Annotated in this window: 63 protein-coding genes (1 of these 63 cut by a window edge); 52 read left to right on the forward strand and 11 right to left on the reverse strand. The window is 60.8% G+C overall.

The annotated features are described in order from the left end of the window. Positions 1-281 precede the first annotated feature (281 nt). From A11A3_RS08270 to A11A3_RS08315, 10 genes are read left to right on the forward strand one after another with little or no spacing between them, the layout of a single operon-like run. Complete coding sequence (locus A11A3_RS08270) at positions 282-1,595, forward strand: nucleotide sugar dehydrogenase (RefSeq protein WP_008928831.1); 1,314 nt, start codon at positions 282-284, stop codon at positions 1,593-1,595. A 6-nt stretch (positions 1,596-1,601) separates the two neighbouring features. Beyond that, complete coding sequence (locus A11A3_RS08275) at positions 1,602-3,068, forward strand: glycosyltransferase family 2 protein (protein ID WP_008928832.1); 1,467 nt, start codon at positions 1,602-1,604, stop codon at positions 3,066-3,068. Positions 3,069-3,100: 32 nt separating this feature from the next. Beyond that, entirely contained in the window at positions 3,101-4,234 is a 1,134-nt protein-coding gene (locus tag A11A3_RS08280) for a PilZ domain-containing protein (protein WP_008928833.1), read from the forward strand. Continuing rightward, on the forward strand, positions 4,216-5,562 hold the full coding sequence (locus A11A3_RS08285; RefSeq protein ID WP_008928834.1) for an SEL1-like repeat protein: 1,347 nt from the start codon (positions 4,216-4,218) through the stop codon (positions 5,560-5,562). Before A11A3_RS08280 ends, A11A3_RS08285 begins: the two co-directional genes overlap by 19 nt. Beyond that, positions 5,543-6,910 (forward strand): alginate export family protein, encoded by a 1,368-nt coding sequence (locus tag A11A3_RS08290; RefSeq protein WP_008928835.1) that lies wholly within the window; start codon positions 5,543-5,545, stop codon positions 6,908-6,910. The genes A11A3_RS08285 and A11A3_RS08290 overlap by 20 nt, the downstream gene beginning before the upstream one ends. 2 nt (positions 6,911-6,912) lie before the next feature. Then, on the forward strand, positions 6,913-8,331 hold the full coding sequence (locus A11A3_RS08295) for an MBOAT family O-acyltransferase (RefSeq protein ID WP_008928836.1): 1,419 nt from the start codon (positions 6,913-6,915) through the stop codon (positions 8,329-8,331). A 2-nt stretch (positions 8,332-8,333) separates the two neighbouring features. Next, positions 8,334-9,473, forward strand: coding sequence for an alginate O-acetyltransferase (locus A11A3_RS08300; RefSeq protein WP_040296934.1), 1,140 nt, complete (start codon positions 8,334-8,336; stop codon positions 9,471-9,473). Then, complete coding sequence (locus A11A3_RS08305; RefSeq protein ID WP_008928838.1) at positions 9,406-10,032, forward strand: alginate O-acetyltransferase AlgF; 627 nt, start codon at positions 9,406-9,408, stop codon at positions 10,030-10,032. Before A11A3_RS08300 ends, A11A3_RS08305 begins: the two co-directional genes overlap by 68 nt. Continuing rightward, positions 10,013-11,488 carry an alginate O-acetyltransferase AlgX-related protein gene (locus A11A3_RS08310; protein ID WP_157375513.1) on the forward strand — a complete coding sequence of 492 codons (1,476 nt, stop codon included), beginning with the start codon at positions 10,013-10,015 and terminating at the stop codon, positions 11,486-11,488. The genes A11A3_RS08305 and A11A3_RS08310 overlap by 20 nt, the downstream gene beginning before the upstream one ends. Further along, positions 11,476-12,546, forward strand: coding sequence for an alginate lyase family protein (locus A11A3_RS08315; protein ID WP_008928840.1), 1,071 nt, complete (start codon positions 11,476-11,478; stop codon positions 12,544-12,546). Before A11A3_RS08310 ends, A11A3_RS08315 begins: the two co-directional genes overlap by 13 nt. On the opposite strand, the gene A11A3_RS08320 is transcribed toward A11A3_RS08315, so the two are convergent. Together A11A3_RS08320 and A11A3_RS08325 are read right to left on the reverse strand one after the other, a co-directional pair. Beyond that, positions 12,503-13,768, reverse strand: coding sequence for a right-handed parallel beta-helix repeat-containing protein (locus tag A11A3_RS08320; protein WP_008928841.1), 1,266 nt, complete (start codon positions 13,766-13,768; stop codon positions 12,503-12,505). The genes A11A3_RS08315 and A11A3_RS08320 overlap by 44 nt on opposite strands. A gap of 50 nt (positions 13,769-13,818) precedes the next feature. Next, the gene (locus tag A11A3_RS08325; RefSeq protein WP_008928842.1) at positions 13,819-15,252 is read right to left on the reverse strand and encodes a mannose-1-phosphate guanylyltransferase/mannose-6-phosphate isomerase; all 1,434 of its coding nucleotides are present in this window, start codon (positions 15,250-15,252) and stop codon (positions 13,819-13,821) included. Positions 15,253-15,655: 403 nt separating this feature from the next. Between A11A3_RS08325 and rpsJ the strand changes: the two genes are divergently transcribed. From rpsJ to A11A3_RS08475, 30 genes are all read left to right on the forward strand, one after another. Beyond that, the gene (rpsJ, locus tag A11A3_RS08330) at positions 15,656-15,967 is read left to right on the forward strand and encodes a 30S ribosomal protein S10 (protein ID WP_008928843.1); all 312 of its coding nucleotides are present in this window, start codon (positions 15,656-15,658) and stop codon (positions 15,965-15,967) included. A gap of 43 nt (positions 15,968-16,010) precedes the next feature. Then, complete coding sequence (gene rplC, locus A11A3_RS08335; RefSeq protein ID WP_008928844.1) at positions 16,011-16,646, forward strand: 50S ribosomal protein L3; 636 nt, start codon at positions 16,011-16,013, stop codon at positions 16,644-16,646. 15 nt (positions 16,647-16,661) lie between these two features. Beyond that, positions 16,662-17,264 (forward strand): 50S ribosomal protein L4, encoded by a 603-nt coding sequence (gene rplD, locus A11A3_RS08340; protein ID WP_008928845.1) that lies wholly within the window; start codon positions 16,662-16,664, stop codon positions 17,262-17,264. After that, positions 17,261-17,563: a 50S ribosomal protein L23 gene (gene rplW / locus A11A3_RS08345; protein WP_008928846.1), complete on the forward strand. Its 303-nt coding sequence runs from the start codon at positions 17,261-17,263 to the stop codon at positions 17,561-17,563. Before rplD ends, rplW begins: the two co-directional genes overlap by 4 nt. Before the next feature lie 18 nt (positions 17,564-17,581). After that, positions 17,582-18,406: a 50S ribosomal protein L2 gene (gene rplB / locus A11A3_RS08350; RefSeq protein ID WP_008928847.1), complete on the forward strand. Its 825-nt coding sequence runs from the start codon at positions 17,582-17,584 to the stop codon at positions 18,404-18,406. A gap of 22 nt (positions 18,407-18,428) precedes the next feature. Next, complete coding sequence (gene rpsS, locus A11A3_RS08355; RefSeq protein WP_008928848.1) at positions 18,429-18,704, forward strand: 30S ribosomal protein S19; 276 nt, start codon at positions 18,429-18,431, stop codon at positions 18,702-18,704. A 10-nt stretch (positions 18,705-18,714) separates the two neighbouring features. After that, a complete protein-coding gene (gene rplV / locus A11A3_RS08360; protein WP_008928849.1) occupies positions 18,715-19,059 on the forward strand; it encodes a 50S ribosomal protein L22 in 345 nt (114 codons plus the stop codon). Positions 19,060-19,063: 4 nt separating this feature from the next. Then, a complete protein-coding gene (gene rpsC / locus A11A3_RS08365) occupies positions 19,064-19,762 on the forward strand; it encodes a 30S ribosomal protein S3 (RefSeq protein ID WP_008928850.1) in 699 nt (232 codons plus the stop codon). 13 nt (positions 19,763-19,775) lie between these two features. After that, positions 19,776-20,189, forward strand: a complete 414-nt coding sequence (gene rplP, locus A11A3_RS08370; protein WP_008928851.1) for a 50S ribosomal protein L16 — start codon at positions 19,776-19,778, stop codon at positions 20,187-20,189. 3 nt (positions 20,190-20,192) lie between these two features. Next, positions 20,193-20,384, forward strand: coding sequence for a 50S ribosomal protein L29 (gene rpmC, locus A11A3_RS08375; RefSeq protein WP_008928852.1), 192 nt, complete (start codon positions 20,193-20,195; stop codon positions 20,382-20,384). A 2-nt stretch (positions 20,385-20,386) separates the two neighbouring features. After that, on the forward strand, positions 20,387-20,653 hold the full coding sequence (rpsQ, locus tag A11A3_RS08380; RefSeq protein WP_008928853.1) for a 30S ribosomal protein S17: 267 nt from the start codon (positions 20,387-20,389) through the stop codon (positions 20,651-20,653). A gap of 51 nt (positions 20,654-20,704) precedes the next feature. Next, on the forward strand, positions 20,705-21,073 hold the full coding sequence (gene rplN, locus A11A3_RS08385; protein WP_008928854.1) for a 50S ribosomal protein L14: 369 nt from the start codon (positions 20,705-20,707) through the stop codon (positions 21,071-21,073). Between the two features lie 15 nt (positions 21,074-21,088). Further along, positions 21,089-21,397 carry a 50S ribosomal protein L24 gene (gene rplX, locus A11A3_RS08390; RefSeq protein ID WP_008928855.1) on the forward strand — a complete coding sequence of 103 codons (309 nt, stop codon included), beginning with the start codon at positions 21,089-21,091 and terminating at the stop codon, positions 21,395-21,397. A 12-nt stretch (positions 21,398-21,409) separates the two neighbouring features. Next, a complete protein-coding gene (gene rplE / locus A11A3_RS08395; protein WP_008928856.1) occupies positions 21,410-21,949 on the forward strand; it encodes a 50S ribosomal protein L5 in 540 nt (179 codons plus the stop codon). Positions 21,950-21,960: 11 nt separating this feature from the next. Continuing rightward, a complete protein-coding gene (rpsN, locus tag A11A3_RS08400; protein ID WP_008928857.1) occupies positions 21,961-22,266 on the forward strand; it encodes a 30S ribosomal protein S14 in 306 nt (101 codons plus the stop codon). 27 nt (positions 22,267-22,293) lie between these two features. Next, positions 22,294-22,686 carry a 30S ribosomal protein S8 gene (gene rpsH / locus A11A3_RS08405; protein ID WP_008928858.1) on the forward strand — a complete coding sequence of 131 codons (393 nt, stop codon included), beginning with the start codon at positions 22,294-22,296 and terminating at the stop codon, positions 22,684-22,686. Positions 22,687-22,717: 31 nt separating this feature from the next. Further along, positions 22,718-23,251, forward strand: a complete 534-nt coding sequence (rplF, locus tag A11A3_RS08410; RefSeq protein WP_008928859.1) for a 50S ribosomal protein L6 — start codon at positions 22,718-22,720, stop codon at positions 23,249-23,251. A 17-nt stretch (positions 23,252-23,268) separates the two neighbouring features. After that, positions 23,269-23,619: a 50S ribosomal protein L18 gene (rplR, locus tag A11A3_RS08415; RefSeq protein WP_008928860.1), complete on the forward strand. Its 351-nt coding sequence runs from the start codon at positions 23,269-23,271 to the stop codon at positions 23,617-23,619. 12 nt (positions 23,620-23,631) lie between these two features. Further along, on the forward strand, positions 23,632-24,129 hold the full coding sequence (gene rpsE, locus A11A3_RS08420) for a 30S ribosomal protein S5 (RefSeq protein ID WP_008928861.1): 498 nt from the start codon (positions 23,632-23,634) through the stop codon (positions 24,127-24,129). Between the two features lie 23 nt (positions 24,130-24,152). Continuing rightward, entirely contained in the window at positions 24,153-24,335 is a 183-nt protein-coding gene (rpmD, locus tag A11A3_RS08425) for a 50S ribosomal protein L30 (RefSeq protein WP_008928862.1), read from the forward strand. A gap of 1 nt (position 24,336) precedes the next feature. After that, entirely contained in the window at positions 24,337-24,771 is a 435-nt protein-coding gene (rplO, locus tag A11A3_RS08430; RefSeq protein ID WP_008928863.1) for a 50S ribosomal protein L15, read from the forward strand. Between the two features lie 11 nt (positions 24,772-24,782). After that, positions 24,783-26,165 (forward strand): preprotein translocase subunit SecY, encoded by a 1,383-nt coding sequence (gene secY / locus A11A3_RS08435; RefSeq protein WP_008928864.1) that lies wholly within the window; start codon positions 24,783-24,785, stop codon positions 26,163-26,165. Positions 26,166-26,182: 17 nt separating this feature from the next. Beyond that, positions 26,183-26,299: a 50S ribosomal protein L36 gene (rpmJ, locus tag A11A3_RS08440; protein WP_008928865.1), complete on the forward strand. Its 117-nt coding sequence runs from the start codon at positions 26,183-26,185 to the stop codon at positions 26,297-26,299. Positions 26,300-26,415: 116 nt separating this feature from the next. Further along, positions 26,416-26,772, forward strand: coding sequence for a 30S ribosomal protein S13 (rpsM, locus tag A11A3_RS08445; RefSeq protein ID WP_008928866.1), 357 nt, complete (start codon positions 26,416-26,418; stop codon positions 26,770-26,772). Positions 26,773-26,807: 35 nt separating this feature from the next. Beyond that, positions 26,808-27,206 (forward strand): 30S ribosomal protein S11, encoded by a 399-nt coding sequence (rpsK, locus tag A11A3_RS08450; RefSeq protein ID WP_008928867.1) that lies wholly within the window; start codon positions 26,808-26,810, stop codon positions 27,204-27,206. Between the two features lie 16 nt (positions 27,207-27,222). Further along, a complete protein-coding gene (gene rpsD / locus A11A3_RS08455) occupies positions 27,223-27,849 on the forward strand; it encodes a 30S ribosomal protein S4 (protein WP_008928868.1) in 627 nt (208 codons plus the stop codon). Between the two features lie 20 nt (positions 27,850-27,869). Then, on the forward strand, positions 27,870-28,877 hold the full coding sequence (locus A11A3_RS08460; RefSeq protein WP_008928869.1) for a DNA-directed RNA polymerase subunit alpha: 1,008 nt from the start codon (positions 27,870-27,872) through the stop codon (positions 28,875-28,877). Between the two features lie 50 nt (positions 28,878-28,927). Further along, complete coding sequence (rplQ, locus tag A11A3_RS08465; RefSeq protein WP_008928870.1) at positions 28,928-29,305, forward strand: 50S ribosomal protein L17; 378 nt, start codon at positions 28,928-28,930, stop codon at positions 29,303-29,305. Positions 29,306-29,404: 99 nt separating this feature from the next. After that, the gene (locus A11A3_RS08470; protein WP_008928871.1) at positions 29,405-29,740 is read left to right on the forward strand and encodes a DOPA 4,5-dioxygenase family protein; all 336 of its coding nucleotides are present in this window, start codon (positions 29,405-29,407) and stop codon (positions 29,738-29,740) included. Positions 29,741-29,862: 122 nt separating this feature from the next. Further along, positions 29,863-30,396, forward strand: coding sequence for a ferritin-like domain-containing protein (locus A11A3_RS08475; RefSeq protein WP_008928872.1), 534 nt, complete (start codon positions 29,863-29,865; stop codon positions 30,394-30,396). Here A11A3_RS08475 and A11A3_RS08480 read toward each other — a convergent pair. The 3 genes from A11A3_RS08480 to A11A3_RS08490 all read right to left on the reverse strand — a co-directional run bounded on the left by A11A3_RS08480 (position 30,393) and on the right by A11A3_RS08490 (position 34,527). Then, positions 30,393-30,758, reverse strand: a complete 366-nt coding sequence (locus A11A3_RS08480; protein WP_008928873.1) for a hypothetical protein — start codon at positions 30,756-30,758, stop codon at positions 30,393-30,395. The two genes, A11A3_RS08475 and A11A3_RS08480, sit on opposite strands and share 4 nt — an antisense overlap. A 153-nt stretch (positions 30,759-30,911) precedes the next feature. Further along, positions 30,912-33,746, reverse strand: a complete 2,835-nt coding sequence (gene uvrA, locus A11A3_RS08485; protein ID WP_008928874.1) for an excinuclease ABC subunit UvrA — start codon at positions 33,744-33,746, stop codon at positions 30,912-30,914. A gap of 130 nt (positions 33,747-33,876) precedes the next feature. Continuing rightward, positions 33,877-34,527: a response regulator transcription factor gene (locus A11A3_RS08490; RefSeq protein WP_008928875.1), complete on the reverse strand. Its 651-nt coding sequence runs from the start codon at positions 34,525-34,527 to the stop codon at positions 33,877-33,879. A 294-nt stretch (positions 34,528-34,821) separates the two neighbouring features. Between A11A3_RS08490 and A11A3_RS08495 the strand changes: the two genes are divergently transcribed. The 5 genes from A11A3_RS08495 to gspD all read left to right on the forward strand — a co-directional run bounded on the left by A11A3_RS08495 (position 34,822) and on the right by gspD (position 40,715). Then, entirely contained in the window at positions 34,822-36,225 is a 1,404-nt protein-coding gene (locus tag A11A3_RS08495; RefSeq protein WP_008928876.1) for an MFS transporter, read from the forward strand. A gap of 165 nt (positions 36,226-36,390) precedes the next feature. Continuing rightward, positions 36,391-36,912 (forward strand): single-stranded DNA-binding protein, encoded by a 522-nt coding sequence (ssb, locus tag A11A3_RS08500; RefSeq protein WP_008928877.1) that lies wholly within the window; start codon positions 36,391-36,393, stop codon positions 36,910-36,912. Positions 36,913-36,922: 10 nt separating this feature from the next. Then, entirely contained in the window at positions 36,923-37,642 is a 720-nt protein-coding gene (gspN, locus tag A11A3_RS08505) for a type II secretion system protein N (protein WP_008928878.1), read from the forward strand. Between the two features lie 93 nt (positions 37,643-37,735). Beyond that, positions 37,736-38,608 (forward strand): type II secretion system protein N, encoded by an 873-nt coding sequence (locus tag A11A3_RS08510; RefSeq protein WP_008928879.1) that lies wholly within the window; start codon positions 37,736-37,738, stop codon positions 38,606-38,608. Between the two features lie 13 nt (positions 38,609-38,621). Then, positions 38,622-40,715 (forward strand): type II secretion system secretin GspD, encoded by a 2,094-nt coding sequence (gene gspD, locus A11A3_RS08515; RefSeq protein WP_237738843.1) that lies wholly within the window; start codon positions 38,622-38,624, stop codon positions 40,713-40,715. An 83-nt stretch (positions 40,716-40,798) separates the two neighbouring features. Here gspD and A11A3_RS08520 read toward each other — a convergent pair whose 3' ends face one another. Both A11A3_RS08520 and A11A3_RS08525 read right to left on the reverse strand, forming a co-directional pair. Next, entirely contained in the window at positions 40,799-41,821 is a 1,023-nt protein-coding gene (locus A11A3_RS08520; protein ID WP_008928881.1) for a hypothetical protein, read from the reverse strand. After that, the gene (locus tag A11A3_RS08525; protein ID WP_237738844.1) at positions 41,814-43,301 is read right to left on the reverse strand and encodes an adenylate/guanylate cyclase domain-containing protein; all 1,488 of its coding nucleotides are present in this window, start codon (positions 43,299-43,301) and stop codon (positions 41,814-41,816) included. The genes A11A3_RS08520 and A11A3_RS08525 overlap by 8 nt, the downstream gene beginning before the upstream one ends. Before the next feature lie 175 nt (positions 43,302-43,476). On the opposite strand from A11A3_RS08525, the gene A11A3_RS08530 reads away from it, so the two are divergent. Both A11A3_RS08530 and A11A3_RS08535 read left to right on the forward strand, forming a co-directional pair. Continuing rightward, the gene (locus A11A3_RS08530; protein WP_008928883.1) at positions 43,477-44,436 is read left to right on the forward strand and encodes an alpha/beta fold hydrolase; all 960 of its coding nucleotides are present in this window, start codon (positions 43,477-43,479) and stop codon (positions 44,434-44,436) included. Next, on the forward strand, positions 44,429-44,899 hold the full coding sequence (locus A11A3_RS08535; RefSeq protein WP_008928884.1) for a pyrophosphohydrolase domain-containing protein: 471 nt from the start codon (positions 44,429-44,431) through the stop codon (positions 44,897-44,899). Before A11A3_RS08530 ends, A11A3_RS08535 begins: the two co-directional genes overlap by 8 nt. Before the next feature lie 7 nt (positions 44,900-44,906). On the opposite strand, the gene A11A3_RS08540 is transcribed toward A11A3_RS08535, so the two are convergent. The 4 genes from A11A3_RS08540 to A11A3_RS08555 form a co-directional block, all read right to left on the reverse strand. Further along, a complete protein-coding gene (locus A11A3_RS08540) occupies positions 44,907-45,887 on the reverse strand; it encodes a hypothetical protein (RefSeq protein ID WP_008928885.1) in 981 nt (326 codons plus the stop codon). After that, the gene (locus A11A3_RS08545) at positions 45,884-46,327 is read right to left on the reverse strand and encodes a hypothetical protein (protein WP_008928886.1); all 444 of its coding nucleotides are present in this window, start codon (positions 46,325-46,327) and stop codon (positions 45,884-45,886) included. Before A11A3_RS08545 ends, A11A3_RS08540 begins: the two co-directional genes overlap by 4 nt. Further along, positions 46,324-48,252 (reverse strand): FAD-dependent oxidoreductase, encoded by a 1,929-nt coding sequence (locus tag A11A3_RS08550; RefSeq protein WP_008928887.1) that lies wholly within the window; start codon positions 48,250-48,252, stop codon positions 46,324-46,326. The genes A11A3_RS08545 and A11A3_RS08550 overlap by 4 nt, the downstream gene beginning before the upstream one ends. Before the next feature lie 203 nt (positions 48,253-48,455). Next, entirely contained in the window at positions 48,456-50,462 is a 2,007-nt protein-coding gene (locus A11A3_RS08555; RefSeq protein WP_008928888.1) for an SDR family oxidoreductase, read from the reverse strand. Between the two features lie 246 nt (positions 50,463-50,708). Here A11A3_RS08555 and fabR point away from each other — a divergent pair, with 246 nt between their 5' ends. From fabR to A11A3_RS08580, 5 genes are all read left to right on the forward strand, one after another. Continuing rightward, on the forward strand, positions 50,709-51,341 hold the full coding sequence (gene fabR / locus A11A3_RS08560; RefSeq protein WP_008928889.1) for an HTH-type transcriptional repressor FabR: 633 nt from the start codon (positions 50,709-50,711) through the stop codon (positions 51,339-51,341). Between the two features lie 93 nt (positions 51,342-51,434). Then, positions 51,435-51,764, forward strand: a complete 330-nt coding sequence (locus A11A3_RS08565; protein WP_008928890.1) for a hypothetical protein — start codon at positions 51,435-51,437, stop codon at positions 51,762-51,764. A 72-nt stretch (positions 51,765-51,836) separates the two neighbouring features. Beyond that, positions 51,837-52,514, forward strand: coding sequence for a nitroreductase (locus A11A3_RS08570; protein WP_008928891.1), 678 nt, complete (start codon positions 51,837-51,839; stop codon positions 52,512-52,514). Positions 52,515-52,573: 59 nt separating this feature from the next. Continuing rightward, positions 52,574-52,942: a putative quinol monooxygenase gene (locus tag A11A3_RS08575; protein WP_040296940.1), complete on the forward strand. Its 369-nt coding sequence runs from the start codon at positions 52,574-52,576 to the stop codon at positions 52,940-52,942. Between the two features lie 285 nt (positions 52,943-53,227). After that, positions 53,228-54,103, forward strand: partial view of an AAA family ATPase gene (locus tag A11A3_RS08580; protein ID WP_008928893.1) — the 5' portion only. 54 nt of this gene lie beyond the right edge of the window; the window shows 876 of its 930 coding nt (coding positions 1-876); the start codon lies at positions 53,228-53,230; its stop codon lies beyond the right edge, outside the window.

Below are 54,103 nucleotides of genomic sequence, written 5' to 3' on the forward strand. Positions count from 1 at the left end.
GCCGGTGTGGTTGCCAAGATCACCGAGTAATTCGTTACCCGGTATCAGAAAAAGGGTCGCTTCGGCGGCCCTTTTTTTATGCCCGTTGCACCAAAGTATAGGGTGGGTGGTTGGCCAGCTTCGCCGACAGACTATCCCGCGATTTTTTCCTCTAGTAAGCCTTTCTCCTTTTGCTTTCGCGCTATACACATCCTGCCTTTTTCGGCGTTAGATAGGGCTGCGCACCACCGGGATGGTCGGTGCGGGTTTGGGGATTGTGTTGTAGTTACGGGGGAAAGGATATGTCCACCATCGCTATCCTGGGACTGGGATACGTAGGCGCCGTCTGTGCGGCCTGTTTCAGCAAGCGCGGCCACCATGTGATCGGCGTTGATGTCGATGCCGCCAAGGTTGCCAAGCTAGGGCGCGGTGAAGCGCCCATCGTCGAGCACAAACTTTCCGATTATTTGCAGCAGGCGGTGGCCAACGGGCTGCTGACGGCCACCACGGACGCCGAAGCGGCGGTCCGTGATGCCGATATGACGTTTATCTGCGTGGGGACGCCCAGCAACAGCGCCGGTGAACTGGAAACCGGTTACCTGCAGGCAGCCTGCCAGTCGGTCGGGCAGGCACTGCGTGACAAGCCGGCCGGGCACTTGGTCGTGGTGCGCAGCACGGTGCTGCCGGGCACGGTGCGTCAATTGCTGCTGCCAATCATTGAAGCGTGCTCTGGCAAGCGGGCGGGACGGGACTTTCTGCTCACCATGAACCCGGAGTTTCTGCGTGAATCCACCGCCATCAACGATTTCTTTCAGCCGCCGATGACAGTAATCGGTGCTCACAGTGAGGCCGCCGCCGAGGAGTTGGCCAAGCTCTATGCCGGCCTGGATGCCCCCATCATTCCCATGCAGCTGGAAGAAGCGGAACTGGTCAAATATGCCTGTAATGCCTGGCATGCCACCAAGATTTCCTTCGCTAATGAAATCGGCAATATCGCCAAGCAGGCGGGCGTCGATGGCCGGCGGGTGATGGATGTCATCTGCCAGGACAACAAGCTCAATTTGTCCAACTACTACATGAAGCCGGGGTTTGCCTACGGTGGTTCCTGCCTGCCCAAGGATGTGCGAGCGCTTAATGCCTGGTGTCAGGGGGCGGCGCTGCCTGCGCCGCTGCTGGCGTCCCTGTCCGGCAGCAACGCCAACCAGGTGCAGCGTGCCCTGGCCATGGTGCGCCAGGCCGGTGTGCGTAAGATCGGAATGCTGGGGTTGAGCTTCAAACCGGGTACCGATGACCTGCGAGAGAGCCCGCTGGTGGAGCTGGCCAGCCGACTACTGGCTGACGGATTCGAGCTGACCATCTATGACAGCAATGTGGCCTATGCCGCCGAGCACAGCCCGGTGGCCGACCAGTTGTGGGCGACTTACCAGCCGTTGTTGCAGCGGCTGGTGGCATCCGTAGAGCAGCTGGTAGATGCCAGTGAAGCGGTGATCATGGGGCACGCCATTCCGGAATTCAGGGTGGTGGCCGACACGCTCAACAGCGGTCGGCTTTTGATTGATCTGTGTGGCTATCTGCCGGGCATTTCACAGGGTGACCGGCAGGGAATCTGCTGGTAAGCCGCCATGAAACAGCTCGGTGAATGGATGCTGTGGCTTGCCGTGGTGGCGGGGCTGGCGTTGCTGATTGAGCCAGCCTATCTGGACAGCAATGACAAGCGCTTCATCCTGCTGATCGGTGCCATTGGCCTGTGGCGTTACGGCAACGGTGCCATACACCTGCTGCGGGCCTGCTATTTCATGCAGGTGGCGTTTCCGCGATGGCGTCGTACCCTGTCTCGAAATCCCGAGGCCTACCTGCCGGGCCATGTCTATCTGGTGGTAACCAGCTTTCGGATTCCCGCAGCGACCACCTGGACGGTTTATGCCAGCGTTTTCCGGGAGGCGATTCAGTGCGGCGTGCCCGCCACCGTGGTGGTGTCGATTGTGGAGCGCGGTGATGAGCGGCTGATTCGCCAGTGCTGGCAGACCTTCGATCCGCAGCAACGCCTGCGCCTGATTATTTGCCGGGCCCGCGGTACTGGCAAGCGTGATGGCCTGGCCATGGCATTTCGGGCGGTCAGTCGCACCATGCCGGACCGAAACGCGGTGGTGGGTGTGATTGATGGGGATACCATGCTGGCACCGAACTGCGTGCGTGATTCGGTGGGTTTTTTTGCCCTGATGCCACGACTGGGTGGCCTGACCACCAATGAGCAGTGTGTGGTGCATGGCAGCCGGGCCATGCGTGACTGGCATACCATGCGTTTTGCCCAGCGCCACCTGAACATGTGTTCCATGGCGCTGTCGCGGCGTGTGCTGACAATGACCGGGCGTATGTCCTTTTTCCGGGCCGCAGTACTGACCTCGCCGGCCTTTATCGCCGATGTGGAATCGGATTATCTGCAACACTGGCGACTGGGGCGCTTTCGTTTTCTCACCGGCGATGACAAGTCCAGCTGGAACTCCCTGATGAGTATGGGCTGGGATACTTTCTATGTACCGGATGCCCATACCCTGACCGTGGAGCATCCACCTCATCCCCGTTTTGTGCCGGCCACCCTGCAGCTGATGTTTCGCTGGTACGGCAATTCGCTGCGTCAGAATCTGCGCGCCACTCGCCTGGGCTGGCGGCGTCTGGGACTGTTCGCCAGCTATGTGCTCTACGACCAGCGCATCAGTATGTGGACCTGTCTGATCGGTTTGGGCGCGGCGCTGGGGCTGGGGCTGCTACAGAACATTCAGCTGCTGCTGGTCTATCTGTTCTGGATTGCACTGTCGCGCACGCTGGTAACGATCCTGCTGACGCTGACCTACCACCCGGTGGGGCCGCTGTATCCGGTATTGCTCTATTACAACCAGATCGTCGGTTCTCTGGTGAAGATCTATGCCCTGTTTCACCTCGACCGGCAAAGCTGGACACGGCAGAAGACACGCCTGGCGGCACGTTCTGGCGGGTTTGATGTGGCGCTGGCGCGCGTGAGCTCAAAAACCATGCTGGTGTCGGCATTGGCGCTCTTCACCGGCGGGATCTATTTGTTGACGACGGCTTGAACCGTTTTCGGGTCGTCAGGAGGGAAGCCACCATGGAAGAAAAGCAGTTTCGGCCAGTGCATGAATCGCAGGAAGAGCGTCAGTACGTACGCGTACAGCTCAAGGGTAGCCTGCGCCTGCGCATGCAGAGCCCGGTCAAGGGCATTTTTGCGCTGGAGGATGTGTCGCTGGGCGGGCTGGCGTTCAACGCGGGCAAGGTGTCCTTGCCGGAGGGCACGCTGTGCCACGCTGAAGTGGTCTTTCGGCTGGGCCGAGCCAATCTGGCCATGCCGATCAGCTTCAAGGTGATTTACCAGGATCCGGATAGTGAGCGAGTGGGGGGGCAGTTTACCGTCATTGACCAGAAAAACAGCGACCTGCTGCGCCTGCTGATTGGTAATTATCTGGCCGGTGAGCTGACTGCCCTGGATGACGTCATCGACAACATGACCCGGGACAATTATGTCAGCGGTCGCAAGAAAAGTGATGATGCCCAGCGCCGCTGGCCCGACCGGCTGCGGGCATTGTTCGGTAGTCTGGTGTTTTTTGCGCTCGGTCTGGCGGCGCTGACTTTCATGGGCACCAAGCTTTACCAGCATCTCTTTGAGGTCAAGGCCACCCAAGCCTGGGTAGCGCTGGAGGGTCACACCCTGATGATGCCGCAGAACGGTTATGTGCAAATGCTGATAGAGCCACAGACAACCACGGTGGCAAAAGGGCAGCCCCTGCTGACCGTGTCATCGCAACTGGTGGCCCGGCTCAACAAGGGCGTGTTGCTCAATGATCTGTCAGAGAAAAAGATGCGCGCTCTGGTGGATGCGGCCATCTTCGAGGTGACCCTCAACAGCCCCTGCGACTGTGAGATTACCCGGCGTGAGGTTAGCGACGGGGAGTACGTCTACGAACGAAGTCCACTGCTCACCCTGGTGGACAGCAAAAAACCGCCCCGCATTGAGGCGCTGTTTGACGTGCCACTACAGTCCCTGCCGGCACGGGTGGGGGAGGCGGTGACGGTGCGTTATGTGGATGGCGCCCGTGACCCGGGGGCCCGCATCAGTGCGCTTGCCCTGGATCAGGATAGCGGCATGATTCGCATGACCATCACCCCGCAACGTCCGCTGGCTAGCCACGACCAGCATCAACCCGTTGCCGTTACGGTGCAGCCCACATGGCTATCAGAGTTCTGATCATGATGCTGCCGCTATGGCTGATGGCCTGCCAGATGCCGGCGGATACGCGGCTGGCCCGATATCAGTTGGCCCAGGGAGAGGCGGAGCCAGCGCGCCAGCAGCTGCGGGTGCTGGCCGAGGCTGGCGATGCCTCGGCTCAGGTGGAGTACGGCAAGTTGGTGGCCGCCGACGAGGGCGCCAGCCCCGCCGAGGCCATGATGTGGTACCAGCGGGCCTGGGCCCAGCAGGATTACAGCGCCGGCCCCGCCAGCCTGCGCCTGTTCAAGCGTTACCAGGGCAGCATGGCCATTGGCGAGCAGCGCGCCCGGGCCATGCTGGTACCGTTGCGCCCGCGCGAAAGTGAACAGGATCTGCGCCTGGCTCTGGATGTGGCGGTGTTGTATCCCGGCGCGGCCAGCGAAGCACAGTGGCTGCAGTGGTTGTCGCTTTATCGGCGCAGTTGCATCCAGGACTGTTTCCTGGGCACCTACAGTGGCCGTTATCACCAGCAGCTGGGCCAGTTCGAGCAAGCGGAAAAAGCCTATCTGTCGGTATTGCACCGTGATCCCAGAGCCGTGGAGTTTCTCCAGGAAATGGATGAGGCGCTGGGCCAGGTGTCCCGTTTCGTGGAACAGGTGCGTGGCATCAGGGATGTGGCGTCGCTGGACGGGGACTATTGTCTGAGAGTGGCCACCCTGGTGAAGGCAAGTCTGGCCCCGGGCCAGCATGACAGCCTGGTCATGGACTGGCTGCAACGGGCCCGCGAGAAGGGCAGCACGGCGGCGATTCAGGAACAGCTCAGCTACATGCTGATGTGGCCGGATTTCTATGACTACTCGCGCTTTACCGATACGGTCACCGCGCTGATGCCGTATCAGCCCCGGATTGCCACCTTTTACCGGGCGCAGGGGGATTTGCAGGAGCAATGGTTTCATCTGAGGCCGGAGCGGGCCGAGGCCGATTTACTGGCCCTGTTGGATCAGGGGTTTGTGCAGGCGTCCCTGCCTTTGGCCTCCCTCTATGAAAAGGGATTCCTCGGTGAGTCGGACATGGCACAGGCGGTGCACTATTACAGCCTGGCGGCGGAGGCCGGCCTGTCCAATGGCGATGAGGCCCTGGCATCGATCTACGCCAGCGGGCGCGGCATTGCCAAGGACCCGATCCGCGCCTATGCCCACAGCCAGGCAGCCCAGGTACTGTTGCCGCGCACCGCCAGCCCGGCACCGGTGGAGGACGTGCCGCTGCCGGACAGCCTGCTACCCGCTGCCCGGCAGGCTGCCCAGGCATTGATCGCCAAACGCAGAAGCTGGCTGGAGGAGCAATTCCATGTTGCTGTCGCGCCTTAGTCTGCTGCTGGCCTGTTGGCCTCTTTGCCTGCAGGCAGCGCCTCTGCCGCGTCACGAGTTTGACCAGCGGCTGTATCTGAGCGCCGGTGAATCACCGGATTATCAATCCCGTTTCATGGACGCAGATACCGAGCCCAACGGTGTGCTGCGTTATGAGCCCCGTTATCAGTGGCGCTCGGATACCAGCGAGTGGCACCGCTGGGATGCCCAGCTGCGTGCCAAGTTTCTGGTTTCCGCAGGGCAGGCCAGTAGCCTGCAGGTGGATGACACCGGTCAGGTGGAGGAAGACGAACAATACGCGGAACTGCGGGATGCCTGGGTCCGGCGGCGCATGCTGGTGGGGCAGCCGGCCCTGTCGCTGGTGCTGGGGCGGCAAAGTTTCAAGGATGACGAAGGCTTGTACTGGGACTTTCCGCTGGAAAGCCTGTCGCTGCAATACCAGGCCAGCCGCTGGCGTGGCCAGCTGACCCTCGGCCAGCAACTGGCCAGCTGGCGCAGTGATGGCTCGCAACTGGACCCGCGCGCCGAGGACATCCGGCGAGTGCTTTTCTCCCTGGGCCATCAATGGCGACCCGGACACTGGTGGGATTGGCGAATCCATGGCCAGCAGGATGCGTCCGGTCGACAGACCGAGCGGTTGAGTGAGCAGCTGGATGGGCAGGACTTTGATGGTGTCTGGGCCGGCCTGCGGTTGGCCGGGGAGAGCGGTAGCGATAACCATGCCGGCTATATCGTCAATGCCATCTACCAGTATGGCGAACTTCGCCGTTACGGGGTGTCAGGGGGGCAAAGTGAAAAACTGTCCCAGAAAGTGATCGAGGGCGGGCTGTTCACCGCCGATCTTTATGGCCGGCTGGACAGCTTGTCATGGCGTCCCACCCTGGGCGTGCGTATGGGGACGACCAATAGCCCCGGCAATGCCAATGACGGTTATTTTGAAAACAGTGCCATGAGTAATCGCCGGCTGGGGGTGGCGGACCTGTCCACCAGTATTCTCGGCGACATGCTGGATTTTGAAATGCACAACCTGGCCTTTGGTGCCGCCTATTATCGCCAGCAGTTATGGCCCCGTGCCGAAATGGAAATCATGGCCGGCAGTCTTCAGCGGCGTAATGAGCAGCTCCCGTCGCGCAGCAATATCCGCAACCCCCAGCTGCCCGGCGACAAGGATCTGGGGCGGTTGCTGAATCTTTCCTTTGGCTGGCGCGCCTTCCCCCGGGCGGTGACGGAGAACCGCCAGATGCGTCTGTCGACGCGAGTGAGTTATTCCATGTTTGATATGGGCGATGCCTACCAGCGACCCGAGCCGGTGCATCAGGTGCTGCTGATCATCGCAGGGAGGTGGTGACCATGGTTTTTTCATCCAATCTTTTTGTCTTCCTGTTCCTGCCGCTGTTTCTGGTGGCCTATTACCTGACGCCGACCCGGGGGCGAAATCTGACCATTCTGCTGGGCAGCTATCTGTTCTATGCCTGGTGGCGTCCGGATTTTCTGTTGCTGTTTGTGGCGATCACCCTGTGGAATTACGCCTTTGCTCTGGCGCTGGAGCGCTATCGCCAGACGCCCCGTTGTTTCTGGTGGCTGATGCTGGGGATTGTGGGGGACCTGGGGGCGCTGGGCTATTTCAAATATGCCAACTTCGGCGTTGATACCATCAGTGCGCTGCTGGTCTCCGTGGGGCTGAATCCGTTTTTCCTGGAAAAAATCATTCTGCCGCTGGGTATCTCCTTCTACACCTTCCAGGCCATGGCCTACCTGGTGGATGTCTACCGTGGTGACGCCCGGCCCACTCGCAGCTTTATCAATTTTGCGGCCTTTATTTCTTTTTTTCCGCAGCTGATAGCCGGCCCCATTCTTCGTTATCGAAACCTGGAAAAACAGTTCGAAAAGCGCAGCCATTCCATGGAGCTGTTTTCCCTGGGGGCCAGCCGTTTTCTGTTGGGCTTTGTCAAAAAAGTGCTGATTGCCGACAGCATCGCGCCGGTGGCCAGTTATCTGATGGCAGCTCCTGAGCCGGGTTTCGTGGACAGCTTCTTTGGTGTGTTGTGTTCCACCATGCAGCTGTACTTCGATTTCTCCGGTTATTCAGACATGGCCATAGGCCTGGGCATGATGATGGGCTTTCGTTTCAATGAGAATTTCAATCAGCCCCTGATCTGCCAGAGCGTTACCGAATTCTGGCAGCGCTGGCATATCACCCTGTCCCAGTGGTTACGCGACTATCTGTATCGGCCGCTGAAGAAAACCCTCAACTGGTCCGTGCCCGCGGCCACCTTCGCCACCCTGACTCTGGCCGGTCTCTGGCATGGCGCGGATATGGCTTTCGTGCTGTGGGGGGCAGCACTGGGCGGCATGATGGTGGTGGAACGGCGTCTTGGCTGGGTCACTGACAAGGGGGCGCCTTATTCGGTATGGAAAAATATCGGCACGCTCTGCTTTCTCTGGTTTATCTGGCCGCTGTTTCTGACCGGCAATGTGCCCGATGCCACCCGGATCATGAAAGGGTTGCTGGGTTTCAACGGCGTTGGTGGGCTTCACAACATGGTGCTGTGGGCTTCGCCCATGACGATATTTTTCTGTGTGGTGGCGATTGCCTGGGAGCGCACGGCAGGTTTCTACAACAAGCGTTTCTACCTGGGGCTCAATAGCGGCAATGTGTTTCAGGATATCAGCGGCTGGCGGGTTCCCCTGTTGTGGGCCGGCTTTGCCCTGGCAGTGACCCGCCTGTCGGCGGAGTCGTTCTCTCCCTTCCTCTACTTCCAGTTCTAGCCATGATTGCGATAAAGCGAGCTTCACACATCAACGGGTGGTTGTTCCTGCTGGCAATGGGCGCGGGGTTGTTGTCGCTGCTGGCGCCGGTGGGCCATTTCTTCATGACTGGCACGGCTGCCTGGCAACAGTTCCGCGACGGTGAGCTGGTACGCCACCTGGAGAAGCAGGTGGATGAGGCCTTTGTGCTGCGCCAGCCTTCCATCGCCCTGTGGGCTGATATGAACTATCTGCTGTTCCGTGCCGGGCGCCCCGGTGTGCTGGTGGGTGATAACGGCTGGCTGTTTACCCGCGAAGAGTTCTATTTCGACCGGCACAACGAGACGGCCCTGGAGCAGAACCTGCAGCAGATACAGCTGGCCACCTGTGACCTGCAGCGCCGTGGTAAACAGGTACTGATGCTGCCCCTGCCGGCCAAGCGCCGCCTCTACGGGCAGCGGGTAGCTACGGCGGTGGTGCCGGCCATGGAGGCACTGTATCCGCGGGTCACCGGCGCCTTTGCCAACGATGGCCTGGCGTGGATCAATGCCCTGCAGATTCTGGAGCAGGCCGCCCCGCAACAGCCGGTGTTCATGCGCACCGATACTCACTGGAGCCCGGCGGGGGCCAGCGCCGTGGCCGCTGGCGTGGCGGCGGCACTGACATTACCTGGTCAGCACGACTATCACACCGAGGAAGTGGCGGTGCAGCCCTATCAGGGCGACCTGTTACGTTATTTACCCACCAGCACGGGTATCGGCCCGCAACGCAGCGAGCCCCTGGCCCGCTACCAGACCGCCCCCCGTGAGGTGGCGGACGATGCCGCCGCACTGCTGGGGGACAGCATGCCGGCGGTGGCCCTGGTGGGTACCAGCTACAGCGCCATGGATGAATGGCACTTCCCCGGTTTTCTGCAGCAGCAGCTGGGCCAGGACGTATTGGTCTTTGCTCTGGAAGCGAAGGGCCCTTTCCAGGCGTTTCGCGAGTTCCTCGACAGTCCCGCCGCCAATGATCCCCGGGTCAGGTACGTGATCTGGGAGGTGCCGGAGCGGGCCCTGATTCAACCCATGAACGCTATCGTAACGGGAGATAACCATGCGTGCCTGGATCATCGTCGTGAGTCTGGTTCTGCTGTCGCCGGTCTGGGCGGCACAGGACGGTAATGAGGGTCTCTATGAAATGGCGGCGCCGCCGGACTCGGCCTTTGTGCGGGTGCTTAACCTGTCCGATCGTCAAATTCAGGTGGCCCTGGATGACTGGCAGCAACCGCTGGTGCCCGGCGCCCTGGGCGATTACCTCTACCGGCCGGAGGGCGCCGCGACAATTCGCATTGATGGCCAGCCCTTTGCGTACCGCTTCCTGGCCCGCAGTGTGCAGACGCTGGCCTACCGTGACGGGGCGTTAACGCTTTTCCAGGATCAGTACTTTGACAGCCGCATCAAGGCGCTGCTGGTGATGTACAACCTCACGCCGTCCAGCGCGTCACTGCAGACCCTCAATGGCGCGGTGAACGTGATTGGCCCGCTGGCCGAAGACAGCAGCGGCGCGCGGGAGATCAACGGGGTCAAGGTGGCTCTCAGGGTGAGTCTTGATGATGGCCGCAACCTGCCGCTGGCGCCGGCGGTGCTGGAGCGTGGCCGGGTTTACAGTGTGGTGGTGTTCGGTGGGGCCAGCGGGCCCCAGGCCCGGTTGGAGGAAAGTCATGTTGCAACGGTTCCCTGAGGGTGGGCGACGGGTGTTGGGGCTGCTGCTGTGCCTGCTGACGCCGCCGCTGCTGGCGGAACCATCGCCGGCACCGGCCCGGCCGGATGACAAGGCGACGCTGACCCGCGAGCAACAGACCGAGCAGCTGATGCACGGCGCCTATCTGCAGGCCCCTTATACCTGCCCGGCGCTGGAAGATCCGCAAACCTATGCGCAGGGCACCATGGCCGCCATGCGCCAGATCGTGGCCGGCAAGCGCTACTGGTACTTCCGCACCGAGGTGGATTTGCAGAGCGACTTTCCGTTCAGCGACATGTCCCGGCAGGCTTTTGCTGAACTGGTACAACGGCTGGGCGCACGGGGAATCCGGCTGGTGATGATGCTGCAACCCACCCGTGGCCTGATGCAGGCCGAGGCGCTAATTCAGCCCTGGCGGGGGCAATATCCTCTCTACCGGGCCCGCGCGGCTTATCTGCAAAAAGCCCAGGACATGCGCTCTCTGGGGGCGCTGGTAACGGACATGGCGCCGGTGCTCAAGTCACCCCACGAACAGGATTATTTCTTCCGCCGGGATCACCACTGGACGCCCTATGGGGCGCGCATCAGTGCCATTCAGGTGGCCCAGGTAATGCGCAGCGATCCGGGGCTGGATGGTATTGCGGCCCGGAATTTCGACACCCGGCCGGATATTCTGTTGCGCAAAATGGGCACCATGAATGTGGCTGTCAACCGGCTGTGCGGCAATTCCTATGGCTACCAGTGGGTGCGTGGTTATGCCACGGTCCCGGTGGATAACGCCGATGATGCGGATGCCCTGTTCGGCGATGTGGCGGTGCCGCGCATTGCGCTGGTGGGCACCAGCAATTCCGACAATCGGGATGATCGTTACAAGAACTACAACTTCCAGGGGTTTCTGCAGCAATATCTGCATCGCGACGTGGTCAACTACGCCATGACCGGGGGCGGCGCCACCGGCTCCCTGCAGGACCTGCTTTACTCCGATGCCTACCGGGATGGCCAGTTTCGCTATGTGATCTGGGAGTTGCCGGTCAATTACGCCCTGGAAGATCCGGTGGAGTGGCGGCAGATCTTGCCGGCCGCAGGGCAAGGCTGCCGGGGGCGTGAGCTGCTGGCCAGCGGTCAGGCCATGTTGCCGGTGGGCGGGCCGGATCAGCGCCGTGAGGTGCTGGCCAATGCCGGCGCCAACCGGCAGGCCACCGGTGAGCGTGGCGCCCTGACCCTGGACATGACCTTCTCCAGCGCGGCGCTGAAGGACTTCTACGTGCTTGCCTATTATGACGATGGTTTGCGTGAAAAGGTGCGTGTGCGCCGCCCGGCGCGGCTGGATACCGGTCGCTTCATGCTGCGCCTCGACCCGCCGCAGGCATCCAGCAACCTGATTTCCGTTTTGCTGGAGCCGGAGCAGGCGCTCACCGAACCGGTCCAGGTGGAGTCCCGTCTGTGCGCGTACTGATGATGGTGTTGCTGGGGCTGCTGGCGGTGCCGGGGCAGGCGGCGCTGGTGTCATTGTTCGATGCCCAGCGCCTGCCGCAGGCGTCGCCGGACCCGGCGGCCCTGGCGCGCTGTCGGGGGCTGGTCGGCCATTACCCGGGCTATGACGGGGACCTGCAGATGGTCAGCAAGTATGACCAGGGTCAGGCCAGCAAGGACCGGCTGGACCCGAAGGCCGCTCACCAGTACCGGCAGCAGGTGGAGTACATCTACGCCTATCTGGCCCTGCTGGGCCGGCTTTCCGGGTACATGGTCAGTGACAGCGCGGCGGTCCGTTCCGCGGCGGCTACCTGTTTCGATGAAGCACTGACGCCCTGGGCGGAGCAGGGCAGCCTGGCGCAGGCCGGCGCCAGCAAGCAGGACGAGGCGGTGCGTAAATGGTTCCTGGCGGCGCTGGCGACGGACATGATGAAAGCCTCGGCCCTGACGCAATGGCAACCGGATGCCCGCCAGCGGCGCTGGGTGTCGGCCCTGGCCGACCGGGTTCAGGCCCATGCGGCGCCGCGCCGGCAACGCATGGATCTTTATAACAACCATGATTACTGGTCCTGCTGGGCGGTGATGGCGGCAGCGCTGGTGCTGGACGAGCCGGACCGGCTGCAATGGGCGGTGGCCGGTTACTGGCTGGCGATTGGCCAGATTACTCCGCGCCAGGGGGGCATGGTGTTGCCCCACGAGGCCGCCAGGGGCAAGCGGGCGGCGCAATACCACGCCTTTGCCCTGACACCGTTGATCCTGATCGCCGAGGCCGGTACCCGCAACGGACTGCCGCTCTATCAGGGCAAGGGGCAGTCACTCCACGGGTTGGCGGCCCAGGTGGTGCATTTGTGGCGCCATGACGGCCAGGGGGCGACCTTCAAGGTAGCCCAGCTGCCCATCGAGGATGACAAGATGGCCTGGTGGCCGGTTTATGCCCACCGGTTTGCGGATCGGCTGCCCCTGCCGCCGGCACAGGCGGGGCGCTTTGGTTCCCGGTTTACCGGGGGCTCGCTGGCAGGGCTGTGGCTGGCGAATCCGTGAAGTCAATGCGAAGTGGTTGGCCGCTCACCAGGCGGGGCAGCAGGTCGAATTCCCGGCCACGCAGGTTGCCAGCCAGGTAGTGGCCTCGCTGACTGTTATGGCGCAGGCTGGCCTGCTCAATGTCCACGGCCCCCTGGCCACGGGTGTGCAGGGCAGCCAGGGCGTTGTGGTACAGGGTCAGTTGTTGCAGCCGGGCGCTGACCGGAGCCTGCTGGCCATCCAGTGACACTGCATAACGACCGTTGTCATCAATATGCGCGGCAGAAACGGTTATGACGATGGGGCTGTCCACCCGCAGGCCATCGCTGCCATTGTGCTGCAGCGTCAGTTGCGCCAGCCGGGCACTGGCATCTGCCTTGCCGCCCTTGATTTGCAGGCCGTACTCGCGGTTGTCGGTGCTTGCCAGTCGGTCGACGCTGAGCGGGCCACGGTAGTCTTCCATCAGCACGCCGCTACCGCGGTTGGCCTGGCTGGTCAGGTCGAAAATGCGCGTGGCGCCGCGACCCTCCAGTCTCAGGCCATGGCCATGGGCGTTGGTAATGATGACCGTATCCAGCTGGCTGTTGCTGCCGCCAAGTACCATGCCCTGTTCACGGGTGTCACGGATCTGCACCCGCCGTGCCTGCAGCTCGCTACCGGTTTCCGTGCTGATGCCCCGGTAAAGATGGGTCAAACGACTGTCGTCGATTTGCAGTGTCGCCCCGGGGCCGTTGCCCTGGTAGCGATGGCGCGCCAGGGTCAGACCGTGGGCCCGATAATCCTTGCGCCCCAGGTCCGAGAGTGTGCTGTGTTCAATACGGATGTGGGAGCCTCCCCAGCCATGGATAAAGCCGCTGCCATTGTCGCCGTTGCTGGCCAGGCTGGCGTTGTGAATGGTCAGGGTGCCGCGATTGATCAGGCAGCCGCCGTGATGGCCTTCCAGGTACAGGCGGGTATCAGCGATGGTGAGGCTGGCATCCGGTGCAATGACCAGCGGGTAATGCAGGACCCAGCCGTTGTCGGTGTGTTGCAGGGCCCGATCGGTGGGCAACTGGCTGGCCAGGCTGGCCAGGTCATAATGCCCGCCACTGATCACCACCGCTTCCGGGTGGCGATTCTGGTAGTGGGCAATCTGCCGGAACAGGCCGTTGGCGGCAAAGGTCTCCAGCGGCCAGTTGCTGGCCTCGTGGGCATAGATGGGCTGCAACGACACTGATGCCAGGCTGGCGCTTGAAAGCAGCATCAGGATGGCCAGGGTAATCCCCCGGCTGGTGCGTCTGCGGCCGGGCCTCGTCACAGCAGGTGGACCGCTTTGGCGGGGGCGTCCTCGCGGTGGTAGCGGTCGCTGAGACGAATGATGTCGTCTTCCCCCAGGTAGGTGCCCGATTGCACCTCAATCAGTTCCAGGGGAATGCGCCCCGGGTTTTCCAGGGAGTGGACTTCGCCCACCGGAATGAAGGTGGACTGGTTTTCCGTGACCAGGAAGGTGCGCTCGCCGCAGGTAACACGGGCCGTGCCGCAAACCACGATCCAGTGTTCGGCCCGGTGGTGATGCATCTGCACCGACAGCTGCTCACCGGGTTTTACCGTGATGTGCTTGACCTGGTAGCGGATGCCCTTGTCCACCGAGTCGTACTTGCCCCAGGGTCGGTGAACCTGGCGGTGGTCCTCACTTTCCGGGCGTTTGCGGGCGCGGAGCGTGTCGGTAACCCGTTTGACCTCCTGGGCCTGGCTCTTGTGGGCCACCAGAATGGCATCCGGCGTGTCCACCACCACCAGATCCTCCACGCCGAGCAGGGCGACCAGGCGGGAGTCGCTCATGGCCAGGCTGTTGCGGCTGTTGTAGGCAATAATGTCGCCACGCAGGTGATTGCCATCGCTGTCCTTGTCCATGTGCTCCCACAGGGACTGCCAGGACCCCAGGTCGCTCCAGCACAGCGGCACTGGCACCACGGCGCCGTCTTCGGTGTGTTCCATGATGGCGTAGTCAATGGACAGGTCTTCGCAACGGGCAAAGCTGGGGGCGTCCAGTCGAATGAAATCCAGATCCACTTCGCCCTGCAACAGGGCATGGGTGCAGTGAGCCAGCATCTGCGGATGACGCAGGCGCAGCTCTTCCAGGTAGCGCTCGGCGCGGAACAGGAACATGCCGCTGTTCCAGAGGTACTCGCCGCTTTCAAGAAATCCGCGGGCAGTGTCCAGGTCCGGCTTTTCCACGAAGCGGGCAATGCGATGGTGGTGGCCGCAGGGCTGTCCGGTGCGAATGTAGCCGAAGCCGGTTTCCGGCCGGTCAGGCTGAACCCCAAAGGTCACCAGCAGGCCCTGGTCCGCGGCCTGGCGGGCGTGCTCAATGGCCGCTTCCAACTGTTCCGGGTTGCCGATGGTGTGATCGGCGGGGCAGACCAGCATGCTGGCGTTGGTGTCACGCTGGCGGGCCTGCAGGGCCGCCAGTGCCACGGCCGGGGCGGTATTGCGGCCGCAGGGTTCCAGCAGGATATCTGCCTGGATGGCGATTTCATTGAGCTGCTCAGCCACCAGGAAACGGTGCTGCTCATTGCAGACGATGATTGGCCGAACCTCACGCAGTTCCGCCGGCAGGCGCAGCAAGGTGTTCTGCAACATGCTGTGCTCGCCGGCAATGCGCAGAAGTTGCTTGGGATAGTGCGACCGGGAAAGCGGCCACAGGCGGGTGCCATTCCCGCCGGCAATGATCACTGGAATTAGCATGACAACGTCCCTTTACATGCAAACCAAAACGTCCCTCCCCCGGGACAGGTCTCCAGGGAGTGGCTCCCCGGCCATTAACGATGCGCCTGCTTTCCCCGGGGTTAAAAGATGTGGCGCGCAGTTTTTACGAAAAACTATTCCTAAGGGCAGCCAGGGACGCTAGCCGGTGGTAGTATGGCGCCCGCGCTGAAGGGGGTATCCCGGCTAGGCCGGTATCCGAATGCAAAAAAGGGCTTGCAATACGCCCGCATGCTGACTACTATCTGCGCCCTGCTTTCGAGCAGTGCTAACCGGGGCATCGTTCCCGGGCTTGTTTTGACACCATCCGCCTCCCATAGGGGTAAGGCAGGTGGGCTTTTTGCCATATAAATTATGGTTCGAAACAGTCTGGAGTTTGTTAGCTATGGCTAACCAAAGAATCCGCATCCGCCTCAAGGCCTTTGATCATCGTCTGATTGATCAGTCCGCCCAAGAGATCGTGGATACGGCCAAACGGACAGGCGCACAGGTGACGGGTCCTATCCCTCTGCCGACGCGTAAGGAAAAGTTTACGGTGCTGATCTCTCCGCATGTGAATAAAGATGCGCGGGATCAGTATGAGATTCGCACCCATAAGCGGCTGGTGGACATCGTTGAGCCTACGGATAAGACCGTAGACGCTTTGATGAAGCTGGATCTGGCTGCTGGCGTGGATGTGCAGATCAGCCTGGGTTAACAACGGGCGGGTTCAACCGCAACAGGTTGTGAAGAGGTAAACAATGGCGATTGGTGTAATCGGTCGAAAATGCGGGATGACCCGGGTGTTCACTGAAGAAGGTGTCAGTGTCCCGGTTACGGTCATCGAGGTAACCCCGAACCGGGTTGCCCAGCTGAAGGCCGAAGAAACAGATGGCTACCAGGCCGTGCAAGTAACGGCGGGTGAGCGCCGTGCCAGCCGCGTGACCAAGGCTCAGGCCGGTCACTTCGCTAAGGCTGGTGTTGAAGCAGGTCGTGGTGTCTGGGAATTCCGTGCTGAGGCTGGTGAGCTGGAAGCCGGCGCTGCCGTAACCGTGGAAATCTTTGAAGCGGGCCAGATGATTGATGTCACTGGCACCTCCAAAGGTAAAGGTTTCGCTGGCGGCGTTAAGCGCTGGAACTTCAGCACCCAGGACGCAACCCACGGTAACTCCTTGTCCCACCGTGCTCCGGGTTCCATTGGTCAGAACCAGACCCCGGGCCGTGTATTCAAGGGCAAGAAGATGGCGGGCCATCTGGGTGCCGAGCGTGTCACCGTCCAGAATCTGGAAGTGGTTCGCGTGGATGCGGAAAAGAATCTGTTGCTGGTCAAGGGTGCGGTCCCCGGTGCTACCGGTGGTGACGTGATCGTGCGCCCGGCAGTGAAGGCGAAGGCCTGAAAGAGGAATTAGAGGATGAATCTCAATACTGCCTCTGGAGGTACCGTTACCGTTTCCGAAGTCGCCTTCGGCAAGGACTTTAACGAGCCTCTGGTTCATCAGGTTGTTGTCGCATTTCTGGCTGGTGCTCGTCAGGGCTCCAAGGCGCAGAAAAATCGCTCCGAAGTGAGCGGTGGTGGCCGTAAGCCGTGGCGGCAAAAGGGTACGGGTCGTGCCCGTGCAGGTACTATCCGCAGCCCCATCTGGCGCGGCGGCGGCAAGACGTTTGCTGCAGTACCCCGTGACCATTCCCAGAAAGTGAACCGCAAGATGTACCGTGGTGCGCTGCAGTGCATCATGTCCGAGCTGGTTCGCCAGGAGCGTCTGGTGGTGGTTGACGAATTCAGCGTCGACGCCCCCAAGACCAAGGCTGTAGCAGCCAAATTGAAAGAGCTGGATCTGAACAGCGTGCTGATCGTGACCGATGAGGTTACCGAGAACCTGTTCCTGGGTTCACGCAATCTGCCGAAAGTGGACGTGCGTGATGCTCAAGGCGTTGATCCGGTAAGCCTGATCGCCTTTGAAAAAGTGCTGATCACCGTGCCGGCTCTGAAGAAGCTTGAGGAGGCGCTGGCATGAGCAGCAGCAAAGAGCGCATTTTGAAGGTGCTTCTGGCGCCGCACGTTTCTGAGAAGGCGACTAACGAAGCCGAGCAGAACGGCACCGTAGTGTTCAAGGTGGCCAAGGACGCGAACAAGCTGGAAATCAAGAAGGCCGTTGAAAGCCTGTTTGATGTAAAGGTTGTTGGTGTGCGTACCACCAATGTGAAAGGCAAGTCCAAGTTCTTCGGTCGTGTGGCGGGTAAGCGCAGCGACTGGAAGAAGGCCTATGTTTCCCTCGCGGAAGGCCAGGACATTGACTTCCTCGGCGCAGAGTAAGGAAGGGAGTAAGGAATAATGGCGATTGTAAAATGCAAGCCGACTTCTCCGGGCCGCCGCTTTGTCGTCAAGGTGGTCAACGAAGATCTGCATAAAGGTGCGCCCTATGCACCGCTGTTGGAAGCCAAGGCTAAAAACGGTGGTCGTAACAACAACGGTCGCATCACCACCCGTCACAAAGGCGGTGGTCACAAGCAGAAGTATCGTGTAATCGATTTTCGTCGCAGCAAGGACGGCGTCGCTGGTGTTGTCGAGCGTTTGGAGTATGATCCGAACCGCTCCGCGCACATTGCCCTGGTCAAGTACCTGGATGGCGAGCGTCGTTACATTCTGGCCCCGAAAGGCCTGAAAGCTGAAGACCGTGTCCAGTCCGGCGAAGATGCGCCGATCAAGCTGGGTAACGCGCTTCCGCTGCGCAATATTCCGCTGGGTTCCACTGTGCACAACGTGGAAATGAAGCCCGGCAAAGGTGGTCAGCTGGCGCGCTCTGCAGGAACATCCGTGCAGGTGCTGGCGAAGGATGGTCAATACGTGACCCTGCGTCTGCGCTCCGGCGAGATGCGCAAGGTTCACGCTGACTGCCGCGCGACCATCGGTGAGGTTTCCAACAGTGAGCATAGCTTGCGCTCACTGGGTAAAGCAGGCGCCAAGCGCTGGCGTGGTGTTCGTCCCACCGTTCGCGGTGTGGCAATGAACCCCGTCGACCACCCCCATGGTGGTGGTGAAGGGCGTACTGCGGGTGGTCGTCATCCGGTAACCCCCTGGGGTGTACCGACCAAGGGCCACAAGACCCGTACCAACAAGCGCACCTCCAAGATGATTGTGCGTGACCGTCGTAAGTAAGGGATAGAGAGAGGTTCAGGCTGTGCCACGTTCACTGAAAAAAGGTCCTTTCATGGATCACCACCTCCTGAAGAAGGTGGAAGATGCGGTGGAAGCCGGCTCCCGTAAGCCGATCAAAACATGGTCCCGTCGCTCCATGATCATCCCGGAGATGGTGGGTCTGACCATTGCGGTACACAACGGCAAACAACATGTACCGGTACTCGTTACCGAGCACATGGTGGGCCACAAGTTGGGCGAGTTCGCCCTGACCCGCACCTATCGCGGGCATATCGTGGACAAAAAGGCTAAGCGATAAGGTGACTGTCATGGCTACTGAAGTTGCAGCCCGTCTGCGCGGTGCAAGAATTTCGGCACAGAAAGCCCGCCTTGTCGCTGACCAGGTCCGAGGCCTGGAAGTCGAGAAGGCGCTGAATCTTCTGGAATTCAGCCCCAAGAAGGCGGCAAAGATCATTAAGAAAGTGCTGGAGTCCGCAATTGCAAATGCGGAAAACAACGACGGCGCTGACGTTGATGAGCTGAAGGTGTCCACGGTATTCGTGGATGAAGGCATGACGATGAAGCGGATCCGTCCGCGCGCCAAAGGCCGCGCTGACCGCATCCTCAAGCGTACTTGCCACATAACTGTGAAAGTCTCAGAAGGTCAGGAGTAACCAGATGGGTCAGAAAGTTCATCCGGTCGGTATTCGCCTTGGCATTGTCAAAGAGCATAACTCGCTCTGGTATGCCGGACCGAAGTCCTACTCAGACTGCCTGGTTACCGACCTGCAGGTGCGCGAGTATCTCTACAAGCGCCTGAAGAATGCATCGGTGAGCCGTATCAAGATCGAGCGTCCGTCTGAAAACGTTCGTATCACCATTGCTACTGCGCGTCCGGGCATTGTGATTGGTAAGAAAGGTGAAGACGTTGAGCGTCTGCGTCGTGATGTTGCCGCCAAGATGGGTGTGCCCGTGCACATCAACATCGAGGAAGTGCGCAAGCCCGACCTGGATGCCCGTCTGGTTGGCGATAACATCGCCGGTCAGCTGGAACGCCGAGTGATGTTCCGTCGCGCCATGAAGCGTGCCGTACAGAACGCCATGAAGGCTGGCGCTGAAGGTATCAAGATTCAGTTGTCCGGTCGTCTGGGTGGTGCAGAGATTGCGCGTACCGAGTGGTACCGCGAAGGCCGCGTGCCGCTGCACACTCTGCGTGCAGACATCGATTACGCGAGCGTTCGTGCTGAAACCACCTACGGCACCATCGGTATCAAGGTGTGGATCTTCCGTGGCGAAGTGCTGGGTGGCATGGAGCAGGTTCAGCAGGAAGAGCAGCAGAAGCAGTCCAAGGGCGCGAAAAAGCGCGGCCGCGGTTAAAGGGTAACGAACGATGTTGCAGCCGAAGCGTACCAAATTCCGCAAAGTTCATAAGGGCCGCAACCGTGGCCTGGCACAACGGGGCAGCAAGGTGTCTTTCGGCACCATTGGCCTGCAGGCAACTGGTCGTGGTCGTATCACCGCGCGCCAGATTGAAGCCGCCCGTCGTGCAATGACCCGCCATATCAAGCGGGGCGGTAAGATCTGGATCCGGGTGTTCCCGGACAAGCCCATCACCCAGAAGCCTCTGGAAGTGCGGATGGGTAAAGGTAAGGGTTCTGTAGAGTACTGGGTTGCCCAGATTCAGCCGGGCAAGATGCTCTACGAAATGGAAGGTGTGTCAGAAGACGTGGCGCGTGAAGCGTTCCGTCTGGCCGCGGCCAAGCTGCCGGTTAGCACCCGTGTCGTGACTCGGACGGTGATGTAAGCCATGAAAGCGAGCGAGCTGAGAGATAAAAGTGTCGAGGAGCTGCAGCAGGAGCAACTCAACCTGCTTGAGCAACAGTTCAAGCTGCGTATGAAGAGTGCTTCCGGTCAGCTTTCTAAAACCCATGAGCTTGGGACGGTTCGCCGTAACATTGCGCGCGTTAAAACCATTCTGAGAGAGAAGCAGGGTAACTAGTCATGGCAGAGGCGAACAAAATGCGCCGGACCGCTACCGGCAAGGTGATCTCTAACAAGGGTGAGAAAACCATCACCGTATTGGTAGAACGCCGGGTTCAGCACCCGATCTACGGCAAGATCATCAAACGCTCCACCAAGTTGATGGCGCACGATGAAGAGAATCAGTGCCGTGAGGGTGACCTGGTCACCATCGAAGAGTGCCGGCCGTTGTCCAAGCGTAAAAGCTGGACCCTGGTTAGCGTAGTTGAACAGGCCAACGAGGCCTAACGGAACGTTGCTGTGACTGCCTGCAAGGGCAGGAGTTGGAGAGAGTAAGCGATGATTCAGACCGAAACCATGCTCGAAGTGGCCGATAACAGCGGCGCCCGTCGAGTGCAGTGCATCAAGGTGCTCGGTGGCTCCCACCGTCGCTATGCAGGCATTGGTGACATCATCAAGGTCACAGTGAAGGAAGCGATTCCGCGCGGCCGCGTCAAGAAAGGTGACGTGATGACCGCAGTGGTTGTGCGTACTCGCAAGGGTGTGCGTCGCCAGGACGGTTCACTGATTCGTTTCGACGAAAATGCCGCGGTGCTGTTGAACAACAACAAGGCGCCGATCGGTACCCGGATCTTCGGCCCGGTAACTCGCGAACTGCGTACCGAGCAATTTATGAAGATCATCTCCCTGGCACCTGAAGTTCTGTAAAGGCGGGTGAAGGTAATGCTCAAGATCAAGCGTGATGACGAAGTCATCGTAATCGCGGGCAAGGACAAAGGTAAGCGTGGTAAGGTACAGCGCGTACTGGATAACGGTCGTCTGATCGTTGCTGGTATCAATCTGGCCAAGAAACACGTGAAGGCTGATCCTAACCGCGGCATTCAAGGCGGCATCATCGAGAAGGAAGCGGGCATCAATGCTTCCAATGTTGCCATCTGGAACCCCAAGACGCAGAAAGCGGATCGTGTGGGCTTCCGTTTTGAAGACGGTCAGAAAGTCCGCTTCTTCAAGTCCAACGGCGAAACGCTGTAGGTTAGGTGACCCATGAGTGATCTGAAAAAGATTTATCAAGACGAGATCGTGCCCAAGCTGAAAGAAGAGCTGGGTATTGCCAACATCATGGAAGTGCCGAAGATCACCAAGATCACCCTGAACATGGGTGTTGGTGAAGCTTCTGCGGACCGTAAGGCGATGGATGGTGCGATTTCCGACATGACGGCGATTGCCGGTCAGAAGCCGCTGGTTACCAAGGCGCGCAAGTCCGTTGCGGGTTTCAAGATCCGTGAAGGCTGGCCGATTGGTTGCAAGGTGACCCTGCGCAACCAGCGTATGTACGAATTCCTGGAGCGTCTGGTCTCCGTAGCGATTCCGCGTATTCGTGACTTTCGTGGTCTGAATCCGAAATCCTTCGATGGCCGTGGCAATTTCTCCATGGGTCTGCGTGAGCAGATCGTGTTCCCGGAAATCGATTTCGACAAGGTCGACAAACTGCGTGGTCTGGATATCACCATTACCACGACAGCCAAGACCGACGATGAAGCTCGGGCGCTGCTGCGCGCCTTCAACTTCCCGCTGAAGGGCTAAGAGGATTTATCATGGCTAAAGTATCCATGAAAAACCGGGAAGCAAAACGCACCAAGCTGGTTGCGCGTTTTGCCGCCAAGCGTGCAGCGCTTAAGGCGATCATCCAGGATCCCAATGCAGAACCTGAAGCCAAATGGGATGCCCAGCTTCAGCTGCAAAAACTGCCGCGCGATTCTTCCCCGGTACGTCAGCGTAACCGCTGCCGCATTACCGGTCGTCCGCACGGTTACTACCGCAAGTTCGGCCTGAGCCGGATCAAGCTGCGTGAAGCAGCAATGCGCGGTGATGTTCCCGGTCTGGTTAAGTCCAGCTGGTAAGCAAGGTTTAAGCGGAGCGATTGCAGCATGAGCATGCAAGATACCCTGGCGGATATGTTTACCCGTATCCGTAACGCCCAGATGGCCAAGAAAGTACAGGTTGAGATTCCCGCCTCCAAGGCGAAGGAAGCGATTGCCAAGGTACTGAAGGAAGAAGGTTACATCGCGGGTTATGAAGTCGCTGGCGATAAAAAGCCGGTTCTGACGGTCGAGCTGAAGTACTACGAAGGCAAGCCGGTAATCGAGAAGATTGCACGTGTTAGCCGTCCTGGTCTGCGGGTTTACAAATCCGCCGGTGAGATCCCCAAGGTGAAAGGTGGCTTGGGCGTGATGATCGTGTCCACCAACCAGGGCATTATTTCAGACCGCGCAGCGCGCAACGCCAATGTTGGTGGCGAGCTGATCTGCGAAGTGTCCTAACAGAAGCGGTGTAGACGGGTTAGGTGCAGCAATGTCTAGAGTAGCAAAAAGTCCGGTAAATCTGCCGAAAGGCGTCGAGTTCAAGGTCGACGGCCAGAATGTTGCCATCAAAGGCAGCAAAGGCAGCCTGGAGCACGAAGTTCACCAGCTGGTGGAAGTGACTGTTGAGGAAGGCGTGGCCTCTGTGAAGCCGCGCGAAGAGTCCCAACAGGCATGGGCCCTGGCAGGTACCACTCGTGCTCTGCTGAATAACATGGTGACCGGTGTCTCCGAAGGCTTCGAGCGCAAGCTTCAGCTTCTCGGTGTGGGTTACCGCGCACAGGCTCAGGGCAAGGTGCTGAACCTCACCCTCGGTTTTTCCCACCCGGTGGCCTTCGAGCTGCCCGAAGGGATCACCGTTGAGACCCCGAGCCAGACTGAAATCGTTATCAAGGGCGTTGACAAGCAGCTGGTAGGTCAGGTTGCAGCCAACGTTCGGGGCTTCCGTCCGCCTGAGCCCTACAAGGGTAAAGGGGTGCGCTATGCTGATGAGCAAGTGCGCCGTAAGGAAGCCAAGAAGAAATAATCGTCGAGACTGATGCCATGAGAGACAAGAAAGTTGCACGTCTGCGCAGGGCCAAACGCACCCGCTTGAAGATCCGTGAGCTGGGTGAGCACCGTCTCTGCGTACACCGTACTCCGCGTCACATCTATGCGCAGGTAACTACTGCTGCGGGTGACCAGGTACTGGCGTCCGCGAGTACAGTGGAAAAGGACCTGCGTGCTGGTTCTACCGGTAATGCTGATGCTGCGGCGAAAGTTGGTCAGCTGATCGCTCAACGCGCCAAAGACGCGGGTGTCGAGCGCGTGGCCTTTGACCGCTCCGGTTTTAGATATCACGGCCGCGTAAAGGCGCTGGCAGAAGCCGCGCGTGAAAACGGGCTTGAATTTTAAGGGTGCTTGGTTATGGCGAAGGTTGATCCCAACGAAGGTCTGCAGGAAAAGCTGGTACAGGTAAACCGGGTCGCGAAAGTTGTAAAAGGCGGCCGCATTTTCGGTTTTACCGCGCTGACTGTAGTGGGTGACGGCAAGGGCAAAGTGGGCTTTGGTCGTGGCAAGGCACGTGAAGTGCCGGCTGCTATCCAGAAGGCCCTGGAAGCCGCGCGTCGCAACATGATTCAGGTGGAGCTGAACGGCACCACCATTCAGCACCCGATGAAGGCCCGTCACGGCGCCTCCAAGGTGTACATGCAGCCGGCCGATGAAGGTACCGGTGTGATTGCCGGCGGTGCCATGCGTGCCGTGCTGGAAGTCGCAGGCGTTCAGAACGTACTGGCCAAGTGTTATGGTTCCACCAACCCGGTAAACGTGGTTCGGGCTACCTTTAACGGCCTGAAGTCCATGGCTTCCCCGGAGTCTGTGGCAGCCAAGCGTGGCAAGTCTGTCGAAGACATTCTGAACTAAGCGCAGATAACGGAATCGTTACGATGGCTGAAAAGATCAAGGTTAAGCTGGTTAAAAGCACCAACGGCCGGCTCGAAAAGCACAAGGCCTGTGTGCGCGGTCTCGGTCTGCGCCGCATTGGCCACACCGTGGAAGTTGAAGATACCCCGGCGGTTCGCGGCATGATCAACAAGGTCGCTTACCTGCTGCAGGTAGAGGGAGAATAAGATGCGTCTGAATGATCTGCATCCCGCTGAAGGTTCCCGCCCGGAAGGCAAGCGCGTAGGTCGCGGCATTGGCTCCGGTCTGGGCAAGACCGGTGGTCGTGGTCATAAAGGTCTGAAATCCCGCTCCGGTGGTTCCGTGAAGCCCGGTTTCGAAGGCGGTCAGATGCCGCTGCAGCGCCGTGTGCCGAAGTTTGGTTTTACCTCCAAGCTGGCCATGGGTACCGCCGAAGTTCGCCTGGCTGAACTGGCCAAGGTGGAAGGCGATGTGGTTGACCTGGAAGCGCTGAAGAAGGCCAACGTGGTGCGTCGCGACATGAAGCGCGCCAAGATTGTCCTGCAGGGCGAAATCGACCGCGCTGTTACCATTCGTGGCGTGGCCATCACCAAAGGCGCCCGCGAAGCGGTAGAGAAAGCCGGCGGTAAAATCGAGGAATAAGGCAGCGTTCTATGGCCAAGAATCGCGCTCAAACACTGAATGGTGGTGCGCCGAAAGTAGACGGCAACGCAATGCGTGAGCTGTGGAGGCGAATCGGTTTTCTGTTGGGCGCCATGGTGGTGTTCCGTATCGGGGCACATATCCCGGTACCGGGCATGAACCCGGAAGCGTTGCAACAGATGTTCAACAATAACCGGGACACCATTCTTGGCCTGTTCAACATGTTTTCCGGGGGCTCCCTGCAGCGCATGAGTATCTTCGCGCTGGGGATCATGCCCTACATCACGGCAAGCATCGTGATTCAGCTGATGACGGCGGTGGTACCGTCGCTTGAACAGCTGCGGAAAGAAGGTGAACAGGGACGTCGCAAGATTACCCAGTATACCCGTTATCTGACGGTGATCCTGGGTGCCATTCAGTCCTTCGGGGTCTGTGCCGGCCTGAAAAGCCAGGGCATTACACTGCTGCCGGAAGATGCGAACACCATGCAGGTGGCGAGCTTCTATTTTGTGGCGGTGAGTACGCTGGTAACCGGTACCGTGTTCCTGATGTGGCTGGGTGAACAGATTACCGAGCGGGGTATTGGCAACGGCATTTCCATGCTGATCTTTACCTCCATTGTGGCCGGTCTGCCGGGGGCGGTGGCGAATACGTTCGAGTCCGCCCATACCGGTGACCTGAGCCTGATCATGCTGCTGGGTGTGTTCCTGGTGGCCATGGTCGTGATTTTTGGTGTGGTCTTCGTGGAACGCGGGCAGCGTCGGATTACCGTCAACTATGCCCGTCGTCAGCAGGGCCGCCGCGTTTACGCAGCCCAGCAGAGTCATCTGCCGCTGAAAGTGAACATGGCCGGTGTGATTCCGGCGATTTTTGCCAGCTCCATCCTGCTGTTTCCGGCGTCACTGACCCACTGGTTCAGTGATTCCAACCCGGATTCCTGGTGGGGCCAGGCACTGCGCAGTATCAGTGATGCACTGCTGCCGGGTACGCCGCTGTATATCCTGCTGTTTACCCTGGCGATTGTGTTCTTCTGCTACTTTTACACCGCGCTGGTGTTCAATCCGAAGGATGTCGCGGACAACCTGAAGAAATCCGGCGCCTATATTCCGGGTATCCGCCCGGGCGAGCAGTCCGCTCGCTATATCGATACCGTAATGGGCCGTCTGACCCTGATCGGTGCGATGTACATGACGCTGGTGTGCCTGCTGCCACTGGGTCTGCAATCGGTTGCCAATGTGCCCTTCTATCTGGGCGGCACCTCTCTGCTGATCGTGGTGGTGGTGGTCATGGACTTCTGGTCGCAGGTTAATGCGCATCTGACGTCCACCCAGTACGAGAAGTTGATGAAGAAAGCCAACCTGAAAGGGTATGGCGGCACCGGTCTGGTGCGCTAACGAACGAGGCGAGTGCGATGAAAGTTCAGGCTTCTGTGAAGAAGATCTGCCGTAACTGCAAAGTGATCCGCCGTAAGGGTCGCGTGATGGTGATCTGCAGTGCCGAACCCCGGCACAAGCAGCGCCAGGGTTAAGGTAAACGACTTCTTTTAGTGTTTGGTTGAAATTCAGTCGGTGTAGCGCTAGACTCTGCCGCCTTTCGGCGCCTGGAGATCTGGCGCCACCCGTTTTGTGAATCGGAGATATTCGGATGGCCCGTATTGCAGGCGTTAACATCCCGGACAATAAGCACACGGTGATTTCCCTCACCTACATTTTCGGGATCGGTCGTACCCGTGCTCAATCCATCTGCGCGGCGACTGGTATTGCTGAGGACGCGAAGGTTCGCGACCTTTCTGGTGACCAGCTGGACCAGATCCGTGCTGAGGTTGCCAAGTTCTCTACCGAAGGTGACCTGCGCCGGGAAATCAACATGAACATCAAGCGTCTGATGGACCTCGGGAGTTTCCGTGGTATTCGCCATCGTCGCGGCTTGCCACTGCGTGGCCAGCGTACCAAGACCAACGCCCGGACCCGTAAGGGCCCGCGCAAACCGATTCGCAAGTAAGCTGAACTGTCAGCAGCTGGATTTGGATAGGCATCATGGCTAAGTCAAAAAGAGATAGTGGCGCTCGTCGTAAGAAGGTAACGCGCACCGTAGCTGACGGTATCGCTCACGTGCATGCGTCCTTTAACAACACCATCATCACCATCACCGACCGTCAGGGCAATGCCCTGTCCTGGGCGACCTCTGGTGGTGCCGGTTTCCGTGGTTCCCGCAAGAGCACCCCGTTCGCAGCCCAGGTAGCGGCCGAGAACGCGGGTAACGCGGCCAAGGACTACGGTCTGAAGAACCTGGAAGTCCGTGTGAAGGGCCCCGGCCCGGGTCGCGAATCCTCGATTCGTGCCCTGAACGGCTGCGGTTACAAGATCACCCATATTCAGGACGTTACGCCGATTCCGCATAACGGTTGCCGTCCGCCCAAAAAGCGTCGCGTGTAACGGGAGTTAGAGCAAGATGGCAAGATACATCGGTCCCAAGTGCAAGCTTTCCCGTCGTGAAGGCACCGATCTGTTCCTGAAGAGCGGTATCCGCCCTCTGGAATCCAAATGTAAGGCCGAGCAGGCGCCGGGTCAGGCGGCTGGCGGTCGTCGTCCGGGTCGTCTGTCCGACTACGGCGTGCAACTGCGTGAAAAGCAGAAAGTTCGTCGTATGTACGGCGTTCTGGAAAAGCAGTTCCGTAGCTACTACAAGAAAGCCGCACGCTCCAAGGGCGCTACCGGCGAAGTTCTGCTGCAGCTGCTGGAAGGCCGTCTGGACAACGTCGTTTACCGCATGGGCTTCGGCTCCACCCGCGCCGAAGCGCGTCAGCTGGTGAGCCACCGTGCCATCCTGGTTAATGGCCAGTCCGTTAACGTGGCTTCCTACCAGGTCAAGCCCGGCGACGTGATCAACGTTCGTGAGAAGTCCAAAAACCAGCTGCGCGTGAAAAACGCCATGGAGCTGGCTCAACAGCGCGGTTTCATGCCGTGGATTGAGGTTGACGAGAAGAAGCTGGAAGGTACCCTGAAGGCCCTGCCTGAGCGTATCGACCTGCCGGCCGAGATCAACGAAAACCTGATCGTCGAGCTGTACTCCAAGTAAGGACTGCCTGAGGGATCTCTATGACCGCCGTGAACGACTTTCTCACGCCCCGCTCGATCGCGGTCAACGCGATCAACCAGACCCATGCCAAGGTGGTTCTGGAACCGCTGGAGCGTGGTTTTGGCCATACGCTGGGCAATGCGCTGCGCCGCATTCTGATTTCCAGCATGCCTGGCTGTGCGATCACCGAAGTGGAGATCGACGGCGTGCAGCACGAATACTCTTCCATCGAAGGGGTTCAGGAAGATGTGATCAACATCCTGCTGAACCTGAAGGGCGTTGCCCTGAAAATGGAAGACCGTGAAGAGGCTACCCTGGAGCTGGTCAAGAAAGGCCCGGGCGTTGTCACCGCCGACGATATCCAGCGCGATCACAGCGTGGAAATCGTCAACCCGGATCACCTGATCTGCACCATTACCGGCGACACCGAACTGCGTGTGAAGCTGAAAGTGCAGCAGGGCCGTGGTTACGTGGCTGCGGATGCGCGTCAGTCAGAAGACGACGAAACCCGCGGTATTGGCCGACTGCAGCTGGATGCCAGCTATAGCCCTGTGCGCCGCGTGGCCTACGTGGTCGAGGCTGCCCGTGTTGAGCAGCGTACCGACCTGGACAAGCTGGTTATCGATCTGGAAACCGACGGTACCATCGAGCCGGAAGAAGCGATTCGCCGTGCTGCCACCATCTTGCAGCAGCAAATCGCCGTGTTCGTGGACCTGGAGCAGGATGCCAAGCCTGAGCCGAAGCAGGAGCGTGAGGAAATCGATCCCATCCTGCTGCGTCCGGTAGATGATCTGGAGCTGACCGTTCGCTCCGCCAACTGCCTGAAGGCTGAAAACATCTACTACATCGGTGATCTGGTACAGCGTACCGAGGTCGAGTTGCTGAAGACCCCGAATCTGGGTAAGAAGTCGCTGACCGAGATCAAGGACGTGCTGGCCTCCAAGGGCCTGTCACTGGGCATGCGTCTGGAGAACTGGCCGCCGGTCAGCCTCCGTGATGATGACCGGCTGAACACCAAATTGCGCTAAGTGAGTTGTTGTGGACGCTGTGAAGCGCCCCTGAACATAGGAACAGAATCATGCGTCATCGCAAAAGCGGCAGAAAACTGAATCGGAACAGCTCCCATCGTCAGGCGATGTTCCGTAACATGGCTGTGTCTCTGCTGGAGCACGAAGCGATCAAGACCACTCTGCCGAAAGCCAAAGAGCTGCGTCGTGTGGCTGAGCCGCTGATCACTCTGGCGAAGGAAGATTCCGTCGCCAATCGTCGTCTGGCTTTCAATCGCACTCGCTCCAAGGAAGTGGTTGGCAAGCTGTTCAACGAACTGGGTCCGCGCTACCAGAGCCGCCCCGGTGGTTACGTTCGCATCCTCAAGATGGGCTTCCGCGCCGGCGATAACGCGCCGATGGCCTATGTTGAGCTGGTCGACCGTCCCGAGGCTGCTGACGAAGAGTAAGCGCTCTGTGGACGGAAAAAACCGGGCCTTGTGCCCGGTTTTTTTGTGCCTGGCGAAAAGACCGCTTTATTATGCTAGTCATCACAGCGGGAGAACGTCATGACGATCCAGGCATTCCATCCCCACGTCTACTATGACGCGGCCAGCTTTACTCAGGCGGCGGCCCTGTGTCAGGCCGCCCATCAGCATTTTCAGCTGCCCATGGGCCGCATGCATCGCCGGCCCGTGGGTCCCCATCCCTGCTGGAGTTGCCAGCTGACCATCCCGCGGGACGGCGCCACCGAGGTGATCTGCTGGCTGATGGAGGCCCGCAATGGCCTGACGATCTTTATTCATGGTCTCAGCGGGGATGATTTGCGTGACCACACCGAGTTGGTCATGTGGCTGGGCCCTTCGCAGCCGCTGGATCTGACGGCGTTTCGCGCCGGGCAATAACCGCATCGCGGGCCCGGCTTATACCAAATTTTGCGTTCGCCACCTTGTATTCCAGCCCCTCCGTCGGCATGAATAGGTCAGGTAAGAAAGATCCTTCATTCATTTGCCAGCATGGAGCCAGCATGAGCGAGCAACCCTTTCTCACTGATATCAAGACATTACGTGAACGTGCCCGTCGTCATATCGAGCAGGGCGCGGTGACCGAGGGCTACAAGGCGGACCGCGAGACCGTGATCCGGCTGTTGAACGAAGCCCTGGCCACCGAGATCGTCTGTACCCTGCGCTACAAGCGTCATTACTACATGGCGGAAGGGCTCAGTGCCTCGGTGGCGGCGCAGGAATTTCTGGAGCACGCCCAGCAGGAGCAGCAGCATGCGGACTGGCTGGCCGAGCGCATCGTACAGCTGGGAGGCGCGCCCAACTTTTCTCCGGAAGGCCTTTCCACCCGCTCCCATGCGGAATACGTTGAGGGTGAAGACCTGAAGGATATGGTCAAGGAAAACCTGATCGCCGAGCGAATCGCCATCGACAGCTACCGGGAAATCGCCACCTTTCTGGGCGACAAGGACCCAACCACCCGCCGCATCATGGAAGATATCCTGGCTCAGGAAGAAGAGCACGCCGACGACATGGCGGCGATACTGGAAGCCATCTAACTGACCGGTCGTCCCCGGTACATACGTGAACCGCGCTGCCGGGGCGCGGTCTCCCCTCTGCTGTTGGCCGCATCCACGGGTTGCCCCCGGTACATGCGAGCCACCTCCCCGGGGGGCGACTCTTCGTGCACCAGCACATCCGGCCCCTCCAGCTTGATCAACTCCAGCTGAATTTCGCCGTACAGCCGCTGCAGCCCGTGGGAGCGAGTGATGCCGGCGTAGTGTGCCAGTTTCTGGCGCAATTGCGGATCGGTTAGCGACAGGCGATCGTCAAACTCGGCCCGGATAAGTCGCCGGCACTGGTTGACCAGATTGACGATCTGATACTGCATCAGCCAGCGGTGGTTGATCTCGGTCTCCATGGCGGTACTCCTGCATGGGATAGTGAGAAGGTCTCACAGACAAAGCAGAAAGCGTGCCATGGACTGGGCGGCATTTCGGACTCGGGGATAATCAAAAAGGCGCACTGGCGCGCGCCATGGTCGTGCAGGCGCACCAGTGCTGTGCGCCTGTTGTTATTTCAGCATGGCTTTGAGGAAGCGGCCGGTATGGCTGCCCTTAGCTTTGGCTACCTCTTCCGGTGTGCCCTCGGCGATGATTTGACCGCCGCCGTCGCCGCCTTCCGGCCCCAGGTCGACGATCCAGTCGGCGGTCTTGATCACATCCAGGTTGTGCTCGATCACCACCACGCTGTTGCCGTGGTCGGCGAGCCGGTTGAGCACGTCCAGCAGCAGCTGGATATCGTGGAAGTGCAGGCCGGTGGTGGGCTCGTCAAGGATGTAGAGGGTGCGGCCGGTGTCCCGGCGTGACAGTTCCTTGGCCAGCTTGACGCGCTGGGCCTCACCGCCGGAGAGGGTGGTGGCTGCCTGGCCCAGTTTCACGTAACTGAGGCCCACGTCCATTAGTGTCTGCAGCTTGCGCGCCAGGGACGGTACCGCGTCAAAGAAGTCGCGGGCGTCCTCGATGGTCAGATCCAGCACCTCGAAGATGTTCTTGCCCTTGTAGTGAATTTCCAGGGTCTCGCGATTGTAACGCCGGCCTTCACAGACTTCGCAGGGCACATAGATATCCGGCAGGAAGTGCATTTCCACCTTGATGACGCCATCACCCTGGCAGGCCTCGCAGCGCCCGCCCTTGACGTTGAAGCTGAAGCGGCCGGGTTTGTAGCCCCGGGCACGGGCTTCCTGGGTGCCGGCGAACAGTTCGCGCACCGGCGTGAAGATGCCGGTGTAAGTGGCCGGGTTGGAACGCGGCGTGCGGCCGATGGGGCTCTGGTCGATATCCACCACCTTGTCGAAATGCTCCAGCCCCTCGATTTCCTCATGGGGCGCGGCCTTGAGTGTGGTGGCCTTGTTCAGTTTGGTGGCGGCCAGCGGATACAGGGTGCTGTTGATCAGGGTGGACTTGCCCGAACCGGATACCCCGGTGATGCAGGTGAACAACCCCACCGGGATGTTGAGCGGGTGGCCCTTGAGGTTGTTGCCGGTGGCGCCGTGCAGGGTCAGCCATTTGTCATCGCGGTTTTCCCGGCGTTGTTTCGGCACCGCGATCTGTTTACGCCCGGACAGGTAATCGCCGGTCAGTGAGTCCGGGTTGTCAGCTACCTGCTGGGCACTGCCCTGGGCCACCACGGCACCGCCATGGACGCCGGCGCCGGGGCCGATGTCGATGACATGGTCGGCCAGTCGGATGGCGTCTTCATCGTGCTCTACCACCAGTACCGTGTTACCCAGGTCGCGTAGCCGGGTGAGGGTGTTGAGCAGACGCTCGTTATCGCGCTGGTGCAGGCCGATGGAGGGCTCATCCAGCACATACATGACGCCCACCAGGCCGGCGCCGATCTGGCTGGCCAGGCGGATGCGCTGGGCTTCGCCGCCGGACAGGGTTTCCGCGCTGCGCTCCAGGGTCAGGTATTCCAGCCCCACGTTGACCAGAAACTGCAGGCGGTCGCGGATTTCCTTGAGGATCTTGTCGGCGATCTCGCCCTTGCTGCCGGGCAGGGACAGCTCACTGAAGTAGGCGTGGGCCTTGCCCACCGCCAGGCGTACCACCTCTGGCAGGGTGGTCTGCTCGATAAAGACATGACGGGCCGCCTCGCGCAGACGGGAGCCGTGACAGCTGGGGCAGCTGGAGGTGGACATGTAGCCCAGCAGGTCCTCGCGGACCGCGTCGGATTCGGTTTCCCGGTAGCGCCGTTCCATGTTGGGGATGATGCCCTCGAACGGATGGTTGCGCTTGATGATGTCGCCACGGTCGTTGAGGTAACGGAACTCGATGCTTTCCTTGCCGGTACCGTAGAGGATCTTCTTGCGAATGTCCTTGGCCAGGCTGCTGAAGGCCACGTCCATGTCGAAGCCCAGGCTCTGGGACAGGGAGTTGAGCATCTGGAAGTAGTAGACGTTGCGGCGGTCCCAGCCGCGGATGGCGCCTTCCGCCAGTGACAGCTCCTCGGAGCTGATCACCTTGTCCTCGTCGAAGAACTGCTTGACGCCCAGGCCGTCACAGCTGGGGCAGGCGCCGGCCGGATTGTTGAAGGAAAACAGCCGCGGCTCCAGTTCCGGAATGGAGTAGCCGCAATGGGGGCAGGCAAACTTGGCGGAGAAAGTGGTCTCCTCGCCGTCGCCATTCCCTCCATTCTCAAGAGGGGCAATCACGGCAATGTCGTCGGCCAGATTGAGGGCGGTCTCGAAGGATTCCGCCAGCCGGTTCTGCAAGTCGCCGCGGACCTTGAAGCGGTCCACCACCACTTCGATGGTGTGCTTCTTGTTCTTGTCCAGATCCGGGGTGTCATCCATGTCGTAGATGCGCCCGTCGATGCGCACACGGATAAAGCCCTGGGCGCGCAGTTCCTCGAACAGGTGAACATGCTCGCCTTTCTTCTCGCGGATCACCGGGGCCAGCAGCATCAGCTTGCTGCCTTCCTCCATGGCCAGCACCTGGTCGACCATCTGGCTGATGGTCTGGGCGGCCAGCGGCGCGTCATGCTCCGGGCAGCGCGGCTCGCCCACGCGGGCAAACAGCAGGCGCAGGTAATCGTAGATTTCGGTGATGGTGCCCACGGTGGAGCGCGGGTTGTGACTGGTGGACTTCTGCTCGATGGAAATGGCCGGACTCAGGCCCTCGATATGGTCCACATCGGGTTTTTCCATCATCGACAGGAACTGGCGGGCGTAGGTGGACAGCGACTCCACATAACGGCGCTGGCCTTCCGCATAAAGGGTGTCGAACGCCAGCGAGGACTTGCCGGAGCCGGACAGACCGGTGATCACCACCAGCTTGTCACGGGGAATGTCCAGATCCACGTTTTTCAGGTTGTGGGTGCGTGCGCCACGTACAAGGATGGTATCCATAGGGAAAAGACCCGCCTCAGACTACTGTCAGAATGAACAGGGCAGTATAGGCGAATTACTGTGAAGGGGAAAAGAAAGGACTGATGCGTCAGACGTCGGACGTCTGACGCGAAAAGCCAAGGTGTTGAGCTTAAAGGTTTTCCTGCGCCCAGTTCACCGCCTGCAGGCGGTTGGACGCATTGATCTTCTTGAAGATGTTGTAGATGTGGGTCTTGATGGTGTGCGGGCTGAGATTGAGGGTGCTGGCAATCTCGGAATTCTTGGCGCCGGTGGCCATCACCTTGAGCACTTCCACTTCCCGGTCGGTGAGATTCACCTCGCTGCGAGAGAAGGTCTTGTTGAAGGTGCGGCTCTTCATCAGGTAAGCCTGCAATACCGCCCGCGGGAACCACAGCTCACCATCAAAAATGGCCTTGATGCCCTTGCTCAGCATGGCCTGGGGGCAGTCGTGCTGGAAGCCGCCATTGACCATGGGCAGGCCGGCCAGCTTGGAGAGGGCCTCTTCGCTGTTGACGTTGAACACGGCAATCAGCACATCGCCTTCCACTTCCTGGTCTTCTTCCAGCAGATGGGCAATTACCTCGTTGACATCCACCGAATGGTAATCCACCAGAAACAGGCTCTGCTGCACCTGGCGAAGCTGCTCGGTGGTGATGGTGGTAACCGAGCTGATTGTTTCTGCAGGAATGGCTTCCTTGGCCAGAAATTCGGTCAACAGCGCATTCTGCAAATGCTGGCTGCCGACCACATAGACCTGCTGTACGTTAAGTTGGCTGTTCATGGGCCCCGTCCGTGACTACCTCAGGTGCCGGGCCGCCATATTCAAAGTCACTAATGGTGGTCCGTTACCTAAGAAAAAAAACCTATCAAGGTATGAATCTATCACCGCTTTGGAGGGGGTTCAATTTGCACATGGGCCGTAGCGCCCAGTTTTAACGATTTTTGGGCCGGCTGCCCGGCAAAACCGCAGTGGGGGCCCCCTGCTCGGGGAATCTGCTACACTGCCGGCCGCTGTTGGCCGTTACTTCCGGCAGCACCTGGTCATGCTTCTTTTTTCGTTCAGCAGGATCTTCCCATGAGTACAGATTCATCCGGTCAGTCTGCCCTGACCCCCCTTGAGCGTCGCGCCGCCAGTGCCCTGGCCTCCATCTTTTCCCTGCGCATGCTCGGGCTTTTCATGATTTATCCGGTTTTTTCCGTCTACGCCCGTCATCTGCCCGGTGCCACACCGGTGACCATCGGGTTGGCTCTGGGCATCTATGGGCTGACCCAGGCCCTTTTGCAGATTCCGTTTGGTCTCTGGTCCGACCGTATCGGGCGGCGCAAGGTGATCACCATCGGGTTGTTGTTGTTTGCCGCCGGCAGTGTGCTGGCCGCCCTGTCACACAGTATCTACGGCATTATCGCCGGCCGCGCCCTGCAGGGCGCCGGCGCCGTCGGCTCGGTGATTCTGGCGCTGATGGCCGATCTCACCCGCGATGACCAGCGCACCAAGGCCATGGCCATTATCGGCATGAGTATCGGCCTGTCCTTTGCCCTGGCGGTGGTTGCCGGTCCGGTGTTCAACAGCCATATCGGCGTCAACGGCATTTTCTGGCTGACGGCGGTGCTGGCGCTACTCGGACTGGCGGTGCTCTATATGGCCGTGCCGCAACCGGACCAGCAGCGTCTGCACCGGGACAACCAGGCGGTACCGGCACTGCTGGCCGAGGTGCTGAAAAACGGCCAGCTGCTGCGGCTGGATTTCGGTATCTTTGCCCAGCATGCCATGCTCACCGCCACCTTCCTGGGGCTGCCGGTGCTGCTGCGCGACAGCAGCGGGCTGCAGGTCGAGCAGGAATGGGCCCTGTATCTGCCGGTGTTGGCGGCGTCGGTGGTGCTGATGGTGCCGCTGATCATCTATGGCGAGCGTAATGCACGCCTCAAGAGCGTGTTTATCGGTGCCATCGTGGCGTCCGGGCTGGCGCAGCTGGTGTTTGCCCTGGGCTACCACAGCCTGTGGTTGCTGGTGCCGGTGATCGTGGTGTTTTTCACTGCCTTCAATCTGCTGGAGTCGTCATTGCCGTCGCTGATTTCCCGGCTGGCGCCGGCGGGCATGAAGGGCACCGCCATGGGGGTTTACTCCAGCTCCCAGTTTTTCGGCATCTTCGTGGGCGGCGTGGCCGGCGGCTGGCTGCAGAGCCATTTCGGCCTGCCCGGCGTGTTCGGGTTCTCGGTGCTGCTGGCGCTGCTCTGGTTGGCGGTAACGGCGGGCTTGCGTAACCCGGGCCACATGTCCAGCCGGGTGGTGTCGCTGGGGGCGTTGAAAGACGAGGCTCCGGAGTTGGCGGCCAGCCGTATTCGCGCCATTACCGGGGTGCTGGATGTGGCTGTGGCGCCGGAAGACGGTACCGCCATTCTCAAGGTGGATTCGCGCCAGTTTGATGAGCCGGCGCTGGATAATCTGCTCGGCAAGGCGCCGGCGGCCACGCCCGCATAGGCAAACACCGAGCAACCTGACACAATGCTCGTTTGAGCAAGACACGGGCAGCCGCATGGCTGCCATCCCGCGTGCTGCGAGGTGGCGCGGGGGCTGGAACCGGGGCGCCAGAGGATGCGGCAGGCCCCGGCGTTTTTCATCACACCCTGCTAGGGGAGCAAGATCATGGCGCGCGGCGTTAACAAGGTGATTCTTATCGGCAATCTGGGCGCAGACCCGGAAACCCGTTTCATGCCCAGTGGCGGGGCTGTAACCAATATCCGTCTGGCCACCAGTGAAACCTGGAAAGACCGTCAGAGCGGCCAGATGCAGGAACGTACCGAATGGCACCGGGTGGTGTTTTTCAACAAGCTGGGCGAGATTGCCGGCGAATACCTGAAAAAAGGCTCCAAGGTGTATGTGGAAGGCTCCATCCGTACCCGCAAGTGGCAGGGGCAGGATGGGCAGGACCGTTACACCACGGAAATCGTGGCCAACGAAATGCAGATGCTGGACAGCCGTGGTGAAGGCGGCGGGGGCGGCTTTGGCGGTGGTCAGGGCCAATCCGGCGGCTTCAACCAGGACCCGGGCTACTCGGAGGACAACTACGGTGGCAGCCCGTCACAGGGGCAGCAGAAACCGGCCCAGAACCAGGGTGGCGGCTTTGCCGGCCCGGCGGATGACTTTGACGACGATATCCCGTTTTAAGGCGGATTGAATGCCTCGCAAACTTACCCTGGCCCTGGTTTTTATCTTCAGCCTGCTGGTATTCGTGGTCTTGCTGATGCCGGCGGCGGTGCTGGTCGATCGGCTGCCGGTGCTGCGCCCGGCCGGGGCGCCATTGCAGTTGTCGGCGGCCCGGGGGCCCTGGTGGCATGCCCAGGTCAACTGGCGCTGGCGCCAGTTACAGGGCCAGGGCCGCTGGTCGCTCGACTGGCAGGGGCTGGTGCCCGGCCTGCGCCTGGGGGCCGAGGGCGCCGGGGCGCGTCTGTCCGGCTGGCTGGGCGCGGACTGGGGGGACTGGCAGGTCCGTGATCTGCGCCTGTCGGTGCCGGTGGCGCCGATTGCCGCCCAGGTGCCCCAGGGCAATGCGGACGGTCGGGTGGACGCCACCCTGATGCAGGCCGCCTTTGCCGAGGGGCGTATCACCTCGCTGCAGGGAACCCTGCAATACAGTGGCGGTCAGGTAACCTGGGGCCGTAATGGTTCTGCAACCGTACCGGTGTTGAATGGCCGGCTGGCCATGGATAACGGTCAACCGGGGCTGACGGTGACCGACCCCCAGGGCACCCTGTTGCTGGATGCGACGCTGGCCGACCAGCGTTTCAAATTGCGGGTAATGCGTGCCTGGCCGCAGTTGCTGGGTGTCAGCCAGGGCGGCAGCCCGGATGATGTGGTATTCCAGATGTCCCGTCCGCTGGTACTGGGCCGGGGTTGAAACGGCGCCGCCATGGCCGCCGCTAATAAAACCGTGTTTATAATCCCGGTCTTGACCGGTCGGGAAGAATGATAAGTAGAAAGCAGGGACGTTATGGTGCAGTTGGCGCAATGGGGACAAAAACAGCAGTGGGGCAAGCCGGTGCGGCTTTTGCTCGCCCTGTTGTTGCTGGTTGGCCTGGCCTACCTGCTGGCACAAACAGTCTGGCTGCTGGCCTACGGGCCTCAGGATGCGATTCCCGCGGATAGCTCCCGGCCGCGGCTGCAGGGCGGAGACAGTGGCCAGTCAGTGATGCTCAGCCAGGCCCAGGTGGATGGCTGGCAGTTGTTCGGCGCCTACCAGGCCGAGCCGGTGACCAGTGACAAACCCACCGAAGCGCCGGATACCCGTCTGCAGCTGGAGCTGCTGGGGGTATTCCAGACACCGGACAGCAAAAAGGCGTCCGCCATCATTGCCCAGAAAGGCAAGGAAGGAGAGCTGTATCACATTGGTGACAGCATTCCCGGCAACGCTTCGCTGGAAGAGATTTATCCCGATCGCGTGATTCTTCGCCGTGCCGGTCGCCTGGAAACCCTGCGCTGGTCTGATACGTCCCTGGGTGGCGTGGTGCAGACACCGTCCACGGACAACGTCAGCGACAACAATGCCCAAGCTGACAATGACAATGCGGCGGGGGCCGGGGATAGTGATCTGGCCAAACAGCGCAACCAGCTGGTTCGTCAGCTGGGGCTGGAACCGGTCAGCCAGGGCAGTGACCAGGGCTATCGTCTGGGCAGCCAGGCGCCCAAGCAGCTGATTTCCCAGGTCGGTTTGAAAAACGATGATGTCATTCTGTCGGTCAATGGTTACCCCCTGGGGGCGCCGGACAGTGACGTTCAGGCATTGCGCTCTTATCAGGAAACCCAGCAGGCGTCGATTGTGGTGCAGCGGGGTGATCAGCAATTTACCGTGAATTATCCGCCGTAGTGGTGTGGCTTCTATGACGTTTTTTCTCAGAACAATAATGGTGTTGGTGTTGTCTGCGACCGTGCTGGTCTGCCAGGCCGACGTAAAGGCCGGCGACGACGGCAAGACCTGGACGGTGAATATCCGCAACGCGGACATTCAGGCCTTTATCAGTCAGGTCGCTGACATGACCGGGAAAAACTTCGTGGTGGACCCGCGGGTGCGGGCACGGGATGTGACCGTGGTATCCACCAAGGCGCTCACCGCCGATGAGGTCTACGAGTTGTTCCTGGCCGTGCTGCAGGTTCACGGTTATGCGGCGGTGCCCGCCGGTGACGTGGTCAAGATCGTGCCCAACACCACCGCCAAGCAGAGTAACCTGCCGCTGGTCGGTGCCGGCAAGGATACCGGCGAAGAGCTGGTTACCCGGGTGATTCCGGTGAAGAATTCGCCGGTGGAAGAACTGGTGCCGGTGCTGCGACCGCTGGTGCCCCAGTACGGTCACCTGGCTGCCGTGAGCTCCGCCAATGCCCTGATCATCAGTGACCATCTGGATAATATCCGCCGGATGGAAGCCATCATCGCCAATCTGGATAACGCGGATTCCGATGATGTGGATATCATCAACCTCAAATACGCCTTCGCCGGTGACATGGTGAAAATGCTGGAAAGCCTTACCGCCCAGACCTCCGGGCGCCGGGGCAAGGGCGCCGACAGTGATATCACCGTGGTGGCCGACGAGCGCAGCAATCGCCTGTTGATCAAGGGCGATGACATGACCCGCAAGAAGCTGGCGCAGATGGTGCAGCGCCTGGATACCCCGGACAGCGAAAGCGGTGGCGTCAAGGTAGTGCGTCTGAGCCATGGTGATGCCAAGGAAATGGCCGAGTTGCTGAAGAATTTTGCCGAGGGGGCGTCCGCCCTGAAGAGCCACGGTGACGGCAAGGCCACAGCCGCGGCGACCACCGGCAGCGGTTCGGACAAGGTATCGATCCAGGCGGACGAGTCGCTCAATGCCCTGGTGATTCGGGCGGAGCCCGGCATGATGAAACAGCTGCAATCGGTGATCAGCCAGCTGGATGTCCGTCGGGCCCAGATTCTGATTGAAGCAGCCATTGTGGAGATTTCCGGCGAGCAGGGCCGTAATCTGGGCTTCCAGTACGTGGCCGGTAGTGATGAATCCGGTGTCGGCGCAGTGAACTTCAGCAATGCCGGCCTGAGCGTCAACTCGGTACTGCAGGCGCTGGCGGCGGATGATCCGACCAATCTGAGCCTGGGCGATGGCGTTACCGCAGGCCTTGGCGAAACCGATTCCAATGGCGACCTGAAGTGGGGCGCCCTGGTGCAGGCACTGGCCTCGTCCTCCGATGTGAACCTGCTGTCCACCCCCAGCATCCTCACCCTGGATAATCAGGAAGCCTCGATTGTGGTCGGTGAGAACGTGCCCTTCGTCACCGGTTCCAGCACCAACACCGGCTCCGGTGTCTCCAATCCGTTCACCACCATCCAGCGTGAAGACGTGGGCCTGACCATGAAGGTCACCCCCCATGTGGCCGGCCTTTCCACCATTCGGCTGGAGCTGGAGCAGGAAAATTCCGCGGTCAAGGACTCCGCCGGCGAGGCAGTGGATATCGTTACCACCACCCGCAAGTTGCAGAGCACGGTGCTGGCCGATGACGGCGAGACCATCGCGCTGGGTGGCCTGATCAAGGACGACATCCGCGAAACCGTTCGCAAGGTGCCGTTGCTGGGCGATATCCCGTTGCTGGGCGTGCTATTCCGTTCCACCAGCAAGTCCCACCAGAAGAGCAATCTGATGGTATTCCTGCGTCCCACCATCCTGGCGGACAACGACAAGCTGGTGACCATGAGCCGGGAAAAATACATGGGCATTGTTGCCCTGCAGTTCCGTCTCAACGACAAGGGTGAGCTGGAGCAGGTCGAGAAATACCCCACGCCCACCAATCTGGATCATATCTTCGATGGGCGTAATCCGGTGCCGCAGGATTTCCGTGACGAGTTCAAGAATGAACAGCAGCGTCCGCTGCCGGCCACCACCGAAGAGCAGCCCAAGCAGAAGACGGTGCCGGGGGTTGACCAGAAAGCGGAGCAGGGGCCGGATCTCTGATCCGTCATCCCGGTTTCAGCATCAATACAACACGCGCTTCGGCGCGTGTTGTCGTTTCAGGCAGGGGCAACGCAAGGGGGCTGTCAGGAGTCTTTCAGGGTGCGCAGGTTGTTGAGAACCCGCTGACTGCGCTCAAGTTTCTTGTTGAGTTCCACATTGTCCGGGTAGAGCGGTTGTACCTGCTTCCAGATACGGTAGGCCTCGCGGTACTGGCCGCGGGCGTAGAGCGCTTCGCCGGTGTTCATTTCCTCATCGAAGCGGCGGCGGCACCACTGTTCGGTGCGAGCCCGCTGTTGAACCAGGGCGTCATTGCCCCGGTGGCTGTTGAGAAAGGCGCGGGCCGCCAGCAAGTCCTTCAGCTGGCCGCTGTCCTGATAGGTCGCCATCAGTGATTCGGCCTTGGCCTGCAGGGCATTGTTCTGGCGAGCCTTGGCCTGTTGCTGTTCGTTATTGAGAATGCTGCGTGCCCGGCTGAGCAGCTCTGGCGTGGGTTCCCCCGGTGCCAGGCGGTGGGCGGTGTCCAGTAGCTCGCGGGTTTGCTGCCAGTGCTGGCGGTCGGCGTAGTACTCGCCCAGGTGATTGAGATCCGCGATCAGCTGTTTTCTTTCTTGCTCCAGCTGCGTGACTTCACGGCGGGCCGCCGGGTCGCTGTACTGTGCCAGCGTCTTGTCCAGCGTGGGCTGTAACAGCAGGGCGCGGGCCTGGGCCAGGCGGCGCTCGGCCAGCAGCTGGTTGAGCTGCGCGGCCTGTTTGGCCTGCAGACTCTCACGCAGTGCCTGCAGGGAGGTGGGGTCCACCACCTGCGCGATGGTGCTGTCGATCAGATCAAAGGCCTGCTGCCACTGTTTGTCGCGGCTCAGGGCCAGGGCGTCATGCTCGGCCCGGGTCCGGTAGGCCTGGCTGGCCTGGCGAATATCGGGGTACTGCTCCTGCAGCGCGGCATATTGGGGGTGGTCGCTACCGGTGTGCTCAATGATGGCCGCAGCGGTGGCAAAATCATCCCGGGCCAGTGCCTCTTCCACCTTTTGCTGCTGGTTGCCCAGGTTTATCAGGGTATGACAGCCGGCAGTGAGCAGTGTGGCCAGTAGTAGACTGCTTTTACGCACGTTGCTGTTCCCCGTTGAGCTTGACCAGGAACTGGGCAATACGTTGTTCCATAAGGGTTTCCGACAGGGCATGTACGCCATCCACCCGGAAGGTGCTGACCGGTTCGCTCTTGCCGCGAATACGCATGGAGCCATACTCGGTGGCCCGCACCCGGGAGGCAATGTTGGGGTTGCTGAGCAGGGGGGCGGCAGCAATGATTTCGCCGCCGGAAGCCATGTTCGACAGCCGCGATGCCAGGTTCACCGCATCCCCCACCACCGTATATTGCATGCGGTCGCGGGAGCCCAGGTTGCCGGCCAGCATGTCACCGGAATTGATGCCGATACGGAATTCCACCGTGGTCTGGCCGCGACTGTGACGACATTCATTCAGGCGGGTGACCAGCCGCTGGATCATCACCGCACAGCAGAGGCCGTGGAAAAGATGCTCGTCATCCTTTTCCGGCACGCCGAACACGATCATGGCGCAGTCACCCATGTACTTGTCGATGGTGCCCCGGTAGAAGGTGGTGGCAGTGGTAATGGCATCGAAATAGACGTTGAGCATTTTGGCCACCGCATCCGGGGCCATGGTTTCGGACAGTCGGGTAAAGCCGACAATGTCGGCAAACACCACGGTGGCCTTCACATCGCGGCCGCCCAGTTGCACCTGATCCAGATCCGCCATCATGTTGCGGGCCACCGACGGGCTGACAAAGCGCTGCAAAACCCGCTCTACCTGGTCCTTCTCCAGCATGCCGTGGGCCATGCTGTTGTAGGCCTCGATCAGGCCGCCGATTTCATCGTTGCGGCGGTCTTCAATGCGGTAATTGAAATCCCCCTTGCGCATGGCACTGGTGGCGGCCAGCAGGTCGTGGATTGGCCGGGCCAGGCGGCGGCTGATCAGGAAGGCGGCAATAATGGCGATCAGGCTCATGATCAGGGTGGCGGTGATCATGGTGTCACGCACTTCACGGCGGGCCGCCATGATCGGGCGTTCGGACAGGGAGGCGGCGGCAAAACCGGCGGTCATGTCCCCCACTTCAATGGGCGCGAAGTAGGTGGTGATCGGCTCGCCGGCCAGGGTCCAGCGCTTGGTGGGCTGCCCCAGGGGCGAGGCGGCCAGCGGCAGAATGCCGGCCTTGTCCACCAGGTTGCCATTGCGATCAAAGAGTGCGGCGCCGCGCACGCTGTCGCTGCGGGTCAGGTTGTTGAGCTGCACCTTGAGCAGGAAGGTGTCCTCGGCCAGCAGGGGTTCACGGGCGGTGTTGGCCAGTTGTACGGCAATGGCGCTGCCAAAGCTGTCCGCCTGTTCCCGCATGTGGGTCAGCTGGGTATTGAGTAGCAGGCTGCCGAGGATGGTCATGCCGCATAGCAGCAACAGGGAAATGGACAGCCCCATCTTCCAGGCCACGGGGAAATATTCAGGCACATAGGGAGCCAGCCACTCACCCAGGCGAGTGCGCTTCGAGGCAGCCTGTTGTCCCTGTTTTTCTGTCACCGTGCTTCCTGGTTGCTTGTCAGCGTCGGGCCATGCTGTCACATTCGACAGGGCCCTGACGGGAATCGGTTCCGACCGGTTCCGTGCCTTAGGGTTCCCTAACCATAGCAGTTTTGTATGGTTAGGTAATTAGTTGTACATACCCTTTATCTGACGGAGCTGTCGGACACTAACCATGGCGTTTATAAGAGAAAGACAACTGTCGGCCAACGGGCTGGATTTTTTTATTGCCGAGGCCGGTGAAACCGGCCAGCCGCTGGTGTTGTGCCTGCATGGCTTTCCCGAGTGCTGGGCATCCTGGCGTTACCAGTTGCCGGTGCTGGCCCAGTCCGGTTATCACGCGGTGGCGCCGGACCTGCGCGGTTATGGATTCACCGGTGGCCCCGTCGAGGTGGAGGCCTACCGACAGAGTCAGCTGGCGGCGGATGTGGCGGCCCTGATCGAGGCTATGGGCCATGAACAGGCCATTGTGATCGGTCATGACTGGGGCAGTGCCCTGACCTGGCAGGTGGCACGCTGTTACCCGGACAAGGTGCGTGCCCTGGTCAGCCTGTCGGTGCCCTATGGCGGGCCGGCGCCGGTGCCGCCCACCCAGGCCATGCGCAAGCTGTTCGGTGACGGGTTTTTCTACATGCTCTATTTTCAGCAGCCGGATCGGCCCGAGCAGGAGCTGGAGAAGGATGTGGATGACAGCCTGCGACGCATGTTCCATGCCCTGTCGGCGGACGGCATTGGTGATTTTCGGGTCAAGCCGGATGACACCGGCATTCTGCAGGCCATGCCGCGCCCGGAGGTGCAGCCTCGATGGATGCGCGAGGAAGACCTGGCCTACTACGTGGAGCGCTTCCGCCACAGCGGCTTTACCGGCCCGGTGAACTGGTACCGGGCCATGGATATGTCCTGGGAGGAAAGCCACCAGGACGACAACTGGCAGATCCCCATGCCGGCCCTGTTCCTCGGCGGCATGCAGGACCCGGTTGTGATGTTCAGTCAGAAGGCACTGGAGCGCATGCCCGACTATGTGCCCGATCTGCGTACCGTGATGCTGGATCATTGTGGCCACTGGATACAGATGGAGCAGGCAGCGGAAGTGAATCGGGAGATCCTGGCGTTCCTGGAGGAAGTGGATGGCTGACAGCAATTTCCACAAGGTAGGCGCCTTCCATCGTGCTTTTTCCCTGCCGCTGGAGTCGCAGCCGGTGGTACCGGACGATCGCACCGTTCGGTTGCGCCTGGCCCTGCTGCTGGAGGAGTTTCATGAGCTGGCCGAGGCGGTTTGCCAGCAACCGGAATCGGGCCAGCAGGCCTTTCTGGATACCCTGGCGCTGGCCCGCCGGCAACTGGAAACCCTGGCGGACTTTCAGGTGGATCTGGTGGCAGTGGCCGATGCCCTGACTGATATCAACTATGTCACCTACGGGGCCGGCCATACCTTTGGTATCGATCTCAATGCGACCTGTGAGGAAGTGCACCGCAGCAACATGAGCAAACTGGGTGCCGATGGCAAACCGGTGAAGGATGCCCGGGGCAAGGTGCTGAAGGGGCCGGACTACCAACCGCCGGCGCTGGACCGGGTGCTGGCGGCCCAGCAGGACTAGCCGCCCGCTAGACCTGCAAGCCCATGCCGTCCGGAAGGGTATCGGTGAGTATCTCGAAGGCGCCCCCGTGGGCGCTGTGCAATACCCGGTCGGGCTGGCCCTTGAGTCGCAGGGTGGCAGTGACCTGGGCCAGTTTGCTGTTCAGGCAGATTTTGTTGCCGCCAGGCGGGTTGTAATAGGTCAGGGCGGCGACCCGGTCGTTGCGTGAATGCATGTGGACCGTGAGTCGGGCCTGCCCGCACGCCGTGTTCAGTTGCCAGCGAAAGGGCTGGTAGTGGGCCCGGGCGGCGAGGGCCTTGAGGGGCCGGTTGAACAGCAGCGTCTGATCCCCCACCCGCAGGGCGGCCACCGTCAGCTTTGGCGTATGGATCGGCCCCAACTTGACCTGGGCGGTGGCACACTCGAGAAACACATCCGGGGCATTGTCGAAGCCGGCCACCTGGCCCCAGGCATAGCGGTCGGTATGCTGGCTGCCCCAGTTATGGTTTTCGCTGCCGCGCCACTGTTGTAGTGACAGGGTTTCGCCATCCAGGGTCAGGGTGCCATTAACGGCAATTCCCGGTCGGCTAACCAGAGATTTGGCTTTCGGCAGGCGCTTGTCATACAGCGCCGCGGGCAACAGTAGCAGCGGCGCCTGGCCTTCATCATAGTCCAGTGACCAGGCCAGATGTTGCTGGCGGTGTTGTAGCTGGCCGGTCAGCTGGCCGGGAATCAGCCGATTGTCGCCAATGCAGATATCCATGCCATCACGGCCGAAGTGGCAGTCCGCCAGCGGAAATTCTTCCTTGAGGGCGGTGGTCTGGCCCTTCTCCCCGTCGGAATATACCGCCCAGACTTCGCCCAGGGCCGGACGCTCATCAGCGGCTCGGAACAGGGTGTAGCGAATCCAGATGGCCAGCGGCCGGGACGGGTGATTGGCCCGCACAAACCAGGATTCGTAGTGGCCACCGTGATCACCGGCCTGCAGGCCGTAATAGGGGATCGTCACTGCCCGTCTCCATAGGCCTTGTCTTCGCGCACCAGCCGCAGGGCGGTGAACGGGAAGGCCAGCATGCTATCGCGATAAGCGACCTGCGCCCGGCCCAGTGTCTGGTGGTCGCGGCTGACCGTCAACGGGCAGGTCACCAGGGATTGGAGCAGGCCGCCGCGGCCGTACTGTTTTTGCCCTTCAACCCGCAGCAGGCCGTGTTCCGGGTGGCGGAAGGTGAGCCAGTAATGTGGCCCGCTCAGGCGGATGGTGAGCTCGCCCTCGCAGGGAAAGTGTTCGCCGTCCAGGGTCACGGTGCCCTTGAAAAAGCGTGGGGCCGAGAGGGACCACACCCGGGTGGTGAAGGCGCGGATGCGGAAGGCAAAGGCGTGTTCACGGCTTTCATGGCTGAATTTCAGCCAGCCGCTCATGGCTTCCTTGAGCAGAAGTCCGGTGCTCATGGTGTTTCTCCTGAAGCGAGTAGGGAATCGGCCAGCAGGCCTGCCGCGCGGCTGGCCATGGCCATAATGGTGACCTGGGGATTGGCGCCCAGGCTGGTGGGGACGGCGGCGCCATCCATCACATACAGACCTGGCGTATCAAAGACCCGGTGATGCGAGTCACAGACGCCCTCGCTTGCCTTTGCTGCCAGCCGGGCTGTGCCCAGGGGGTGGTAGGCGGTGATCAGAAAATCCCGGGGCTTGAGCGGGCCGGCCAGGAAGGCGGCCAGCTCCTGTTCATTGTGTAGCCGTTTCATTCCCTGCATCCCAGGTATCAACACCTGTTCGGCCCCGGCCCGCAGGTACCAGCGCGCCAGGGTCTCGATGCCGCGCAGGAAAAGCGCAAAATCCTGCCGGTTCAGGTGGTAGCGGATCAGTGGCAGGCCCGGGCGGGGGCCCCGGTGCACACTGCCCTCGGAACTGTCGCGGACCATGAAGCCGAAGTAGGCGGTGTGCGGGTATTGCTCGGTGAAGTGTACCCAGTCACGGCCATAGAGATTGTTGAGCAGGCTGTGTCCGGCCAGGGGCACAGTACCGCCTTCAAACATCAGCCCCTGGTCGGCCAGATCGGCCACCCCGAATCCCTGGGGGATGCTGCGACTGTTGGCTAGATCCTGACCCGCAAACACGGCATTGACCACACCGGCCGGGTGCAGTGTCAGGTGGCGCCCCAGATGACGATTACGGACGCCCTGTTGGCGCAGGAACAGGGGCGTAAACAGGCTGCCCATGGCTACCACCGTGGCAGAGGCTTTCAGGGTCAGCGTTACGGTGCACCCGTCGGTATTGCGACCGCTGGCGGTCAGGCCGGTGACCCGGTTGCCCTGCCAGTGCAGGCGCTGTGCCCGGAAACCACAGAACAGAAAGGCGCCGCGCTCAAGAGCTCGGGGGATGTAGCTGACATTGGTGGACTGCTTGGCATCCGTGGGGCAACCGAACTGGCAAAGCCCCTGGCCATCACAGCCCTCGGCGTTGCGCATCAGCCGGTGGCGCTGCTTGAAACCGTCGGCGGCGGCCCCCCGGTCGATCAGGTCGCCGATCGGGCCAACGGCGTCGGCGCTGGCCTGCTGCACCTTGAGCATGGCTTCCACATTGTCAAAATACGGCGCCATGGTCTGGTCGCTGAAGTCGCTCAACCCCTGCTGGCGCCAGCGGGCGAGGATGGCCGGGGGCGTGCGCATGCAGGTGCCGGAGTTGATGGTGGTGGTGCCGCCCACGTTGCAGCCCACCGGCACCGGGATGATGGCGTTGCCCAGCGCCACCGTGGCACCCAGGCTGCGGTAGAGCTTGGGGATCACCTCGGTGAGCTTGCCGTTGAAATCCCGCCGGTCGTAGTAATCGCCTTCTTCCACGATCACCACCGCCAGGCCTCGGCAGGCCAGTTCGTAGGCGGCCGCGGCACCACCGGCGCCGGAGCCGATCACTACCACGTCCGCGTCCAGGGTCATGTCTTGCTGGCAGTCGGTGGCGCGGGTGATCTGTTGTTGCCAGCGGAAAGTTTCAATCTGGGCGGGCAGCTGCACCGGCGGGCGGCATCCGGTGGCGGCCTCGACCTGTTCGTCCAGCACATAGGCGGCCTTGAAGGGCAGGCTCAGCAGTCGTAGCAGCTTGCCGGAGATGGCGGTATCGGACAGTTGCTGGATAAAGGTGTCACGCGCCTGGTGGCCGGCCCGGTGAAAACGTCGGCCACGGCTGACAATATGACGGCCCTCCAGCCACCACAGACCGGCGCGCAGGGCGCGGCGGGCCAGCCGCCGTGATTGCAGCTGTTGATCAAGTTTGCCGAGCAGTGCGGGTACGTCCGCCGCCGGCAATCTCTGACCGGCGGGGAACAGGCTGTGGCACAGGGCACTTGCCGTGGCGTCATTGCGAAGGAAATACGTCATGCCGCCAGTCTAGCGACCTGCAATCCGGGCGCTTGTCTCTAGCTGCAATCGCAGCGGGTATCTACGGCCAAACGGTCCTATTGCTGATCTGCATCAAGGCGGGCAGGGGGCGGGTGAGCAAAATAGCAACGGGGCCCGAGAGCCCCGCTGCGTATGCTTCCGGAGGTCTCCGGAATCTGGGCCCCGACGGGGCCCTTTTTTTATTACCAGTGGATGCCCTTGAACAACCGGGAGAAGGCGGCCTGCTCGCGGCTGATCTTCTTCGGGGTGCCTTCCTTCTGGCCCATGGCGGCGGCCGAATCCGAGAACAGCTTGTAACCGGTATTCATGATGGTCTCGGTGACCTTCGGCGTGATGAAGTGCATTACCTGCCCCATGATGCCCAGGTTGGTGGCAATGCGTTTGGGCTGGCGCACGATAGCGTCGCAGATCATGTCCGCGGCCTGGGCCGGGCTGATGGTCGGCACGTGGTTGTAGATCTTGGTGGGCGCGATCATCGGCGTGCGCACCAGCGGCATGTTGATGGTGGTAAAGCGAATGCCCTCGTGGGCCAGCTCACTGGCGGCACAGCGGGTAAAGGCATCCAGCGCTGCCTTGGAGGCCACATAGGCGGAGAAGCGCGGTGCATTGGTCAGTACGCCGATACTGGAGATATTGATCACGTGCCCGCCGCCGTTTTCGATCATGGTCGGCAGCAGGTCCATGATCAGTCGCAGGGCGCCAAAGTAGTTGAGCTGCATGGTGCGCTCGTAATCATGGAAGCGGTCAAAGGCGTGGGCCACGGAGCGGCGGATGGAGCGCCCGGCGTTGTTGACCAGTACATCCACCTTGCCGTGATCGGCAAGGACCTGCTTGATCAAGCGATCCACATCCTCAAGGTCCGACACGTCACAGCTATAGGCCTGGGCGGTGCCGCCCAGCTGTTCGATTTCGTGCAGGGTTTCTTCCAGCTTTTCCGCAGTCCGGGCGATGACCAGCACGGTGGCGCCGGCGCGGGCCAGTTTCAGGGCGCTGGCCTTGCCGATACCGGAAGTGGCGCCGGTGACCATGACCACCTTGCCGGCCACCCGCTCGGGCAGGGTCGGCAGCGGTTGCAGCTCATCCTTGCGCTCGCCCCGGTCCGGGTCCAGGTGGTTTTCCCAGAAGTCCCACAGTTGTTGGATGTAGCTTTCCAGATCCGGGACTTCGATGCTGCTGCCTTCCAGGGCTTCATGGGCACGACGGTTGTCGTATTCGGTGGGGAAGGTCAGGAACTTGAGCGCGGACGGCGGGATGTCCAGATTCTCCAGGGCGGCATTAAGCACCATCTTGGGCGTCAGGGCGCTGACCCCTTTCTTGACGAAGCCGGGGACGCTGCCAAACAGGCGATTGTCCAGCTTGACGGGCATGCGCGGTGCCTGGGCGGCGCCGGCAATGATATCCATGATCTCACCCAGGTTGTAGCTGCGGTCCGCGGTGAGATGGAAGCACTGGCCATCCCGACCGTCCTGGTGAGCAATGTGGTCCAGCGCGCTGGCGACAAAGTCCACCGGCACCACGTTGAAGTGACCGCCTTCCACACCCACCAGCGGCATCCAGTTGGGCAGGAAGTCCTTCAGTTTCTGGGTGAACTTGAACAGGTAATAGGGGCCGTCGATCTTGTCCATCTCGCCGGTTTCGGAGTGGCCGACCACCATGGCCGGGCGATAGATGCGCCAGGGCAGCTTGCTTTCCTGGCGAACCAGCGCTTCGGACTCGTGCTTGGTGAGCAGGTAAGGATCATCCAGACCCTGGGCCTGTTCGAACATGTCCTCGGTGAAGGTGCCATCGTAGAGGCCGGCGGCGGCGATGGAGGACACATGGTGGAAACAGCCAGCCTTCAGCTTTTCCGCCAGTTTCAGGGTCTGGCGGGTGCCTTCGATATTGGTATAGCGCTGGGTGTTTTCGTCGGCGGTCAGGTCATAGATGGCGGCCAGGTGAAAGAAATGGTCGATCTGGCCGGCCAGATCATCCTGGTCACGCTTGCTGACACCCAGCAGCTTTTCATTGATGTCACCGCTAATGGCGACCAGCTGGTCGGGGCTGGCTCCCAGGCGAGTGCGCAGGGCGTCCAGCTTGTACTCCGAGCCCGGACGTACCAGGGCAAAGACGCGGGCGTCCTCGCGCTTGAGCAGACGTCCAACCAGAAAACGGCCGATGAAGCCGGTGGCACCAGTAACAAAGTAGTTCATGTAAGTCCCCTTGTGTTGCTTCCCTGCCGGGTGTGCCGGTCAGTGCGTTGTAGCGTTCAGCGCAGTGTCAGTATTGATAATGCGCCGGCCAATTGCCAAGGGCCAGTGGCCTTTGGCTAACAGTTGTGAGTTGAATTTTTTACGACTAACAAGTGTTCGTCAAGTTTTTTTGTGTAAACGAGGAGAAAGTTGCCAATAAGCCCTGCATCGTGGGATTATTTGCCTAACAACTGTTAGTGAATGCATATGACTGAAACCGCCCGCCAACGCCAGAAACGTCAGACCCGCGAGAAAATCCTGCAGGCGGCCCGCCGTCTCATGCAGGGCGGGCGCGGCCTCGACAGCCTCGGCCTGCGCGAGGTGGCCCGGGAATCCGGGCTGGCTGCCACCTCGCTTTACAACCACTTTCCGGATATGGATGCGCTGGGCCTGGCATTGATTGACAGCTGCTGTTTTCGCCTGCGGTCGGCCATGGAGGAGGGCCGGCGCAGCATGATCGAGATTGGCTCGGCTCGCGCCATCGAGGAGCTGGTGGCTCGCTTCGTCCGTTACCTGGAAGACAATGGCAACGATTTTCGGGTGCTGGTGCAGCAACGATTGGGTAGCCATGACCGTTATCGCCTGCGCATTCAGCGCGAGTTGCAGTTGCTGGTCGACGAGCTGGCGGAGGATGTGCGCCAGGCCCTGGCCCACAACCAGCGCCCGCCGGTACCGGCGGAACTGGAGGCGGAGGCGGCCATTGCCATCATGTTCGGGGTCGGCATCAGCATGCTGGATGTGGCGCCGGCCCAACGGGCGATTCTGGCGGATCATGCCTGCCAGCAGCTCAAGATGATGGCTCTGGGGGGGCGGGCCATGGCCCAGGGTGTCACGCTTTGATATGCACAAATGTGACGCAATTGGTAGGTTTGTGACACTTTCTGGTATACAACAGCAGGCTACATTACCGATGAGTGCCACAGGAGGTGGCAAATGGCCTTCGATCCCAGGGACCCTTACGACGCGGCGGCGCTTTACGACATGTGGCTCAACTGCAGCCACTGCCCGGCCACGTTCGATTTCGAGCCCGGTGGTGCCATTGATCTGGACTACTATCACCGCATCGGGCAGCAGGCCCGGCATGACGGCTGGTCTGTGCTGCCCACCCGGGAAACCGCCGATGAGCTCGTTTTCACGGTGCTGTGCCCGGCCTGCACCGAGCGTCTGGGCGTGGATGGCTGTGAGGGGCGTCTGGAAATGGCGGCCCCGGCCATTGATGAAATCTGCCGGGCCATGCGTGACGCCTCCGGTCAGGCTGCCTGATCACTGCGGTCATCGCCGCTGCCCTCCCTGCCCGTTAGACTGACCCCTCACTTTCCTGCCACGAGGGGTACCATGACCGCCGATTCCCTGTCCCTGGCTGATGCACTGCGTCAGCGCCGTTCCGTTCGAGGTTTTCAGTCTCGCCGGGTGCCACAGCCTACCCTGGAAGAGGTCTTTGGCCTGGCCCAGCTGGCACCGTCCAATTGCAACATCCAGCCCTGGAAAGTGTGGGTGGCCTCCGGTGATGTAAAAGACGAACTGAGCCGTCGCATGGTGGAAAAGGTGTCCGCCGGCGTCCCCTTTGCGCCGGATTACGAGAGTTTGCCGCGGTTTCAGGATGAATACCGCGAGCGTCAGGTGGAATGCGCCATGGCCCTGTATGGCAGCATGGGCATTGCCCGGGAGGATCGGCAGGGCCGCCAGCGTGCCGAGCTGCGCAATTTTCAGATGTTCGATGCCCCCCATGTGGCCTTCATCGGCATGGAAAGCCAGTTCGGTGTCACCGTGGCGCTGGATGTGGGCATGTACGTACAGTCTCTGTTGCTGACCATGACCGCCTACGGCATCGGCTCCTGCGCCCAGGGCAGCATGCGCTATTATCCGCAGGATGTGCGCGACGTCTTCGGTATCCGTGACGGGCTGTCCATTCTGCTGGGTATCAGTTTCGGTTACGAGGACGATCAGGTGGCGGCCAACCGTACCCGGGTGGGCCGTGTGCCGGTGGATCAGTCGGTGACCTACAAGGGCTGAGCCCGGCGCGGTGGTACAAAATGTGTTATGATGGTCGTTTTCCCCACACAGCATTGTTCATGATCATCGTCAAAGGCTCATTCCCGGTTAAGGAAAACGATCAGCCCCGTGCCCTGGATCTGGTCCAGGCGCTTGCCCGCGCCGCCCGCAAGGATCGGGGCTGCCTGGCCTATGAGGTCTATCTGCAGGCGGATGAGCCCCGTGTGATCATGGTCTGGCAGCAGTGGACCTCACTGGACGCGCTGGAAACCCATTTCGCATCCTCTCACGTGGATTCCTTCCTGGATGCCATCCCCGACATGCTCGATGGTGATGTGACCTCCACCCACTTCGATGTCACCCACCAGGACGGTGAGCCGCTGGCCGAGGATATGGACGGCCACGATATCGCGCCCCTGGTGCTGGCGGACAACATCACCCTGCACTGATCAATGGTCTTGATGGCATGGCTTGGCTGACGGCGTTCATGGCGTTTGTCGCTAATGTGATCATTGCCGCCCTGCGTAAGGCCTGCTCACACTACCAAGACGGCTCAACCCGAGGGGCTGCCCCCTTTTTCCGCCCAGCAGCGCCATGCGCTATTTATGTAGAATGACTACATGGCACATCGTCTGACACCATTGGACGAAAAAATGCATTCAGCAGGAGCCGTCTCGGTAGTGTGAACAGGCCCTGGCCTGTTTTCCGACAGCCTGGTCAGCGCAGGAGAATCCATGAAGACCCGTATCGAGTCCGTCGAGGACATTACCGCCAGCTTTGCCCGCCAGGGTTACATCTGCAGCGAGCGTATCGCGCTGGCGGTCTACCTGGCGGCCCAGCTGCACAAACCGGTACTGGTGGAAGGCCCACCCGGAGTTGGCAAGACCGAGCTGGCCAAGGCTGCGGCGGCCTTCCTTGAAGCGCCGCTGATCCGGCTGCAATGCTATGAGGGGCTCGACGAGAGCCGGGCCCTGTATGAATGGAAATACGGCAAGCAGCTGCTTTATACCCAGCTGCTGCGCGATAAGCTCGGTGGCCTGCTGGCCGATACCGATGATCTGGAAAGCAGCATGGCGCGCCTGGGGGACCTGGGCGAGGCCTTCTATAGTGATACCTTTCTCGAGCCCCGCCCGCTGCTCCACGCCCTGCGCAGCGAGGAACCGGCGGTGCTGCTGATTGACGAGATCGACAAGGCGGATCAGGAGTTCGAGGCCTTTCTGCTGGAGTTGCTGTCGGATTTCCAGATTTCCATTCCCGAGCTGGGCACCGTGCGGGCCCGTCACCAACCACTGGTGGTGCTGACCAGCAATGACCAGCGGGAACTGTCCGATGCCCTCAAGCGCCGTTGCCTGCATCTCTATATTCCCTACCCGGATGCGGCGTTGGAAAACCGTATTGTCAGCGAGCGTGTGCCGGGGCTCGATGCCCGGCTGAGCGAGCAGCTGGTCGGCTTTATCCAGCACCTGCGCGAGCAGGACATGAAGAAGCTGCCAGCCATTTCCGAGACCCTGGACTGGGCCCGAGCGCTGGTACTGCTGCATGCGGACAGTCTGGAGCAGGAGCAGGTGGCCGATACTCTCAATCTGGTGCTCAAGCACGAACAGGATGTG

Origin of the sequence: Alcanivorax hongdengensis A-11-3 (genome assembly GCF_000300995.1) — a bacterium.
In the GTDB taxonomy this organism is placed as follows: domain Bacteria; phylum Pseudomonadota; class Gammaproteobacteria; order Pseudomonadales; family Alcanivoracaceae; genus Alcanivorax; species Alcanivorax hongdengensis.

What these genes read in the sequence shown, in the direction of transcription:
- A11A3_RS08270 (WP_008928831.1), top strand. Translation starts at nt 282, where the DNA reads ATGTCCACCATCGCTATCCTGGGACTGGGATACGTAGGCGCCGTCTGT.
- A11A3_RS08275 (WP_008928832.1), top strand. Translation starts at nt 1,602, where the DNA reads ATGAAACAGCTCGGTGAATGGATGCTGTGGCTTGCCGTGGTGGCGGGG.
- A11A3_RS08280 (WP_008928833.1), top strand. Translation starts at nt 3,101, where the DNA reads ATGGAAGAAAAGCAGTTTCGGCCAGTGCATGAATCGCAGGAAGAGCGT.
- A11A3_RS08285 (WP_008928834.1), top strand. Translation starts at nt 4,216, where the DNA reads ATGGCTATCAGAGTTCTGATCATGATGCTGCCGCTATGGCTGATGGCC.
- A11A3_RS08290 (WP_008928835.1), top strand. Translation starts at nt 5,543, where the DNA reads ATGTTGCTGTCGCGCCTTAGTCTGCTGCTGGCCTGTTGGCCTCTTTGC.
- A11A3_RS08295 (WP_008928836.1), top strand. Translation starts at nt 6,913, where the DNA reads ATGGTTTTTTCATCCAATCTTTTTGTCTTCCTGTTCCTGCCGCTGTTT.
- A11A3_RS08300 (WP_040296934.1), top strand. Translation starts at nt 8,334, where the DNA reads ATGATTGCGATAAAGCGAGCTTCACACATCAACGGGTGGTTGTTCCTG.
- A11A3_RS08305 (WP_008928838.1), top strand. Translation starts at nt 9,406, where the DNA reads ATGCGTGCCTGGATCATCGTCGTGAGTCTGGTTCTGCTGTCGCCGGTC.
- A11A3_RS08310 (WP_157375513.1), top strand. Translation starts at nt 10,013, where the DNA reads ATGTTGCAACGGTTCCCTGAGGGTGGGCGACGGGTGTTGGGGCTGCTG.
- A11A3_RS08320 (WP_008928841.1), bottom strand. Translation starts at nt 13,768, where the DNA reads ATGCTGCTTTCAAGCGCCAGCCTGGCATCAGTGTCGTTGCAGCCCATC.
- A11A3_RS08325 (WP_008928842.1), bottom strand. Translation starts at nt 15,252, where the DNA reads ATGCTAATTCCAGTGATCATTGCCGGCGGGAATGGCACCCGCCTGTGG.
- rpsJ (WP_008928843.1), top strand. Translation starts at nt 15,656, where the DNA reads ATGGCTAACCAAAGAATCCGCATCCGCCTCAAGGCCTTTGATCATCGT.
- rplC (WP_008928844.1), top strand. Translation starts at nt 16,011, where the DNA reads ATGGCGATTGGTGTAATCGGTCGAAAATGCGGGATGACCCGGGTGTTC.
- rplD (WP_008928845.1), top strand. Translation starts at nt 16,662, where the DNA reads ATGAATCTCAATACTGCCTCTGGAGGTACCGTTACCGTTTCCGAAGTC.
- rplW (WP_008928846.1), top strand. Translation starts at nt 17,261, where the DNA reads ATGAGCAGCAGCAAAGAGCGCATTTTGAAGGTGCTTCTGGCGCCGCAC.
- rplB (WP_008928847.1), top strand. Translation starts at nt 17,582, where the DNA reads ATGGCGATTGTAAAATGCAAGCCGACTTCTCCGGGCCGCCGCTTTGTC.
- rplV (WP_008928849.1), top strand. Translation starts at nt 18,715, where the DNA reads ATGGCTACTGAAGTTGCAGCCCGTCTGCGCGGTGCAAGAATTTCGGCA.
- rpsC (WP_008928850.1), top strand. Translation starts at nt 19,064, where the DNA reads ATGGGTCAGAAAGTTCATCCGGTCGGTATTCGCCTTGGCATTGTCAAA.
- rplP (WP_008928851.1), top strand. Translation starts at nt 19,776, where the DNA reads ATGTTGCAGCCGAAGCGTACCAAATTCCGCAAAGTTCATAAGGGCCGC.
- rpmC (WP_008928852.1), top strand. Translation starts at nt 20,193, where the DNA reads ATGAAAGCGAGCGAGCTGAGAGATAAAAGTGTCGAGGAGCTGCAGCAG.
- rpsQ (WP_008928853.1), top strand. Translation starts at nt 20,387, where the DNA reads ATGGCAGAGGCGAACAAAATGCGCCGGACCGCTACCGGCAAGGTGATC.
- rplN (WP_008928854.1), top strand. Translation starts at nt 20,705, where the DNA reads ATGATTCAGACCGAAACCATGCTCGAAGTGGCCGATAACAGCGGCGCC.
- rplX (WP_008928855.1), top strand. Translation starts at nt 21,089, where the DNA reads ATGCTCAAGATCAAGCGTGATGACGAAGTCATCGTAATCGCGGGCAAG.
- rplE (WP_008928856.1), top strand. Translation starts at nt 21,410, where the DNA reads ATGAGTGATCTGAAAAAGATTTATCAAGACGAGATCGTGCCCAAGCTG.
- rpsN (WP_008928857.1), top strand. Translation starts at nt 21,961, where the DNA reads ATGGCTAAAGTATCCATGAAAAACCGGGAAGCAAAACGCACCAAGCTG.
- rpsH (WP_008928858.1), top strand. Translation starts at nt 22,294, where the DNA reads ATGAGCATGCAAGATACCCTGGCGGATATGTTTACCCGTATCCGTAAC.
- rplF (WP_008928859.1), top strand. Translation starts at nt 22,718, where the DNA reads ATGTCTAGAGTAGCAAAAAGTCCGGTAAATCTGCCGAAAGGCGTCGAG.
- rplR (WP_008928860.1), top strand. Translation starts at nt 23,269, where the DNA reads ATGAGAGACAAGAAAGTTGCACGTCTGCGCAGGGCCAAACGCACCCGC.
- rpsE (WP_008928861.1), top strand. Translation starts at nt 23,632, where the DNA reads ATGGCGAAGGTTGATCCCAACGAAGGTCTGCAGGAAAAGCTGGTACAG.
- rpmD (WP_008928862.1), top strand. Translation starts at nt 24,153, where the DNA reads ATGGCTGAAAAGATCAAGGTTAAGCTGGTTAAAAGCACCAACGGCCGG.
- rplO (WP_008928863.1), top strand. Translation starts at nt 24,337, where the DNA reads ATGCGTCTGAATGATCTGCATCCCGCTGAAGGTTCCCGCCCGGAAGGC.
- secY (WP_008928864.1), top strand. Translation starts at nt 24,783, where the DNA reads ATGGCCAAGAATCGCGCTCAAACACTGAATGGTGGTGCGCCGAAAGTA.
- rpmJ (WP_008928865.1), top strand. Translation starts at nt 26,183, where the DNA reads ATGAAAGTTCAGGCTTCTGTGAAGAAGATCTGCCGTAACTGCAAAGTG.
- rpsM (WP_008928866.1), top strand. Translation starts at nt 26,416, where the DNA reads ATGGCCCGTATTGCAGGCGTTAACATCCCGGACAATAAGCACACGGTG.
- rpsK (WP_008928867.1), top strand. Translation starts at nt 26,808, where the DNA reads ATGGCTAAGTCAAAAAGAGATAGTGGCGCTCGTCGTAAGAAGGTAACG.
- rpsD (WP_008928868.1), top strand. Translation starts at nt 27,223, where the DNA reads ATGGCAAGATACATCGGTCCCAAGTGCAAGCTTTCCCGTCGTGAAGGC.
- A11A3_RS08460 (WP_008928869.1), top strand. Translation starts at nt 27,870, where the DNA reads ATGACCGCCGTGAACGACTTTCTCACGCCCCGCTCGATCGCGGTCAAC.
- rplQ (WP_008928870.1), top strand. Translation starts at nt 28,928, where the DNA reads ATGCGTCATCGCAAAAGCGGCAGAAAACTGAATCGGAACAGCTCCCAT.
- A11A3_RS08470 (WP_008928871.1), top strand. Translation starts at nt 29,405, where the DNA reads ATGACGATCCAGGCATTCCATCCCCACGTCTACTATGACGCGGCCAGC.
- A11A3_RS08475 (WP_008928872.1), top strand. Translation starts at nt 29,863, where the DNA reads ATGAGCGAGCAACCCTTTCTCACTGATATCAAGACATTACGTGAACGT.
- A11A3_RS08480 (WP_008928873.1), bottom strand. Translation starts at nt 30,758, where the DNA reads ATGGAGACCGAGATCAACCACCGCTGGCTGATGCAGTATCAGATCGTC.
- uvrA (WP_008928874.1), bottom strand. Translation starts at nt 33,746, where the DNA reads ATGGATACCATCCTTGTACGTGGCGCACGCACCCACAACCTGAAAAAC.
- A11A3_RS08490 (WP_008928875.1), bottom strand. Translation starts at nt 34,527, where the DNA reads ATGAACAGCCAACTTAACGTACAGCAGGTCTATGTGGTCGGCAGCCAG.
- A11A3_RS08495 (WP_008928876.1), top strand. Translation starts at nt 34,822, where the DNA reads ATGAGTACAGATTCATCCGGTCAGTCTGCCCTGACCCCCCTTGAGCGT.
- ssb (WP_008928877.1), top strand. Translation starts at nt 36,391, where the DNA reads ATGGCGCGCGGCGTTAACAAGGTGATTCTTATCGGCAATCTGGGCGCA.
- gspN (WP_008928878.1), top strand. Translation starts at nt 36,923, where the DNA reads ATGCCTCGCAAACTTACCCTGGCCCTGGTTTTTATCTTCAGCCTGCTG.
- A11A3_RS08510 (WP_008928879.1), top strand. Translation starts at nt 37,736, where the DNA reads ATGGTGCAGTTGGCGCAATGGGGACAAAAACAGCAGTGGGGCAAGCCG.
- gspD (WP_237738843.1), top strand. Translation starts at nt 38,622, where the DNA reads ATGACGTTTTTTCTCAGAACAATAATGGTGTTGGTGTTGTCTGCGACC.
- A11A3_RS08530 (WP_008928883.1), top strand. Translation starts at nt 43,477, where the DNA reads ATGGCGTTTATAAGAGAAAGACAACTGTCGGCCAACGGGCTGGATTTT.
- A11A3_RS08535 (WP_008928884.1), top strand. Translation starts at nt 44,429, where the DNA reads ATGGCTGACAGCAATTTCCACAAGGTAGGCGCCTTCCATCGTGCTTTT.
- A11A3_RS08545 (WP_008928886.1), bottom strand. Translation starts at nt 46,327, where the DNA reads ATGAGCACCGGACTTCTGCTCAAGGAAGCCATGAGCGGCTGGCTGAAA.
- A11A3_RS08550 (WP_008928887.1), bottom strand. Translation starts at nt 48,252, where the DNA reads ATGACGTATTTCCTTCGCAATGACGCCACGGCAAGTGCCCTGTGCCAC.
- A11A3_RS08555 (WP_008928888.1), bottom strand. Translation starts at nt 50,462, where the DNA reads ATGAACTACTTTGTTACTGGTGCCACCGGCTTCATCGGCCGTTTTCTG.
- fabR (WP_008928889.1), top strand. Translation starts at nt 50,709, where the DNA reads ATGACTGAAACCGCCCGCCAACGCCAGAAACGTCAGACCCGCGAGAAA.
- A11A3_RS08565 (WP_008928890.1), top strand. Translation starts at nt 51,435, where the DNA reads ATGGCCTTCGATCCCAGGGACCCTTACGACGCGGCGGCGCTTTACGAC.
- A11A3_RS08570 (WP_008928891.1), top strand. Translation starts at nt 51,837, where the DNA reads ATGACCGCCGATTCCCTGTCCCTGGCTGATGCACTGCGTCAGCGCCGT.
- A11A3_RS08575 (WP_040296940.1), top strand. Translation starts at nt 52,574, where the DNA reads ATGATCATCGTCAAAGGCTCATTCCCGGTTAAGGAAAACGATCAGCCC.